The 57,671-nt window shown below is 71.9% G+C and carries 48 protein-coding genes and 3 pseudogenes (1 of these 51 running past the window's edge); 29 read left to right on the top strand and 22 right to left on the bottom strand.

All coding sequences use genetic code 11. The features are described from left to right. Positions 1-518, bottom strand: partial view of an AAA family ATPase gene (locus Sdagh_RS07615; RefSeq protein ID WP_189419466.1) — the 5' portion only. It extends 1,531 nt beyond the left edge of the window; the window shows 518 of its 2,049 coding nt (coding positions 1-518); it begins with the start codon at positions 516-518; its stop codon lies beyond the left edge, outside the window. Positions 519-554: 36 nt separating this feature from the next. Beyond that, entirely contained in the window at positions 555-1,151 is a 597-nt protein-coding gene (locus Sdagh_RS07610) for a TetR/AcrR family transcriptional regulator (protein WP_189419468.1), read from the bottom strand. 73 nt (positions 1,152-1,224) lie between these two features. Between Sdagh_RS07610 and Sdagh_RS07605 the strand changes: the two genes are divergently transcribed. The 6 genes from Sdagh_RS07605 to Sdagh_RS07580 all read left to right on the top strand — a co-directional run bounded on the left by Sdagh_RS07605 (position 1,225) and on the right by Sdagh_RS07580 (position 7,637). Further along, positions 1,225-2,436 carry an FAD-dependent monooxygenase gene (locus Sdagh_RS07605; RefSeq protein ID WP_189419470.1) on the top strand — a complete coding sequence of 404 codons (1,212 nt, stop codon included), beginning with the start codon at positions 1,225-1,227 and terminating at the stop codon, positions 2,434-2,436. Between the two features lie 69 nt (positions 2,437-2,505). After that, positions 2,506-3,285: a DUF1707 SHOCT-like domain-containing protein gene (locus tag Sdagh_RS07600; RefSeq protein WP_190076839.1), complete on the top strand. Its 780-nt coding sequence runs from the start codon at positions 2,506-2,508 to the stop codon at positions 3,283-3,285. A 91-nt stretch (positions 3,286-3,376) separates the two neighbouring features. Continuing rightward, positions 3,377-4,132, top strand: a complete 756-nt coding sequence (locus tag Sdagh_RS07595) for a (5-formylfuran-3-yl)methyl phosphate synthase (RefSeq protein WP_189419475.1) — start codon at positions 3,377-3,379, stop codon at positions 4,130-4,132. Between the two features lie 8 nt (positions 4,133-4,140). Next, positions 4,141-5,544, top strand: a complete 1,404-nt coding sequence (locus tag Sdagh_RS07590; protein ID WP_189419477.1) for an aldehyde dehydrogenase family protein — start codon at positions 4,141-4,143, stop codon at positions 5,542-5,544. A 3-nt stretch (positions 5,545-5,547) separates the two neighbouring features. Further along, on the top strand, positions 5,548-6,654 hold the full coding sequence (locus Sdagh_RS07585; RefSeq protein ID WP_189419479.1) for an NAD(P)-dependent alcohol dehydrogenase: 1,107 nt from the start codon (positions 5,548-5,550) through the stop codon (positions 6,652-6,654). Positions 6,655-6,731: 77 nt separating this feature from the next. Next, complete coding sequence (locus tag Sdagh_RS07580; protein ID WP_189419481.1) at positions 6,732-7,637, top strand: class I SAM-dependent methyltransferase; 906 nt, start codon at positions 6,732-6,734, stop codon at positions 7,635-7,637. Positions 7,638-7,708: 71 nt separating this feature from the next. Here the strand turns inward: Sdagh_RS07580 and Sdagh_RS07575 are convergent, their stop codons facing one another. Next, complete coding sequence (locus Sdagh_RS07575) at positions 7,709-8,242, bottom strand: EF-hand domain-containing protein (protein ID WP_189419482.1); 534 nt, start codon at positions 8,240-8,242, stop codon at positions 7,709-7,711. A 276-nt stretch (positions 8,243-8,518) separates the two neighbouring features. Then, a complete protein-coding gene (locus tag Sdagh_RS07570; protein ID WP_189419484.1) occupies positions 8,519-8,968 on the bottom strand; it encodes a spore-associated protein in 450 nt (149 codons plus the stop codon). A gap of 224 nt (positions 8,969-9,192) precedes the next feature. Between Sdagh_RS07570 and Sdagh_RS07565 the strand changes: the two genes are divergently transcribed. Then, positions 9,193-9,927 (top strand): D-Ala-D-Ala carboxypeptidase family metallohydrolase, encoded by a 735-nt coding sequence (locus Sdagh_RS07565; protein WP_189419487.1) that lies wholly within the window; start codon positions 9,193-9,195, stop codon positions 9,925-9,927. A 66-nt stretch (positions 9,928-9,993) separates the two neighbouring features. Here Sdagh_RS07565 and Sdagh_RS07560 read toward each other — a convergent pair whose 3' ends face one another. The 3 genes from Sdagh_RS07560 to Sdagh_RS07550 form a co-directional block, all read right to left on the bottom strand. Then, positions 9,994-12,369 (bottom strand): M4 family metallopeptidase, encoded by a 2,376-nt coding sequence (locus tag Sdagh_RS07560; RefSeq protein WP_189419490.1) that lies wholly within the window; start codon positions 12,367-12,369, stop codon positions 9,994-9,996. A gap of 280 nt (positions 12,370-12,649) precedes the next feature. Further along, positions 12,650-13,318 (bottom strand): Type 1 glutamine amidotransferase-like domain-containing protein, encoded by a 669-nt coding sequence (locus Sdagh_RS07555; protein WP_190076840.1) that lies wholly within the window; start codon positions 13,316-13,318, stop codon positions 12,650-12,652. Between the two features lie 270 nt (positions 13,319-13,588). Further along, a complete protein-coding gene (locus Sdagh_RS07550) occupies positions 13,589-14,464 on the bottom strand; it encodes a glycoside hydrolase family 16 protein (RefSeq protein WP_189419494.1) in 876 nt (291 codons plus the stop codon). 810 nt (positions 14,465-15,274) lie between these two features. Here Sdagh_RS07550 and Sdagh_RS36880 point away from each other — a divergent pair. The 4 genes from Sdagh_RS36880 to Sdagh_RS07530 all read left to right on the top strand — a co-directional run bounded on the left by Sdagh_RS36880 (position 15,275) and on the right by Sdagh_RS07530 (position 19,128). Beyond that, entirely contained in the window at positions 15,275-15,355 is an 81-nt protein-coding gene (locus Sdagh_RS36880) for a tryptorubin family RiPP precursor (RefSeq protein WP_226534927.1), read from the top strand. 140 nt (positions 15,356-15,495) lie between these two features. Next, positions 15,496-16,542: a cytochrome P450 gene (locus Sdagh_RS07540; protein ID WP_189419496.1), complete on the top strand. Its 1,047-nt coding sequence runs from the start codon at positions 15,496-15,498 to the stop codon at positions 16,540-16,542. Between the two features lie 180 nt (positions 16,543-16,722). Continuing rightward, the gene (locus tag Sdagh_RS07535) at positions 16,723-17,508 is read left to right on the top strand and encodes an LppU/SCO3897 family protein (protein ID WP_189419498.1); all 786 of its coding nucleotides are present in this window, start codon (positions 16,723-16,725) and stop codon (positions 17,506-17,508) included. 1,023 nt (positions 17,509-18,531) lie between these two features. Then, positions 18,532-19,128 (top strand): restriction endonuclease, encoded by a 597-nt coding sequence (locus tag Sdagh_RS07530; RefSeq protein ID WP_226534925.1) that lies wholly within the window; start codon positions 18,532-18,534, stop codon positions 19,126-19,128. A 654-nt stretch (positions 19,129-19,782) separates the two neighbouring features. On the opposite strand, the gene Sdagh_RS07525 is transcribed toward Sdagh_RS07530, so the two are convergent. The 3 genes from Sdagh_RS07525 to Sdagh_RS07515 are packed head-to-tail and all read right to left on the bottom strand — an operon-like array spanning position 19,783 to position 24,791. Continuing rightward, positions 19,783-21,555: a glycoside hydrolase family 35 protein gene (locus Sdagh_RS07525; protein ID WP_189419503.1), complete on the bottom strand. Its 1,773-nt coding sequence runs from the start codon at positions 21,553-21,555 to the stop codon at positions 19,783-19,785. Positions 21,556-21,588: 33 nt separating this feature from the next. After that, positions 21,589-22,311 carry a heparin lyase I family protein gene (locus tag Sdagh_RS07520; protein WP_190076841.1) on the bottom strand — a complete coding sequence of 241 codons (723 nt, stop codon included), beginning with the start codon at positions 22,309-22,311 and terminating at the stop codon, positions 21,589-21,591. Then, positions 22,308-24,791 (bottom strand): polysaccharide lyase 8 family protein, encoded by a 2,484-nt coding sequence (locus Sdagh_RS07515; protein ID WP_190076842.1) that lies wholly within the window; start codon positions 24,789-24,791, stop codon positions 22,308-22,310. Before Sdagh_RS07515 ends, Sdagh_RS07520 begins: the two co-directional genes overlap by 4 nt. Before the next feature lie 189 nt (positions 24,792-24,980). Between Sdagh_RS07515 and Sdagh_RS07510 the strand changes: the two genes are divergently transcribed. From Sdagh_RS07510 to Sdagh_RS07490, 5 genes are all read left to right on the top strand, one after another. Continuing rightward, positions 24,981-26,123, top strand: a complete 1,143-nt coding sequence (locus Sdagh_RS07510; protein ID WP_189419510.1) for a substrate-binding domain-containing protein — start codon at positions 24,981-24,983, stop codon at positions 26,121-26,123. A gap of 153 nt (positions 26,124-26,276) precedes the next feature. After that, the gene (locus Sdagh_RS07505; protein WP_190076843.1) at positions 26,277-27,620 is read left to right on the top strand and encodes an ABC transporter substrate-binding protein; all 1,344 of its coding nucleotides are present in this window, start codon (positions 26,277-26,279) and stop codon (positions 27,618-27,620) included. A gap of 164 nt (positions 27,621-27,784) precedes the next feature. Continuing rightward, positions 27,785-28,705 carry a carbohydrate ABC transporter permease gene (locus Sdagh_RS07500; protein WP_190076844.1) on the top strand — a complete coding sequence of 307 codons (921 nt, stop codon included), beginning with the start codon at positions 27,785-27,787 and terminating at the stop codon, positions 28,703-28,705. Continuing rightward, on the top strand, positions 28,702-29,649 hold the full coding sequence (locus Sdagh_RS07495; protein WP_190076845.1) for a carbohydrate ABC transporter permease: 948 nt from the start codon (positions 28,702-28,704) through the stop codon (positions 29,647-29,649). The genes Sdagh_RS07500 and Sdagh_RS07495 overlap by 4 nt, the downstream gene beginning before the upstream one ends. A gap of 101 nt (positions 29,650-29,750) precedes the next feature. Further along, positions 29,751-30,731 carry a hydroxyacid dehydrogenase gene (locus tag Sdagh_RS07490; protein ID WP_189419553.1) on the top strand — a complete coding sequence of 327 codons (981 nt, stop codon included), beginning with the start codon at positions 29,751-29,753 and terminating at the stop codon, positions 30,729-30,731. Between the two features lie 1,157 nt (positions 30,732-31,888). Here Sdagh_RS07490 and Sdagh_RS07480 read toward each other — a convergent pair. Then, positions 31,889-32,038, bottom strand: a complete 150-nt coding sequence (locus Sdagh_RS07480) for a TetR family transcriptional regulator C-terminal domain-containing protein (RefSeq protein WP_189419518.1) — start codon at positions 32,036-32,038, stop codon at positions 31,889-31,891. Positions 32,039-32,083: 45 nt separating this feature from the next. Here Sdagh_RS07480 and Sdagh_RS07475 point away from each other — a divergent pair. Then, positions 32,084-32,607 (top strand): annotated as a pseudogene (locus Sdagh_RS07475) (transposase); the annotation flags it as partial. A gap of 123 nt (positions 32,608-32,730) precedes the next feature. Here the strand turns inward: Sdagh_RS07475 and Sdagh_RS07470 are convergent. Then, positions 32,731-33,582: an SDR family oxidoreductase gene (locus tag Sdagh_RS07470; RefSeq protein ID WP_190076847.1), complete on the bottom strand. Its 852-nt coding sequence runs from the start codon at positions 33,580-33,582 to the stop codon at positions 32,731-32,733. A 102-nt stretch (positions 33,583-33,684) separates the two neighbouring features. Between Sdagh_RS07470 and Sdagh_RS07465 the strand changes: the two genes are divergently transcribed. The 6 genes from Sdagh_RS07465 (at position 33,685) to Sdagh_RS07440 (ending at position 40,673) form a co-directional block, all read left to right on the top strand. Then, positions 33,685-34,260, top strand: coding sequence for a TetR/AcrR family transcriptional regulator (locus tag Sdagh_RS07465; protein WP_189419522.1), 576 nt, complete (start codon positions 33,685-33,687; stop codon positions 34,258-34,260). Positions 34,261-34,669: 409 nt separating this feature from the next. After that, positions 34,670-35,536, top strand: a complete 867-nt coding sequence (locus Sdagh_RS07460) for an SDR family NAD(P)-dependent oxidoreductase (protein ID WP_226534821.1) — start codon at positions 34,670-34,672, stop codon at positions 35,534-35,536. A gap of 172 nt (positions 35,537-35,708) precedes the next feature. Beyond that, complete coding sequence (locus Sdagh_RS07455) at positions 35,709-37,943, top strand: MMPL family transporter (protein WP_190076848.1); 2,235 nt, start codon at positions 35,709-35,711, stop codon at positions 37,941-37,943. A 285-nt stretch (positions 37,944-38,228) separates the two neighbouring features. Further along, entirely contained in the window at positions 38,229-39,449 is a 1,221-nt protein-coding gene (locus Sdagh_RS07450) for a sensor histidine kinase (protein WP_226534819.1), read from the top strand. Beyond that, entirely contained in the window at positions 39,446-40,123 is a 678-nt protein-coding gene (locus Sdagh_RS07445) for a response regulator (protein ID WP_190076850.1), read from the top strand. The genes Sdagh_RS07450 and Sdagh_RS07445 overlap by 4 nt, the downstream gene beginning before the upstream one ends. A 244-nt stretch (positions 40,124-40,367) precedes the next feature. After that, on the top strand, positions 40,368-40,673 hold the full coding sequence (locus Sdagh_RS07440; protein ID WP_189425079.1) for a hypothetical protein: 306 nt from the start codon (positions 40,368-40,370) through the stop codon (positions 40,671-40,673). A 1,055-nt stretch (positions 40,674-41,728) separates the two neighbouring features. On the opposite strand, the gene Sdagh_RS07435 is transcribed toward Sdagh_RS07440, so the two are convergent. Further along, complete coding sequence (locus tag Sdagh_RS07435) at positions 41,729-42,676, bottom strand: alpha/beta hydrolase (RefSeq protein ID WP_226534817.1); 948 nt, start codon at positions 42,674-42,676, stop codon at positions 41,729-41,731. Between the two features lie 98 nt (positions 42,677-42,774). Between Sdagh_RS07435 and Sdagh_RS07430 the strand changes: the two genes are divergently transcribed. Further along, a complete protein-coding gene (locus Sdagh_RS07430; protein WP_189425081.1) occupies positions 42,775-43,410 on the top strand; it encodes a TetR/AcrR family transcriptional regulator in 636 nt (211 codons plus the stop codon). Between the two features lie 285 nt (positions 43,411-43,695). Then, positions 43,696-44,031: pseudogene (locus Sdagh_RS07425) on the top strand (transposase); the annotation flags it as partial. Here Sdagh_RS07425 and Sdagh_RS07420 read toward each other — a convergent pair. Continuing rightward, positions 43,999-44,295, bottom strand: a complete 297-nt coding sequence (locus Sdagh_RS07420) for an ArsR/SmtB family transcription factor (protein ID WP_190076871.1) — start codon at positions 44,293-44,295, stop codon at positions 43,999-44,001. The pseudogene Sdagh_RS07425 and the gene Sdagh_RS07420 sit on opposite strands and share 33 nt — an antisense overlap. A gap of 324 nt (positions 44,296-44,619) precedes the next feature. Between Sdagh_RS07420 and Sdagh_RS07415 the strand changes: the two genes are divergently transcribed. Continuing rightward, on the top strand, positions 44,620-45,384 hold the full coding sequence (locus Sdagh_RS07415) for a GNAT family N-acetyltransferase (protein WP_190076851.1): 765 nt from the start codon (positions 44,620-44,622) through the stop codon (positions 45,382-45,384). A 52-nt stretch (positions 45,385-45,436) separates the two neighbouring features. On the opposite strand, the pseudogene Sdagh_RS37160 reads toward Sdagh_RS07415, so the two are convergent. The 3 genes and pseudogenes from Sdagh_RS37160 to Sdagh_RS36665 form a co-directional block, all read right to left on the bottom strand. Continuing rightward, a pseudogene (locus tag Sdagh_RS37160) lies at positions 45,437-45,608 on the bottom strand (IS5 family transposase); the annotation flags it as partial. Positions 45,609-45,675: 67 nt separating this feature from the next. Continuing rightward, on the bottom strand, positions 45,676-45,843 hold the full coding sequence (locus Sdagh_RS36670) for an SDR family oxidoreductase (protein WP_229867929.1): 168 nt from the start codon (positions 45,841-45,843) through the stop codon (positions 45,676-45,678). Between the two features lie 484 nt (positions 45,844-46,327). Beyond that, positions 46,328-46,489: a hypothetical protein gene (locus tag Sdagh_RS36665; RefSeq protein ID WP_308288738.1), complete on the bottom strand. Its 162-nt coding sequence runs from the start codon at positions 46,487-46,489 to the stop codon at positions 46,328-46,330. Between the two features lie 173 nt (positions 46,490-46,662). Here Sdagh_RS36665 and Sdagh_RS07400 point away from each other — a divergent pair, with 173 nt between their 5' ends. Next, positions 46,663-47,922: a MerR family transcriptional regulator gene (locus Sdagh_RS07400; protein WP_226534815.1), complete on the top strand. Its 1,260-nt coding sequence runs from the start codon at positions 46,663-46,665 to the stop codon at positions 47,920-47,922. 197 nt (positions 47,923-48,119) lie between these two features. On the opposite strand, the gene Sdagh_RS07395 is transcribed toward Sdagh_RS07400, so the two are convergent. The 5 genes from Sdagh_RS07395 to Sdagh_RS07375 all read right to left on the bottom strand — a co-directional run bounded on the left by Sdagh_RS07395 (position 48,120) and on the right by Sdagh_RS07375 (position 56,097). Beyond that, complete coding sequence (locus Sdagh_RS07395; protein ID WP_372478420.1) at positions 48,120-50,339, bottom strand: DEAD/DEAH box helicase; 2,220 nt, start codon at positions 50,337-50,339, stop codon at positions 48,120-48,122. A 293-nt stretch (positions 50,340-50,632) separates the two neighbouring features. Continuing rightward, positions 50,633-51,601 (bottom strand): TniB family NTP-binding protein, encoded by a 969-nt coding sequence (locus tag Sdagh_RS07390; RefSeq protein ID WP_190076872.1) that lies wholly within the window; start codon positions 51,599-51,601, stop codon positions 50,633-50,635. 80 nt (positions 51,602-51,681) lie between these two features. Then, positions 51,682-53,784, bottom strand: coding sequence for a TnsB C-terminal domain-containing protein (locus Sdagh_RS07385; protein ID WP_190076853.1), 2,103 nt, complete (start codon positions 53,782-53,784; stop codon positions 51,682-51,684). Then, on the bottom strand, positions 53,781-54,539 hold the full coding sequence (locus Sdagh_RS07380) for a TnsA-like heteromeric transposase endonuclease subunit (RefSeq protein WP_190076854.1): 759 nt from the start codon (positions 54,537-54,539) through the stop codon (positions 53,781-53,783). Before Sdagh_RS07380 ends, Sdagh_RS07385 begins: the two co-directional genes overlap by 4 nt. 160 nt (positions 54,540-54,699) lie before the next feature. Beyond that, positions 54,700-56,097 carry a DNA-binding protein gene (locus Sdagh_RS07375; protein WP_190076855.1) on the bottom strand — a complete coding sequence of 466 codons (1,398 nt, stop codon included), beginning with the start codon at positions 56,095-56,097 and terminating at the stop codon, positions 54,700-54,702. Positions 56,098-56,284: 187 nt separating this feature from the next. On the opposite strand from Sdagh_RS07375, the gene Sdagh_RS07370 reads away from it, so the two are divergent. Together Sdagh_RS07370 and Sdagh_RS07365 are read left to right on the top strand one after the other, a co-directional pair. Then, positions 56,285-56,893 (top strand): hypothetical protein, encoded by a 609-nt coding sequence (locus tag Sdagh_RS07370; RefSeq protein WP_190076856.1) that lies wholly within the window; start codon positions 56,285-56,287, stop codon positions 56,891-56,893. Then, positions 56,887-57,671: hypothetical protein (locus tag Sdagh_RS07365; RefSeq protein ID WP_226534812.1), on the top strand; the 785-nt coding region annotated here is incomplete at its 3' end. The genes Sdagh_RS07370 and Sdagh_RS07365, both read left to right, overlap by 7 nt.

Here is a 57,671-nt window from a genome sequence, read left to right as displayed (position 1 = left end):
CGCCGTTCCAGCAGGGTCCGGGCGTCGTCCCGGCCGAGCGCGGCGAGCGGCAGGACCTCCAGGATGCCCTGCCAGGCGACGTCGTGCGCCCAGTGCGGGGCCGGCGCGAGCCGGCTGGCCAGCACCACGGTGGAGCCCGCGGGCAGTTCGGGCAGGAAGGTCTCCCGCAGCCAGTCCTCCAGGCCCTGGCAGTGCTCGAAGGCGTCGACGAGCAGGACCGCCGGTTCGGCCCCGGTGGCCGCGTCGGCCTCCAGCGCGAACCCGGTGGGGGAGGGGTCGATACGACGGCCGTCGACCCGTACCACCCGCCGGCCGGCCGCCGACGCCTCGTCCGCGCACCGTCTGAGCAGGGCGGACTTGCCCACTCCGCCCGGACCGTGGACGTACAGCACGGACGGCGCGTCGGGGCCCGCCGCCAGGGCCGCGCGGAACCGGGCCAGTTCATGTGAGCGACCGATGAAAGCCTGCTCACGGGCGGCGGACAGACGGGTGGACAGCCGCGGACTTCCGGGACGCATGATCGGCAATCTAACAGCAGCCCGTGCGGGTGATGATCACACGGTCCCGGGCGGCACCGAGGACGGTTTGGGGCCGGTCCGCAGGGCGCCGGCGACGAGGTCTTCGAGGACCTCGCGGGGAACCCGGCCCCCGTGCACCAGCCGGTCGAGGACGAGCCCGTCGACGCAGATGAGCAAGGTACGGGTGCGGCTCTCGACGTCGGGGACACCGTGCCGGGCGAGGAACCGGCGGACCGTGTCGCGGGCGGCGTTCTCCCGGGGCACGAGGATCTCGCGCAGCTCCGGGGCGCGGACGCTCTCGATGGTGCAGGCGTAACGGGCCAGTGAGCGGCGCCGCCCTTCGCCGGTGAGCCGCCGGCGGCTGAGCCGCGCCAGGGCGTCGACCAGGTCGTCGGCGGTCCGCAACGGCGGGAGCCGCTCGGCCGCCGCCCGCAGCTCGCTCTGGTCGAGGTGGACGAGGCGGGTGACGAGCGCGGTGAGCAGCGCGGCCCGGGTGCGGAAGTACGCCGACGTGGTGCCGGGCGGCAGGGCCGCGGCGCGGTCGACCGCGCGGTGGGTCAGGCCGCGCATCCCTTCGTCGGCGAGTACGCCGAGAGCCGCGTCCGCGAGGAGGGTGCGTCGGTCGGGAGCCATGACCCCTTTCTACACCTGTAGACCGCCGCGTAGGATCACTCTTCTACATCTGTAGAAGAGTGAGGGGTTCGCCATGGGTGACAGGGCAGTGATCGTCGGAGGAGGCATCGGCGGACTGGCCGCCGCGATCGGACTCCACCGCACCGGCTGGGAGGTGACGGTCGTCGAGCGCACGACCGTGCTCGACGACGCCGGGGCGGCCATCTCGCTGGCCGCCAACGGCCTCAGGGCCCTGGACGAACTCGGCGTCGGCGAAGCGGTGCGGGCGGCCGCGCGCGGCCAGTACGCCGGCGGCACCCGGACACCCGGCGGCACCTGGCTGACGCGCATGGACGGGCGGGCGCTGGAGGCGGCGGTCGGGGCGCCGATCATGGGTGTCCCGCGCGCGGAGCTGCACCATCTGCTCCGCGCGGCCCTGCCCGCAGATGCCCTGCTGACCGCGACCGAGGCCGGCCCGGTCCGTGCCACCGGCACCGGAAGGGTCCAGGTCGAGCTGGCCGAGGGGACGCTGGAGGCCGACCTGGTGGTGGCGGCCGACGGCGTCGGCAGCAGGACGCGCGGCCGGCTCTTCCCCGCTCACCCCGGCCCGGTGTACAGCGGCTCGACGGTGCTGCGGGCCATCACCGACCGCCCGGTCGACGGATGCGGTGACTTCGAACTGACCTGGGGGCGGGGCGCGGAGTTCGGGCACATCGGCCTGCGGGACGGCCGGGCCGAGTGGCACGCCGTCCTCACCGTCCCCGAGGGGACGCGCTTCCCGGACCCGCTGGCCGAACTGCGCCGACGGTTCCACGGCTGGCACGCCCCGGTCCCCGCGCTGCTGGACGCGACCCGCCCCGCGGCCGTCCTCCACCACGATGTCCGGGAACTGCGCACACCGCTGCCCTCGTACGCCGTCGGCCGCGTCGCCCTGCTCGGCGACGCGGCCCACGCGATGACCCCCAACCTCGGCCAGGGCGCCTGCCAGGCCCTGGAGGACGCGGTCGTGCTGGCCGCCGCGCTCGCCGGCGGGCCCACCGTCGAGGCCGCCCTCACCCGGTACGACGCCGAGCGCCGGCCCCGCAGCCAGGCCGTGGCCCGCGCCGCCCGCCGGGCGGGACGCATGGGCCACCAGCTCTGCCACCCCCTGGCCGTCGCCGCCCGCGACACGGCCATGCGGCTGGCACCCTCCGGCGCCACCCTGCGCATGATCCTGCGCCACCACGACTGGCGGCCCCCGAAACCGGGGCGGACGCCGGGCGCTCGCCAGCCGTCCGGCGACCGCTGGAAAGGTGCCGCGACATAGCGTCACTCCTCTGTCCGGCCGCGCGGAGACGTACCGCGCGCAGACGGCCGACCGGACCAGGACGGAAGCATGCCGGCAGGGATCCCACCCACCGGGAAGCCTTCGAACCCCGGTTCCCCGCCCGGACCCCGGGCCCCTCACACGGACCGCGACCGGGCGGTGGACGTGCTGCGCGTCGCGGCCGGTGACGGCCTGCTCACCGCCGACGAGCTGGACGAGCGTCTGGAAGTCGCGCTCTCCGCACGGTCCCTCAGCGAACCGGCCGAACTCACCGCCGATCCGCCGGCCACCGCGCACGGCGCCACCGCGAAGGCCACGGACACCGTCCGGATCGAGCAGGCGTTCAGCGGCGCGGTCGAGCGATCGGGCCGCTGGACCCTGCCGCGGCGACTGGAACTCGCGGTGACGTGGTGCGACGCGACACCCGGCCACGCCGAGGCCGTGATCACCCACGACACCCTGCGGATCGACGTGGCCATGGCGGGAGAGACCCTGACGCTGATCACGCGACCGGGCATCGAGACCGACATCGACGGCCTGATCCCGGTCCACTGCGGGCTCCGGCACCGCCACGCGCGGACGGCCCCGGACGCCCCCGCCGAGCTGCGGGTGGACGTGGTCGGCCAGAAGACCCACGGCGAGGTGGTGGTGCGGCCCACGCGTCGGACATTCGGACGGTGGCCGCTGCGCAGGCCCGCCTCCGCGGACTGGGCGACGCCCGGGACACCACGCGCGGAGAGCGTTCCGTGTCGCGATGCGACCGTTCTGCCCCGCTCTGTACGGCGCGTCAGGCGTGTGCGCGAGCCCTCGAATAGGCACTCTGCGCGCCCTACCGGTTCCGCTGAGTGACAGAAATGATGAGCACACCGCACCCGAACCAGGTGATCCGCGGTTCCCCCTGCGTCCCGGCTGGGCGGACCGGCGGCGGAAGGAGTCCACGGTGTTGCTTCTCATTTCCCCGGACGGTGTCGAGGAGGCCCTCGACTGCGCCAAGGCGGCGGACCATCTCGACATCGTCGACGTCAAGAAGCCCGACGAGGGCTCCCTCGGCGCGAACTTCCCCTGGGTCATCCGGGAGATCCGCGACGCGGTACCGGCGGACAAGCCGGTCTCCGCCACCGTGGGGGACGTCCCGTACAAGCCCGGCACGGTGGCGCAGGCCGCGCTCGGCGCGGTCGTCTCGGGCGCCACGTACATCAAGGTCGGCCTCTACGGCTGTACGACGCCCGGCCAGGGCGTCGAGGTCATGCGCGCGGTCGTCCGGGCCGTGAAGGACCACCGCCCCGAAGCGCTCGTCGTCGCCTCCGGCTACGCCGACGCCCACCGGATCGGCTGCGTCAACCCGCTCGCCCTGCCCGACATAGCCGCCCGTTCCGGCGCCGACGCCGCCATGCTCGACACCGCGATCAAGGACGGGTCGCGGCTGTTCGACCACGTACCGCCGGACGCCTGTGCCGAGTTCGTCCGGCGCGCCCACGCCGCCGGTCTGCTCGCGGCCCTCGCCGGCAGCGTCAAACAGGACGACCTCGGCCCGCTGACCCGTATCGGCACCGACATCGTCGGAGTGCGCGGAGCGGTCTGCGAGGGCGGCGACCGCAACGCCGGACGCATCCGCCCGCACCTGGTGGCCGCCTTCCGGGCGGAGATGCGCCGGCGGGCCCACGAGCACGCGGCCGGCGCCACCACGGTGAGCTGACCGCCGGCATGCTCACCTCCGCACCCGACCACCTCCCCGGGCGCCGGGCCGCGCGCCTCACCGTCGTCGACCCGGCCACCGGGGAGGTCTTCGGCGAAGTCCCCGACCAGCGGCCGGACATACTGGACGCCGTCATCGGACGGTCCCACCGGGCCTGGCTCGGCTGGCGCGCGGATCCCGCGGCCCGCGCCGCCGCGCTGCACGCCGCGGCCGGTGCCGTGGAGGCGGCCGGCGACGACCTCGCCCGGCTGCTCACCCGGGAGCAGGGCAAGCCCCTGGCCGAGTCGCACGCCGAGATCGCCCGCACGGCGGCCCGGCTGCGCTACTTCGCCGGCCTGGCTCCCAGGACCCGGCGGATCAGCGACGGCCGGCCCGGGCACAGCGAGGTCCGCTGGCGTCCCCTCGGACCCGTCGCCGCGATCGTGCCGTGGAACTTCCCGATCCAGCTCGCGGCGGCGAAGTTCGCGCCCGCGCTCGCGGCGGGCAACACCGTGGTCCTCAAGCCGTCCCCCTTCACCCCGCTCGCCACCCGGCTGCTCGGGTCCGTCCTCGCCGGCGCCCTGCCCGAGGACGTCCTGACCGTCGTCACCGGCCGTGAACCGCTCGGCGCGCGGCTGGCCGCCCACCCCGGCATCCGCCACGTCACCTTCACCGGCTCGGTGCCCACCGGACGGGCGGTCGCCGAAGCGGCGGCGGCCCCGCTCGCCCGGGTCACCCTGGAACTCGGCGGCAACGACGCCGCCGTCCTGCTGGACGACGTGGACGTGGACGGGATCGCGGACCGGCTGTTCTGGGCCGCCTTCCGCAACTGCGGGCAGGTCTGCATGGCGGTCAAACGTGTCTACGCCCCGGCCCGGCTCCACGCCCGGGTCGTCGAAGCCCTCGCCGAGCGCGCCCGGACCGTCACCGTCGGACCCGGCCTCGACCCGGAAACCCGGCTGGGACCCGTCAACAACGCCCCCCAGCTGGCCCGGGTCGAGCGGCTCGTCCGGCGGGCCCTCGCGGACGGCGCCAGGGCGGCGGCCGGCGGCCACCGGCCGGCCGGACCGGGCCACTTCTTCGCCCCCACCGTCCTCACCGACGTCCCGCCCGACAGCCCGGTGGTGACCGAGGAGCAGTTCGGACCGGTCCTGCCGGTACTGCCGTACCGGAGCCTCGACGAGGCCGTCGAGGCCGCCAACGGCACCGCGTTCGGACTGGGCGGCTCCGTGTGGAGCGGCGACCCCGACCGGGCCGAGGCGGTGGCCGACCGGCTCGAATGCGGCACGGCCTGGATCAACCACCACGCCGAACTGTCCCTCGCCCAGCCCTTCGCGGGTACCAAGGACAGCGGCGTCGGCGTGGCCGGCGGACCTTGGGGGCTGTACGGCAATCTGCGCCCGTTCGTCGTCCACCGCCCGCGGGAGGTGTGACGGTTGAGATTCCGGGCGGCCGTACTGCGCTCGTACGAGAAGCCGTTCACGGTCGAGGAGGTGGCCCTGCGGACGGACCCCGCCCCCGGCGAGATCCTGGTCGAGATCGCCGGCTGCGGGATGTGCCGGACCGATCTCGCGGTCCGGCGATCGGCCGGCCGCAGCCCGCTGCCCGCGGTGCTGGGCCACGAGGGGGCCGGGGTCGTGGTGCGCGCGGGCGGCGGCCCGGACACCGCCGTCGGCGTCGGGGACCACGTCGTACTGAGCTTCGACTCCTGCGGGCACTGCGACAACTGCCGCGGCGCGGCCCCCGCCTACTGCGACTCCTTCGCCTCCCTCAACCTGTTCGGCGGACGAGCGGAGGACCCGCCGCGGCTCACCGACGCCGCCGGGGGAGCGCTGGCCCCCCGCTGGTTCGGCCAGTCCTCCTTCGCCGAGTACGCCCTCGTCCCGGCGCGCAACGCCGTCCGGGTCGACCCGGCGCTGCCCCTCCACCTGCTCGGGCCGCTCGGCTGCGGCTTCCTCACCGGCGCCGGAGCCGTGCTGAACACCTTCGCCGCCGGCCCGGGCGACACCCTCGTCGTCCTCGGCGCGGGAGCCGTGGGCCTGGCCGCGGTGATGGCGGCCACCGCCGCCGGGGCGCTGACCGTGGCCGTCGACCGGCATCCCGGGCGGCTGGCCCTGGCCGAACGGTTCGGGGCGACCCCGCTGCCCGCCACCACGGCGGGACTGGCCGAGCGGGTCCGGCGGCTCACCGGCGGCGGAGCGCGGTACGCGCTCGACACCACCGCATCCGCCCCGCTCGTCAACGACGCGCTGCGGGCCCTGCGCCCCACCGGCAGCCTCGGCCTGGTGGCACGGCTGCACACCGCGCTGCCGCTCGAACCGGGCACGCTCGACCGGGGCCGGAGCATCCGCCACCTCTGCGAGGGGGATGCCGTCCCCAGCCTGCTGATCCCGCTGCTCATCCGGCTCTGGCAGGCCGGCCGCTTCCCCTTCGACCAGCTCGTCCGTACCTACCCGCTGGCCGACATCAACGAGGCCGAGCGCGACTGCGACGCCGGCCGCGTCGTCAAGCCCGTGCTGCTGCCCGCCGGCCGAAGCCGGTGAGCCGGGCACACGGCACCGCGCACCCCCGTCCGACGAGCAGCCGGCTCGCGGTTCCCACTTTCGCCCACGGAGGAGACATGACCGGTACGGCGCCGCAGCACACGGACGTGGAAGGCGTGGACGGAGGCGTCGGCCTGACCGCCCTCCTGGTCGCCGCGGCACGGGCGATCGAGACCCACCGCGACGACACCCTGGTCCAGGACCCCTACGCCGAACACTTCGTCCGCGCCGCCCCGGCCTGCGAGGACTGGCCGGTGCGCCTGGAGCAGGTCCCGGACGGGGACGCCGACCCGCTGTGGGGGCGGTTCGCCCGCTACTTCGGCCTGCGCACCAGGGTCCTCGACGACTTCCTGCTCCGGGCGGTCCGGACGGGCGCCCGGCAGGTGGTGCTGCTGGGCGCGGGTCTGGACACGCGTGCCTTCCGGCTGGACTGGCCGTCGGGCCGCGCGGTGTTCGAGATCGACCGGGCGGGCGTGCTGGCGTTCAAGCACCGGGTGCTCACGGACCTGACGGCCACTCCGAGGGCGGAGCGCGTCCCCGTGCCGGTCGACCTGCGCGCGGACTGGGCCGGCGCGCTGGCCACCGCCGGCTTCGACCCGTCCGTACCGAGCGTCTGGCTGGCGGAGGGACTCCTCTTCTACCTGCCGGGCCCGGCCGAGACGTACCTCATCGACACGGTCGACGGGCTGACCACCCAGGGCAGCGCGCTGGCCTTCGAGGCCAAGCTGGAGAAGGACCTGCTGGTGTACCGCGACAGCGCGATCTACACGGCGACGCGGGAGCGGATCGGCATCGACCTGCTCCACCTCTTCGACAAGGGGCCACGCCCCGACTCCGCGGGCGCCCTCGCCGCCAAGGGCTGGTCCACGTCGATGCACACCCCCTTCGACTTCACCGAACGGCACCGGCGCGGCCCCCTCCCCGAGCCGAACGACGCCCTGGAGGGGAACCGGTGGGTGTTCGCGCACAAGCCCCGGCCCTGACGTCCGGACCGGGGCCGGGGGGTGGGTCCCGCCGCGGACCCCGCCCCCCGGGACATCGCTGACGGACCGTGTCAGAGTGCCCGGGCTGCCACCAGCTGGTCGCCCGGGATTCCGGCCAGGTCCGGCGCGTAGTAGTCCTTGATGCCGGCGGACCACGTGGCCACGGTGACGCGGTCCTCGGAGTCCGGGCCGAAGGCGTCGAACAGGGCGTGGACGTTCGCCTCCTCGAAACCGATCGCCGTCATCAGCGACACGAAGAGGGGGCGTTCGATCAGGCCGTCCCCGTCGGGATCGCCGAGGGCGGAGAGCGCCTCGGCGAACTCGGCGATCGTGTCACCGAAACGCGCGGGATCGAGTACGAAGGGACGGAACTCGTCCACGGTGATCACGCCGTCGCCGTCGGCGTCCAGTTCGGCGGCCAGCGTCGTCCAGTAGCGGCGGAACGCGGCCCGGAGGGCGTCCTTGGCGCCGTCGTCCGACGCGGCCGCCGCCTCCAGCACGCGGCCCGTCATCAGGTCGAAGTCGTCGGAGTCGATGACTCCGTTGCCATTGGCGTCGAAGAGGGAGAAGACCAGCTCGACCCGCTTGGCGGCCTCAGTGCGCATGCCCATCACCTGTTCTTCCGCGATCCGTGGAAAGCTCGGCCCGGCGCGTGCCGCGGCCATGCTCCATACAACCGCCGTGAAGAGGCACAAGCTCCCGAACTCCGTTTCTGGTGACAAAAACAATGATAGATGATCACATGTGACAATACGGACGCCGCGTGCGTGCGGGAATCGGGCTGCCGCGACCGCCCGCGCGCCGGCGGCCTGCCGCGTCCGGTGACGCGGCAGGCCGCTCGGGGCGGATCCGGCCGGCCGGCGGCCGTCAGGAGCGGCGGGTCACCCGGTCGTGGTGGTCCGGCTCTCCTTGAGCTTGGCGCAGTTGGAGCCGGTGACGTTGACGGTGACGTTGCCGATGCTGCCGCCCCAGTCCACGCAGTGGGCCTTGCCGTAGACGTAGGTGGGGCCCGCGTACGAGGTGTACCGCCCGTAGTCCTCGTCGTACGCCTCGGTGTCCGGTACGTAGATCCACGCGGACATGTCCGTCGCGGTGCCCGGAGTGCTGCGGATGGTCGCCACGCAGTTCTTGCCGTTGGCGGCGTTGTAGGTGAGGTAGACGGTGCCGCGCGAACCGACGGCGGCCGAGTTGACGGTCTTGTAGCCGCTGCCGCAGACCTTCTCGGCGGTGGTGTTGGGCGCCGCGGACGCGGGTGCGGCGAGCGCGGTGGCACTGCCCAGGGCCAGGGCCGCCACGGCGGTGACGGACAGGACGGGTCGGGTGATGCGCATATTTCCCCCTTGCGGTCGTAGGAGCTGTTTGCTCCTGTCTGGTGGGACGACGGACAGAGGGGAATGGTTGTGCTCCGGATGCTCCGTTCCTGTGGATCCGTGCCGTGCGAGGCGGGCGTTCGAAAGGAACCGGCCAGGACACCGTCCGCCTGGCCCTGTTGACGGTCCGAGCCCGTTCCGGCACCGTCGGAGGCTCCGCCCCCTTCCTGCTCGTGGGAGACACCATGCTCAGACGTGCGTTCCGTACCCTTCTCTCGATTGTCATGATCGCTTCACTCACGGGCCTCGGTGTCACGCTCACCACCGGCACCGCACACGCCGACGACTGTTACACCTTCCCCCGCACGCTGAGCCAGGGCAGCAGCGGCGAGGACGTCCGCCAGTTGCAGATCAGGGTGGCCGGCTATCCCGGATACGGGTCCGTCCTGGCGATCGACGGGCAGTTCGGGGCCGGCACCAAGGCCGCCGTGACCCGTTTCCAGCAGGCGTACGGGCTCGGGGCGGACGGCGTCGCGGGACCGGCGACCTTCAGCAAGATCTACGCCCTCCAGGACAGCGACTGCACGCCGGCCCACTTCACCTACGCGGAGATGAACCGCTGCAACTCCGACTGGTCCGGCGGGGCCGTCTCCGCCGCGGCGGCCCGTGCCAACGCGCTGCAGCAGATGTGGAAGCTGGAGGCGCTGCGGCACGCGCTCGGCGACCGTCCGCTGACCACCAGCAGCGGCTTCCGCTCCTACTCCTGCAACAACGCCGTCGGCGGGGCCGCCGGCAGCAACCACCTGTACGGACGCGGAATCGACCTGGTCGGCTCACCGTCCTTCTGCGAGATCGTCAGACAGGCCCGCAACCACGGCTTCAACGAGATCCTCGGTCCGGGCTACCCGGGCCACAGCGACCACGCCCACCTGGGCAGCCAGAGCTCCCGCTTCTGGTCCGCCTCCTCCTGCGGAATCTGAGCCGCACCACGGCAGGACGGCCCCGGCCCCGGCCCCGGCCCCGGCCGCGGACGGGGCCTTCGGGGGTCAGAAGGTCAGCGACCAGCGGTCGAGATAGCCGGGTTCGGTAAGGAAGATGCCGGGAGTGTTGTCGGTGACCCGCAGTGTCCACGTCCCGTTCGCGGGCAGCGCCGAGGCGTCGACGGTGAAGGTGGCGTGCAGCTCACTGCCGGTGTCCCAGACGAAGTCCTTCACCATCAGCGCGGTTCCGTCCTCGGCGACCAGCTCGATGATCTGCCCGCCGATGAAGTCGTGGACGAGGTCCACGGTCACCTTCAGGTCGTCCGGTGCCGCTCCGTCCCGTCCGGTGACCGTCAGAGGTGACGTGACGGACCGCCAGTTCGGGATGTCGAACCGGTCCGGGTTGACGAAGTGATCGCCGCCCGACGCCAGCACCGTCCACCGGTAGGCGAGCCGCCGTGTCTCGGCTGCGGAGTTGGTGACGGTCACCTCGACGGAGTACTCACCCGCCCGGATGGGTGTGCCGGTGATACGGCCGTCGGCGGCACCGATGCCGAGGCCGTCCGGGAGACCCGTGGCCGCGTACGTCAGCGCGCCCGGCCGGGTCGAGGTCGCCGTGATCGTCCGGTCGACCGGCTGGCCCACGGCGGCGTCGCGGGACGGCGGAGCGTCGACGGCGATGTGGCTGACGTAGCGGGGGCCTACGTCGACGGCGGCCCACGCGTTGCCGACCGCCTCGTAGGCGTCGCTGGTGGTGCCGAAGAGGTCGGCGGCGGCGCGCAGGGTGGCCACTCGCGCTCCGGCGTAGTCGGTGGTGCTGGTCATGTAGCGGGTGAGTGCCCGGTACCAGACGTTCGTGGCGTTGTGCAGACCGATGCCCGCCACCGGGAGCCCGTCGTGGGTGGGACTGCTGTAGGTGACGCCGTTGACCGTCCTGCTGCCGCTGCCCTCGGCCAGCAGGTAGAAGAAGTGGTTGCCGACGCCCGAGCTGAAGTGCGGGTCCAGCTTCCGGGTCCCGGCCGTCCAGTAATCCTGTGAGGTGCCCTTGGCGGAGGCGTCCTTGGAGGGCTCGTCCATGTACCGCAGAGGCTTCCCGGTGCCCCGGACGTCGGCCAGCTCGCCGATCATGTAGTCCGGCACGTCCCGCGCACCGGCGGCGAAGAACTCGACGGCGGTTCCCATGATGTCGCTCGTGGCCTCGTTCAGCCCGCCGGACTCCCCGGTGTAGATCAGGCCGGCGGTGTGCGCGGTGACGCCGTGGGTCATCTCGTGCGCGGCGATGTCCAGTTCGGTCAGCGGCCGCTGGTCGTTCATGCCGTCGCCGTAGGTCATGCAGAAGCAGAGGTCGTCCCAGAAGGCGTTGGCGTAGGCGTCGCCGAAGTGCACCCGGGAGGTCGCGCCCACCCCGTCGTCGGCTATGCCGTTGCGTCCGAAGCGGTCGTGGTAGAAGTCCCAGGTGCGCTGGGCGCCCCAGGCCGCGTCGACGGCCGCCGTCTGGGGGCTCGCGGCGGTGCCGTCGCCCCACCGGTCGTCGGGGTCCGTCAGCAGTACGGGGCTGCCGTCGCCCACGTCGTAGGTGCGGTGGCCGCCCCGCTGGGGGTCGGACAGTTCGTACGCGTCCCCCTTGCGGGTCGTGGCCAGGGGCACCGGCCCGCTGTACTGGCTGATGCCCTCGCCCGCCTGGATCTCGTCCCAGGAGGCGAGCCGTCCGCCGGTCGACGCGTCGGTCAGGACGTGCAACCGACTCGGTGTGCCGTCTTCCCGGGTGCCTTCGACAACGTTGTCCCACGCCAGGCGAGGCGTCCCCGCCGCCGCCCAGACGACGCGGCGCGACCGCGTCCGGTCCGTCTCGCCGCCACCGAGGCGGGAGGCGGCCCAGGACCGTGCCCGCTGTCCCGCGTCGGCCGAGGAGATCTCGGCCCGGGTCGAGGGGGAGCCCAGGTCACGACGGGCGTTCCAGGTCACCGAGTGCTCCGACGGGCCGTCGTGGACGACGAGGTCACCGCCGATGACGGGCAGTCCCCGGTAGGTGCGCTCGTAGCGGGTGTGCACCGTTCCGTCGGCGTCCTCGACGACGTCCTTGGGCTGGAGCACCTCGTCGGCGCCCAGGCCGGCCGCGCGGGCGGTCTCCTCGCGACGGTCACCGGCCTGTTCGAGCAGGCGGTGCCGTTGCTGCCCGGTCAGCGGCACGGACTCGGCGGCGGGGTCGGGGACGGCTCTGAGAAGCCGTGGGACCGGCGGGCGCGGGGGGCCGTCGCCGGCTGCGCGAGCCGGTACCGCGGCGGCCGACAGGACCAGGGACGCGGAGGCCGCGACCCAGAGGAACACGGACGCCGGCCGCCGGCGCGCGGCGCGCGTCCCGGATCTTCCGGGTCTTTCGGATTCCTCGTGAGGTGCGGGAGGCGACAGCTTCGCCACGGAACAGCTCCTCTCATCGGACATGCCGGACCACGCCGAACGGCACGGGCGACGGCGTCCGAAGGGAAGTCGGGGGAGTGCGCCGACGGTTCGGCACACGTCGATGATCGCAGCGCGGTCGTCGGGCTGTCATCACTGCGGAGATCACTGTCCGGAAAGCGGTCGCCCTGCTCCGGGCGGGCGACTCTTCCCCGTACGGCCACCACTTGCGCCTTTACACAGCGGCAACAGCCCGCTAACCAGCGTCTTTGGCTGTATCTCGTCCTCGCGTACGTCCGGCCCCGGCGTCCTCCCACGGCACAGGTCAGGGGTGGAAGCGCCACCGGCCCTCGGAAAGGACGTCCACCTCGCCGTCCCGGACGCGAACGGCCGTCTCGTCGTCGATGAAGTAGATCGGGAAGTCCGCCCGTGCGGCGATGCGGTCGGCCCAGGTGTCGCCCCGCTCGGGGAAGTCCGGCGAGTACAGATGGGGCTTGAGGTACCAGTCGAAGAGGCCGAACGGCGGCTCCAGGGTCGCCTCGCCGAGCACACGCAGGTCCTCGGTGTCTCCGATGACGTCGGCGGAGTTCCCGGTGAGATGACGGCTGAAGATCATGGAGCCGGCGCTGAAACCCACGTAGACCCGGTCCTCCAGCGCCTTCAGGAAGCCGTCGGCCAGGCCGTTGCCGGTGATGCTGCGAGCGAGATGGTAGTGGTTGCCGCCGCCGACGTAGACGACGTCGGCGTGCAGCAGCCGGTCGAGCACCATCCTCCGGGGCAGGCCGTTCAGTTCCAGGACGTCGAACTCCCGCCAGCCGAGGCCGTGCAGCCGGTTCATGTCGGTGAGGAACCACCCGTGGTCCCCGGGCTCGGCGACCGAAGCCGTGGGCACGTACACGACGTTCGCCGACCCGAACGGCTTGCCCAGCATGTCCCGCAGCGCGTCCCGCAGTGTGTCGTTGCGCAGGCCACCGGCGGTCAACAGAAAGTTCATCGGGCGAGCCAAGCATGGTTGCCGTATGCGCGCAACGAACGCGCGACCAGCGAAGACGAACGCGGCCGGCAGGCCGCGCAAGCGGCACTCGCGTCTTCACCTGCCGGGGTCAGAAGGGCGTCAGGAGGAGGAACTCGTGCGGCGTGTTCAACCGTGTTGCGGTAATCGCTGTCCTCGTACCCGTCCACCCGTCCCATGGAACGCGCCACCGCATGGGTGACGCCCCCGCCGTGCTGGTCGCGCCGAAGACACCGCACCGCCCCGCCGCGGTCAGGCGCGCTCGTACACACGCACCCAGTCCGTCAGCATGCGGACCGGAAACGTGGTGGACGAGGGGACGGGGCCGGGCCAGGTGCCGCCGACGGCCAGGTTGAGCAGCAGGTAGAAGTCCTGGTCGAAAACCCACTCCCGTCCGGCGCCGTGGGACGCGCGCAGATCGGTGTGGTACTCGTGACCGTCGACGGACCAGGCGATCCGGTCCTCGTCCCACTCCACGCCGTACGTGTGGAAGGCGTCGGAGAAGCGCTTACCGTCCGGGAGGGTACGGCTGCCGCCGATTCCCTCGTCCCCGTAGCCAGGTCCGTGGACGGTTCCGTAGACGGTGTCCGGTTCGCCGCCCACTACCTCCATGACGTCGATCTCCCCGTTCCCGGGCCAGGACGTGGTGTCGTCGTCGCCCATCATCCAGAACGCGGGGAGGAAGGGGCCGGCGCCGGGAACCCTGACGCGAGCCTCGATCTTCCCGTAGGTCTGGGAGAACGTGCCCTTCGTCGTCAGCCGGGCCGAGGTGATGTCGCAGGTGCCGTGCGGGCAGTCGGCCATGCCCGGCAGTTCCTCCCGGCGCGCGGTGATGACGAGGTGACCGTCACCGTCGGTGGCCGCGTTGCCGGTTCTGTCGGTGTAGTACTGCCACTCCTCGTTGCCCCACTGGGGTTCCCCGCCCGTGTCGTGGACCCATTTGGCGGGGTCGGGAGCCTCGCCCGCCGCTCCGGAGAATTCGTCGGCCCATGTCAGCCGCCAGCCGTCCGGCGCTGCCCGCGTACCGCCGGACGGCGAGGCGGAGCAGGAGGAGAGCAGCAGCCCGGTGAGCAGGACACCGACAGCCAGACGAGCCGGGGTGCGCTGACGACCGGGGACAACACGCATACGGAGAACTCCTTGCGGGGCATGGGAGGACGGACCCACGGGGCGAACGGCCACGGGGCCGCGGCCATCGGGCGGTACGGCGCCGCGGGCCGGCCCGGCACGTCCGGGAGCCTCCCTCGCGCACCGCTGGGCCCGGCGCCGTCGGTGACAGCCTGACACGGCGTCGATGGCAACCGCCCAGCGCCCCCGGCTCCGTGGCGGGACACCGCGTGCACCGGTACCCCACCGTCCACGAGGTCGTCATCGTCGACCGGCAGCCGACTCGTCGCTGTCGGCCGACCGGTCACCGGCAACCGCGACGACTGCACGGCATGCGAGCACTCCGGGGCGAGGACGCCGCCGGCCGCGCCACCGTGACGGCGGCTACCGCGGCACCGGCCTTGTCATCCCGCACCGCCGCCGCGAACCCGGCCGGGCCGGCCCCGGACCGGAAAGAAGAACACAACGCCTGTCACCGCGGAATCCGCGCTCACGTCGAGCACGCCTCCGCCCGCACGAAGTCTCGGGAGACCTTTCGCGGTTGTCGTCTCAAAGACGAAGGCGTCCCCCACACGCTGCGCGGCACTTCCCGCTTCACGATCTCGTCCTCGCCGGATGACCGGGAAACAAAGCTTCACCGGGGAGCGCGAGCCGCTTGAGGGTGCTGTCGCCGAGCATGCCGCGACCCTCGTGACACCCCGGAGGTCGCGGGGACCGATTGCAGGCGAACTCCCCATCAGCATCATTTTGAGCAAGCAAGAGATTAACTGCGGTCCGTACTCGGTAGCTTCCCCTGGTCACGTGATCTTCACCTGGTAAGGAGGTGCACCGATGAAGCTTCTCTTCTCCCTGCGCAACCGCGTCGCAGCCCGCAAGAGCCTCAAGGCGAACGCCTGGTACCTCTGGTACTGAGCCGACCCGTACGGGCGCAGGCCGCCGGGCCAGCCGCGAGGACGGCCCGGCGGCACCAGCCTCACCTCAGGACGCCCCAGGAGGCCGGTGAAGGGGGGCGCCCATCCGCAGCCCAGCCCGATCGCCCCGCCGGAGGACACATGCCGTCATCAGGGACGGTGCGCCCGCGCACCACCGAGCTTGCCCCGCGCCTCGCCGCCCTCCTGGACGACCACCTCGGACAGGACGTCTTCCGGCTGGAACCCGACACCGTCGGAGTCGCCGGACCCGACATCATGGACCGTGTCCTCGCCGCGCGCCGCGCCACGGAGACCGAACGCCCCACCTTCAAACCACTGCACGGCCGTTCCATCACGAAGGCCGAGGCGTCCTCGGTCACCCGCACCGTCGGCAACGATGTCCGTGAGGCCCTGCGCCGGCCCCGGCAGGGCACCGTGGACCTGTCGGGCTCCTGGCCACTGACCGGACACCTCTTTCTGCGCGACCTCATCCTCGGCCGGGATCCCCGACGGCTGCGCGTCCTGATGAGCCGCACCCTGGAACTGACCCCCAAACTCACCTGGTCGGTCATCGCCGCGGGCGCGGCGCTCCCCGGCTGGCCCCGCCCCGCCGAGCACCTGACCGGCCTCGGCAACCGTGCCGCTGCGGCCAAGGGTTACCAGGACCGTCGCTACGCCATGGGCATCTACCGGAGAGCAGCGGCACCGGTGTGCTTCACCGTCTCCACCCTGGTGGCCGATGCCCTGTGGCTGGGCGCTCCCTTCGCCGACGGCGTCCCCAACCGCCACATCATCCACGAATCACTGCGCCTGCTGCCGCCGTCCTGGAACATCCTGCGCAATGCCTCGCCGGAGTATCCCGTCATCGATGCCCGCATCGGCGCGAAGGACGACGTTCTGCTTCTGCCGCTGCTGTCCCACCGCGACCCCGCCCTGTGGGACGATCCCGACAGCTTCCGCCCCGAACGGTGGGACCACCTCGACCCCGAGGCAACTCCTGGCTATCTGCCCTTCGGGCACTCCTCCGAGCGCTGTTGGGGACGGCACATGGTCATGCCGCTCGCCGAACTGCTCCTGGACCTGATCCGCGAGTGCGGACTCGTCGTCGATCCGCACCAGCGCGTCGCCAAGGTGCCACTGCTCGGTCTGCTGGGTGTGGACGGCATACGACTCACCCGGCCGTCGTGACCCCATCACGACACGGCTGCCGATCATGACGCGCGACGAGATATCCGTGGGCGCCCTCGGAGCCGCCGACGGGTCCTCGGGCAGGTGCGCGGAGGGCCAACAGGGGGAAATGCGGGAAGTTCGCATCCCGGCAGCGCCGGAATAGTTAATATCGCCTGAACCTCGACGGGGGAGGGAACTGTGGCAGGCGCATCCGATGATCATTCCACTGCGAAGCTGTGGACACTGGTCGGCGGAATCGCATCCGTGCTGTCGATCCTGGCCTGGCTCGGCGTGAGCAACGCGGCGGAGTTGAAGAACCTGTTGGCCGACTCGCCCCCACCCAGTTCCAGCTCGGCCCCGTACGTGTCTTCACCGGCCGTCCACATCTCAGATGACCCGGAGACCACCGAGGAGAGCGCTGACGATCCCGATCCCGATCCCGATTCCGAACCGTCGACCCCCACCCCGGATCCCACCGAGGAGTCGTTCGAAGCCGTTTCGGCCGGCGACTGCCTGGCGGTCTACGACACCGGCCGCGGGGGCACCACCAGTATCGCCTGGAGCGCAGCCGTTCCGCCGGACCCCGTGTCCTGCGCCGACGAACAGGCGCAGGTCCAGGTGACCGCCACCGACACGGCCTGCCCCACCGGCCAAGGGAAGTCGTACTGGAGCTACCGGTCCGCCACCACGGGCGACACCACGAAGCTCTGCCTCACCCGCATTTACCACGCCGCCTACTGCCTGCTCGGCCAGCAGTCCGGCAACTTGATCTCACTCGGTCTGATGACGGCCGTGGACTGCCGACGCGAGCCGGTGCCCGCCCCGTACAACCAGATCATGCGGATCACAGGCGTCTACCGCGCCCCGGCGGGCGCCAACGCGAACAACTGCCTTCAGACGGCAGGGGACCGGACACGCTACTGGGCAGCGGTGGTGGACGACGGCGCCACACTGCTGTGCACCACGATCTACGAGGGCAACTGACCGGCGACTCGGATCCGCGACGACAACCAACGCGCCACGGTCGAGAGCCCGGGGTCTGTCTTGTGAGGACGGAAGCGCTTCGACCACTTCCCGCCCCGCAGGTGTTCAAGGGCTTCCCGACACTGTCGGCCCTCGGCCGGGCCGTGGCCGCTCCGGCAAGCGGAGCGATCACCGTGGCCTCGCTGCCCCGTTGGCTCCGGCGTGGTGCCGCCGCCGTCGCCCGGCAGGCAACCAGCACCTCAAGGTGCCGCCCGCTCGACTGCGCCCCCTGAGTCCGGACGCCCCGGTGGAATCGGAGGAACTGGTCGACCGGCTCGTGGGCGAGAACCCCGCCCAGCGGCCGGACACCGCCGATGAGGCTCTATGACCTCATCGCAGACATCAGCGACCGCTGCCTCGGTGACACGGCGCCCATCCGTGACGCTGCGCCCAGCCGCGGGGCCGACAGCGTGTCCGGCATCCGGCTCCGCTCGGACGAAGCCACCGGCGGCGCGGTCATCCCCCTGCGTACGACCGCCCACGGGAACTGTGCTGTCTGCGCCACCACAGGAGACGAGACGAGGGCGGTGGACTGCGCCGTCCGAGCGGAGGGGAGGGCATGGAGCACCCGGAAACCCGTACGGCACCGCGCACGCCGCCGACCAGCGATCCACCACACGGTATTCGGCCAGGTCCGATGGCTTTGTGCCATTCCCCGGAAACCCGCCTCCGGCATCACCGAGACGCCACTACACAAGAGGTCGACGGCAGCATCCAGTCGTCCGTGGGGAGGCCGGGGCGGGCGGTCGGTGACCATCACCGTGGCGGTCCTGCTCGTAGTCGTCGTCGGCCGGCGGCTGCGGCGGCGTACGGGGGCCCGCGGCCGGTTCGACGAGAAGCTGACAGGAACCCGGCGGCGCACCGCGGACCACGGACCCGGGGAGCGGGGGAGTGATGGCGGCACGGCGTCGGCGTCGGCGCTTGAGAACGCAGACCCGCAAGCGGTTGTGGGTCTGGGCCGTGGTGGCGGCGGTGGCCACCGTGGTGTGGGTCGCCGCGAACTGGTCGACGGTGTGGCCCGTCCTGGTGACGGTGCTCGCCGTGGCCATGCTGGGCGGGGCCGGCTGGGCGCTGCTGCGTGCGCACCGCCAGGCGGTCGGCCGGGACCGGGCGTGGCGGGCGCAGGAGGAGGCACGGGCCCGCGAGTTGTCCATGGCCCAGGTCGACGCCTTGACGTGGCAGGAGTTCGAGACGTATGTCGCTCAGTTGTGCCGCCGGGACGGCTGCAGAGAGGTCGTCGTCAGCGGCAGGAGCGGGGACCTGGGCGCGGACGTCGTCGGCTACCTGGCCGACGGACGCAAGCTGGTCATCCAGTGCAAGAAGTACGCGGCGCATCGGAGTGTGTCCTCGCAGGACATGCAGAAGTTCGTCGGCACCGCCCGTCTTGAGCACGGCGCGGACGTCGCCCTGTTCGTCACCACCTGCCGCGCGTTCACGAGAGACGCGCTGGGCCTGGCGCTGCGCCAGGACATCGTGGCCCTGCACCGCGATCTGCTGGGCTCCTGGGTCAAGGGCGCTCACCTGGAGAGTCTGATCCCGCTGAACGGCAGCGGCGACGGCACCAGGCGGCGCCCCGGCTGACGGGCGGCAGGGCCCGGCGGGAGGTCAGCCGGGCCCTGCCTCCCGCCGTACGCCCTCGAACCGCTGGAACGGTCATCCTCGGGGGCGGGAGAAGACCAGCGGCTGACCTGTTGGCCGTGCCGCCTTGCGGAGCCGTGTCCGCAGGCCGCGCCAAGGGCTTCATCGGCGCCCACGACATGAGCACCGGGATCTCCCAGTGGCCGCCCGGCTTCGGGCTGCGGAGGCCGCGGTTCCCTGCATCGGGGACGGCTCATGAGCGCGGTCGGCCACCCCCTGCACCGGGGGGCGGCCTGCCCGTCCCGTACATCACGCCTCGGACGGCAGAGATCGTGACGAGCGCGCCGCTCACGATCCGGCGCGGGCGCCTCGGCCAGGAGACGGAGGCCGCTTCGACCGGCACGACGACGTGCTGTGGGCCCGCGTCCGTCACGCCCGCGGCGACGGGCGGCCGGACTTCCCGGCCCGCACGCGTTCCGGCGGCGGCGGGCCGTCCTCGACGACCTCTGCCGGATCTACGCCCGCCCCGCCCGTGCCGGCGGCCGACGGCTGTTCCTCCTCGGTGCCCGCGAGGTGGGTACGCCGACAGCTTCGGCCCTCCGCCGGCCGCGCCGGGAGGCCCCCGGTCACGCCGGCCGCGACGGTCCCGAGACGATCTCACGCCGGCCGGGGTGGTCCCAGCACCGCCTCCCGGAACCGGGACGGTGCCGCCCCGCCATCGGGGGACTCCGTCTCCAGCACCCACAGCTCGTTGCGGCCGGCCCGCAGCACCGGACCGGGCACGTGCAGCGAGGTCTGCGGCCCCGCCGACCAGTAGCGGCCGAGGCAGAACCCGTTGAGCCAGGCGAAGCCCCGCCCCGCGCCCGGCAGCTCCAGCACGGCGTCCCCGGTGGCCGGCACGTCGAGGACGCCCCGGTAGAGGCCGGTGCCGGCCGCCGGTGCCGGCCGGTAGGGCAGTCCGGCGACGGCCTCGGCGTTGTCGAAGGCGTCCAGGCGCAGGCCGCGCGCGGTCACACCGTGCAGGTACTGCCGCTCGTGGAGGATGCCGCCGGTCAGGCCCTTGGGCTCGCCCAGCCGGGGGCCGTAGTTGACGCGGCCGAGGGACTCCACCCAGATCTCGATCTCGGCCGGCCCCGGCACGTCGGTGCCCGGCTCGACCGGTACCCCGTCCGCGAACAGCCGGATCACGTCCCGTGCGCCGGGAAGGGTGAGCGGCAGCGGCGGGCGCGGACCGGGGACCCGGGCCCGGTAGCGGACCACGCCCCGGTCGACGTCCAGCTCCTCGAAGGTCGGGGGGGAGCCGAAGACGCGCTCCGGGCCGCCGAGGAGATCGGTCACCTCGTCCAGCGGCACCCAGGAGTCCAGCGCGGCCGTGACGGGCGCGGGAAGTACCGGCGGCGGGGCGGGCAGGGCGGGCGGCGGGGTCTCGGCGAACTCGGCCAGCACCTCACGGAAACGCCAGAATTTCTCGGTGGGCCGGCCCGCCTCGTCGATCGGGGCGTCGTAGTCGTAGGAGGTCACCGTCGGCTGGAAGGCCCCGTCGTGGAGGTCGCCGGTCCGGTTGGCGCCGGCCCAGCCGCCGAAGCTGGTGCCGCCGTGTGCCATGTAGAGGTTCACCGAGGCGCCCTGCTCCAGCAGGGCCCGCAGTTCGGCCGCCGCGTCCCCGGCGTCCCGTACGACGGGCCGGTCGCCCCAGTGCGCGAACCAGCCGCACCAGAATTCCATGCACATCAGCGGACCCGTCGGCCGGTGCCGGCGCAGGGCGGCGAAGGCACCGGCGGCGTCCGAGCCGAAGTTGACGGTGGCCAGCACCCCGGGCAGGGAACCGCCGGTGAGCATGTGGTCCTCCGGCCCGTCGGAGGTGAACAACGGCACCGTCACGCCCGACTCCCGCAGCAGCGCGGCGAGCCGGCGCAGGTACGCGGCGTCGGAGCCGTAACTGCCGTATTCGTTCTCCACCTGCACCATCAGGACGGGGCCGCCCCGGTCCGCCTGCCGCTGCACGACCTGGGGGAGCAGCCGGGCGAACCAGCGCCGTACCGGCTCCAGGTACTCCGGGTCCCTGGTGCGGAGCCGGCCGCCCACGGCGCCGGTCAGCCAGTGCGGCAGGCCGCCGTTCTCCCACTCGGCGCAGATGTACGGGCCCGGCCGGACGATCGCCCACAGACCCGCCGCCCGCGCCGCGTCCAGGAAACGGCCCAGCGCCTCCGGGTCCCGGTAACGGCCGGGTGACGGCTCGTGCAGGTTCCACGGGACGTACGTCTCCACGCAGTTCAGGCCCATCGCGCGGAGCATGCCGAGCCGGTGCGGCCACTGCTCCTCGTGGACCCGGAAGTAGTGCAGGGCGCCGGAGAGCAGCCGCACCGGCCGCCCGGCCAGCTCGAAGCCGGCGTCGGTCACGGCGAAGGCGGGCGTGGGTGATGCGTTCATCGGGACGGGTCCTTAGCTGTGCGTACAGGTGGTTCAGTCGACGTCCGAGTAGGCGGTGCCCACCCGCAGCCTGTCGATCCGGTTGACCACGGCGCTCTCCGGGGTGTCCCGGTCGTAGACGCCCCACTTGGGTTCGTTGGCGCTGTCCCAGGTACGGGCCGCGTACCGGGTGGTGCCGTCGGCGAAGGTCTGCCGGACGCCGTCGGCGTACAGCTCGACCCAGCCGGACGCCGCCGACTCCGAGGTGCGGATGCCGAGCGCGTACCGCTTCCACTGGCCTGCCGCGACCGACGCCGACCAGATGAGGTGCCAGGTGGCGTCGGTGTCGACGTGGAAAAGCCGCGCCGAGCCGTTCTTCACCGTCATGATCAGCGGGTAGTTCTGTTCGGCGTTCGGATACGACTTCCACTGCCAGGTCACGAAGTCGCCGGTCACCGTGGACAACTGGGTCTCCCAGCCGAGCCAGTAGGTGGTGCCCGGTGCGAACGCGTACCGGGAGCCGTTCACCGAGATGCCCCGGTTCTCGCAGCGGATGAGACCACTGGGCTTGGTGTAGCGGAAGATCGTGCCGTGGCCGTCCTGGTTGGCGGCGGTGACGAGGCTGCCGGGGGCGTCGCACTCCACGCTTCCGAACACGCCCGTGCCGCCTCCCGCGTCGCCGTCCCAGAGGGTCGCGGCGTGCGCCGGGGAGGCGGGCACCGCGAGACAGAGCAGGCCGGTCAGCAGGGCGGCGCCGCGCCGCGTCCGGGCGCTCACGCCGTCCTCACCGTGGTCTTCTGGGTGGCGCCCGCCTCGGCGGTCAGGGAACCGAACGTCAGTTTCAGTTCCCGGCCGGTCGACGCCGCCCGGACCGTGCCGGGCCGGGACACCACCGAGGTGACCCGGTGATCCCAGGTGACGGTGAGGGCGGTCAGCTCGCGGGTCGGATCGGCGACGCACACCGTGGCGGTGCCGCCCCGCCCGTGCCGCACCAGCACCGAGCAGGGCGCGCTCACGGTCAGCCCGGCGGCGCTGCCCTCGGCCCAGAAGTTGACGGCGGTGACACCGAGCGAGGGAACGTGGACGCCCTGCGCCTCGGGCGTGTTGACCAGGGTGCGCAGCAACCCCCGCGCGCCGGCCGCCCGGGACGCGGTACGGGCGGCACCGGCGCCGGGCAGCAGCACGTACGCATACCCGGCGTCCACCGGGTCGGTGCCGTGGTCGACGTACAGGGTGAGGTACCGGTCGGTGACCGGTTCCGTCGAGGAGCCGGTGCGGATGTCGCTCCAGCGGCCGGTGCGCTCCTCGCGCAGCGCGGTCACCCGGCCGCCCTCGGGGAAGACGTACCCGCCGTGCCCGGCGAGGTGCGCCCACCCCGGGTCGGTGAACGTCCGCGTCCACCCGGAGCCGCCGGGCATCCGCCGGCCGTCCACGGTCAGCGCCGCCGCGCCGTCCCCGCCCAGCCGACGGTTGTCGACCACCGTGTCGACGGCCTGCCCGTCCGCCGCCGTGATCCCCGCGCCCAGACAGACGATCCCCTCGTCCAGGAAGAACCACGACTTGCGGGCTTCCAGGGTCGAGGACAACCCCTTGAGGTGCTGGCCGACCGCCGCGTACGTGCCGTCCGTCGTCCCGCCGACCCACCGGGCGTCCGGACGCTCGGCGCCCCACTGGCCGCCCTCACCGTCCGCGAGGCGCTTGCGGGAGACGGTGGTGCCGGGCAGCCGGTACGGGTCGACGGTGGCCCAGAAGCCCTGCGAGTACTGCTCGTTGCCGAAGTCGTCGCCCCACCAGGACAGCCATCCGGCGCCGGTGTGCCAGCCCCGCAGGTTCTCCCCGTTGCCCCACTCGTAGTGCGCGATCCGCTCCGAGGCCATGGACAGACACGCCGCCCAGCCGGTACGGCGGTGCACCGCGCGGTCCTGGGACGGGAAGAGCCGGTGCTCCAGGGGCTCCGGCAGCGGCTTGACCGTGCTGTCGTTCGCGACCTCCTGGAGCTGGGCCAGCTTGTACACGCCCAGCATGGGATCGGTGTGCGGGGCGCTGAAGTACGCCCGCTGGACCCAGCCCTTGGCCAGCGCCCGCCAGCGGGCGTTCTGCTCCGCGCTCGCCGCCCGGCCCAGCGCCACGATCGAGGCGATGATCGCGTGGCCGCGCAGATGGTCGTCGTTGGCGCCGGCGGAGGTGCCCGGCGGCACGCCACGGGAGATCGCCCGGCCGGATACGGCGTCCATGCACAGCCCGTTGAAGAGGAACGGCGCCCAGGCCCGCTCCACCGCGTCGAAGTAATTCTCCCGTGCCGGGTCGGTGATCTCCCACCGGGAGCCGGCCAGCAGGGCGAACAGCAGGCTCAGCCCGCTGAACAGGTCCGCGCCGTACGAACCGGCGTAGGGCACCCAGGTGTGCTGCACGAACGACCCGTCCCGGTAGAGGCCGTCGCCCGAGGTGACGTAGGGGAAGACGGGAGAGAGGGCCGCGGCGGCCACGGAGAGCCGGCCCGCGTTCGCGCCGACCAGGCCGCTCAGCGCGATGGTGCGGCACAGGTCGACCCGGTTGGCGCCGGTCGACGTCCCCGAGTACGACGCCACCGCGCTGTCCGGCACGAAGGCGCCGACCGCCGCGGTGATCGCGGCCCGCAACTCGTCGTCGACGTGGTCGTGCAGGATGATCGCCGCGTCCAGCAGCGCCTGCGGGCCGCCGATCTGCCAGTTGTACCAGTTGCCGTAGGGGGCCTGGCCCGCGTGGTAGACATCGGTGACCACGTGCCGCAGGCCGGCCACGACGTCCCGGGCGTAGCCGGTGTCGCCGGTCAGACCGGTGCCGGGCTGTGCGTACGCCTCGGCCATCGAACGCAGCCGCTGGAGGGTGAGCTGGATCTGCGCCGAGTAGGTGTACGAGGCGGTGTCGGTGTCGGGTTCCGGGTCGAGCCAGACCATCTGCGGCCACAGCGAGCCGGCCGTCGGGCTCATGGCGGTGCGCCAGGCCGCGGCGCTGGTGCCCAGCTGGGCGAGTTTCGAGGCGAACGGCTCGGCGGTGGGGCTGAAACCGGCCCCGAGGATCAAGCCGCGCCAGGTGCTGCGCAGGTGGTCGAACTCGTCGGCCGGGGCGGTCGCGGTGCCGGTTTCTCCGTCGGTGGCGTCGGCGGCGTACGCCGTACCGCTCGCCGTCGTCACCGGGATGGCTCCGGCCAGCCCGAGCGCGGCGGCGGCACCACCTGTCGCCTTGACGAAGCCACGGCGGGACCAGGGTGTGGGCATGATGTCTCCAAGGGCGGAGGGGGAGAGGCGAGGAGAGGGGAGATGCCAGAGAGGCAGTGACGGGTGGGTCGGTTTCTAGCACGAGACGAGCAAGACGCTCAATACGTAAGCTACGAAAAAGTCGATAGAATCAATCACAAGAGCTCGGTGGAACGTGCGCGAACCGGGGGATCACCAGGAGGACGGCGGATGCGGTCGCATGTCAATCAGCGCCACGAGCGGGTGCTGGAGATCGTCCGCAGGCGAGGCAGTCTGCGGGTCACGGAACTGGCGGAGGAACTCGCGGTCTCCGCGGTCACGGTGCGGCGCGACGTCGAGACACTGGCCGAGCAGGGGCGGCTGACCAGGCTGCACGGCTCCGTCTCCTGGCCGCGGCCGGCCACCGGCCCCACGCCCGCCGGCGCCGGCGCGGAACCTGCGGCAGCCGCCCGGACCGGACGCGTCCCGGCGGGCGCGGCGCCGGCCGGGACGGTGCTCGGCATGGTCGTGCCCAGCATGGAGCACTACTTCGCCGAACTGGTCCGGGGCGCCCAGGACGCCATCACCGCCCGCGGCGGCCGGCTGGTGCTCGGCATCGCGCACTGGCGGTCCGAGGAGGACACCGCGCAGATCGGCCGGATGCTCGACGCGGGCGTCGACGGCCTGCTGCTGCAACCGAGCTGGGAGCGCGGCGTGCCCAGCGCCCAGCAGGAGGAGCAGTTGCTCGCGCTCGGCGTCCCGGCCGTCCTGGTGGACCGCCGGGCCCCCGTCGGCGGCCGGCTGGCCGGACTGGACAGCGCCCGCTCCGACCACGTCCTGGGCGGTGCGGCCGCCGTGCACCACCTGGCCGGCCTCGGGCACCGCAGGATGTCGCTGCTGGCCCAGGACAACCCGACGTCCCCGCAGGTCCGCGAGGGCTACCAGGCGGCCGTCGCGGCCCGCGGGCTGGCCGCGCTGACCCCGGTGGACGTCGACCCCGAGGATCCGCGCAGCCTGGACGCCGCCGCGCGCCTGCTGTACCGGGCGGTGCTCGACGACGGGGTGACCGCCGCGATCGTGCACAACGACCAGACCGCGATCGGCGTGGCGCAACGACTGCGCGAACACGGTCTGGCCATCCCGGACGACGTGTCCCTGGTGGCCTACGAGGACGAGATGGCCGCCCTGGCCGACGTACCGCTCACCGCGGTGGCGCCGCCGCGGCAGGCGGTGGGGGAGACCGCCGTGGAGCTGATGCTCGCGCGACTGGGCGGGCACGGGGGCGGGGACGGCGGTGAGGCGGCCCCCAGCCGCCACGTCTCGCTGGTGCCCCGGCTGACGGTACGGGCCTCCAGCGCGCCGCCCGCGCGCTGATCGAAGCAAGGCGAGACACCACGGGACCTGACCGATCGTCAGATGATTGTTTTGATCACTTTGTTCATTTGCTCTTGACGGGCGATCGTCTTGGCCGAAAGATGACCGCAATCTTCCCGCTCATCTCGCTTCGCTCGTCAAGGAGCCAGTGCCATGAAGCCCCTGCCCCGCAGATCACGCACGCCCCGCGCCCCCCGCCGCCGGGTTCTCGCGGCCTCCGCCGGATGCCTCGCCCTGCTCGCCACCAGCGCCTGCGGCGGCGGGGACGGCGGCACCTCCGGCGCCTCGGACGGCAAGCCGGTCACCCTCACCATGTGGTCCTGGATGGTCGGCACCCAGGACGTGGTCGACGCGTTCAACGCCACCCACGAGGACATCCAGGTCAAGTACACCGAGATCACCGCCGGCACCGACGGTTATTCCAAGATCGACAGCGCGATCGACGCAGGCAACGCCCCCGACGTGGTCGGCATGGAGTACGCGATGCTCCCCGAGTTCGCCAGCCAGGGAAACCTGGAGGACCTCACCGAGGAGACCGGTGACCTGGTCGGGTCCTTCCCCGAGAGCCTGCGCTCGCTGGTCACCCCCGGCGGCCGTACCTGGGGCGTGCCGTTCGACGTCACCCCGCAGCTCCTCTACTACCGGACCGACCTGTTCGACAAGGCCGGCGTCGAAGTGCCGCACACCTGGGCGGAGTTCGAGAGGGCCGCCGAGAAGATCAGGAAGGCCGACGGCGACGTACGGATCGCCAACGCCCCCAAGGGCGGTGACGTCCCCTTCATCAACGGGCTCGCCTGGCAAGCCGGTTCACAGGGATTCGGCGTGGACGGCGATGCCTGGACCGTGCGCGTCGACGACGGACCGGCCCGCAAGGTCGCCGCCTACTGGGACGGTCTGGTCGGCGACGGCCTCGTGCGCAACGACCCCGCGTGGAGCGAGGAGGAGACCACGGCCCGGAAGAAGGGACAGGTCGCCACGTTCATCGGGGCGCCCTGGAGCGGGGCCGGCCTCATCTCCCAGCTGCCGGAGCAGAAGGGCAGGTGGGCGGTGGCGCCACTGCCCACCTGGGACGGGACCCCGGCCACCGGCACCTGGGGCGGCACCTCGTTCGCCGTGCCCAAGGGCAGCGAACACATCGACGCGGCGACCGAGTTCATCGAGTGGCTCACCACCGACCCCGCCGCCATGAAGGCCCGGCTCTCCGACGCCGAGGCGCCGAGCAGCGTGCTGCCCGCCGGCGCCGGGATGCAGAAGGTCGCGGCCGCCGAGTTCGACGGCGCGTCCGGCGGCTACTTCGCGAACGACCTGTACGAGGTCGCGGCGGCCCAGGTCGACACCGTGGTCAAGGGCTGGACCTGGGGCCCGGTGCAGGGCTCGGTGAACGAGGCGTTCGAGAGCGCCGTGGCCAAGGGCGGCTGGACCGCCGGCTTCGCGGCGGCACAGCGCGCGGCGGTGAAGGCGCTCGACGACCGGGGCCTGAAGACCAGCGACGGCTGAGCGGCCACCCGCGCCGCCTCGCCGCCCTCAGGCCCCCGGCCAGCTGCCTGCCCGACGTACCGTCCCCAGTCCCCACGCACCACCACGACCAGGCGCCCGCCCCGCCCTCACCCTGCCCCACTCCACCCCGCCCCGGTGTGGCGCGCCCCCGGTCAGGAGATCCCATGACTATCCCGGCCCCGCCCCTCGTCCGCCGCCCGGCCCCGCTCGCCCGACGGCGTGCCGCCGCGGCCTACATCGTCCCGTTCTTCGTCCTGTTCACCTTGGTCATGGTCGTCCCGATCGGTTACGCGGTGTGGACCAGCCTCTTCCGCGAGGAGTCCTCCGGACTCGGCTTCGGCGGCACCGAGACCGTCTTCGCCGGACTCGGCAACTACGCCGACGCGCTCGCCGATCCCGCCCTGCGCGCCGCCTTCCTGCACATCGTCGGCTACGTCGTCCTGTACGTCCCCTTGATGACCTGCGCCGCGCTGCTCCTCGCCCTGCTGCTGGACTCGGCCGCCGCACGGGCGAAACGGCTGTTCCAACTGGCCCTGTTCCTGCCCTACACGGTGCCCACCGTGATCGCGGCGATCATCTGGGCCTACCTGTACTCGCCGAGCCTCAGTCCGGTCATGGACTGGTTCGACGCCCTCGGCGTCACCGTCGACTTCTTCTCCGCCCCGATGGCCGTTCCGTCCGTCGTCAACATCGTCACCTGGCACTACGTCGGATACAACATGGTGATCCTGTACGCGGCGCTGCAGGCGATCCCCCGGGAGACCCTGGAGGCGGCCACGATGGACGGCGCCGGAGCGATCCGCACCGCGCTGAGCATCAAGGTGCCGCACATCCGCTCCGCTCTCGTCCTCAGCCTGCTGTTCACCTGCGTCGGAGCCATCCAGCTGTTCAACGAGCCGTACATGCTGACCGTGCAGTCGGAAGGCGTCAACCGCGACTGGTCGCCGGTGATGTTCGTGCACAAGGCCGCCTTCGTCGACCACCGGCCCGGCCTGGCCGCCGCCGCGGCACTGCTCATCACACTGCTGGCCGGCGCCCTGTCCTTCGCAGTCACCAAGCTCGGCAACCGCTGGAAGGCAGCATGAGCACGCACACCGCCCCCGGGCCCGCCACCCGCCCCCCGGTCCCGCCGGTCGGCCCGCCCCGCTCCGCGCCCCGCGCCGGCCGCCCCGGAACCCGGCCGCACCGCCGGCGCGGCGCCTGGACCTCCAAGGCCGTCGTCAACGGCGTCCTCGCCCTCTTCGCCCTGTACACCCTGATGCCGCTGACCTGGCTGCTGGTCGCCAGCACCAAGGACCACGGCGACCTGGCCGGCACCGGCGGCTTCACCTTCGCCGACTTCAACCTCCTCGCCAACCTGGGCGCGCTGTTCCGGCAGGGCGACGGCGTCTTCGCGCGGTGGCTGCTCAACAGCGTCCTGTACTTCGGGGTGGGCTGCCTGGCGTCCACCCTGGTCAGCACCGCCGTCGGCTTCGCCTTCGACAAGTACGACTTCCGGTACAAGGAGAAGCTGTTCGGCCTGGTACTGCTCGGCGTGCTGGTCCCCAGCGCGGTCCTGGTGCTCCCGCAGTACCTGCTGGCCAGCGAGGCCGGCCTGGACAACACCTACTGGTCGGTGCTCGTCCCGCTGCTCGTCAACCCGTTCGGCGTCTATCTGGCCCGGGTGTTCTCCGAGGGGTATGTGCCCGACGAGGTCGTCGAGGCCGCCCGGATGGACGGCGCCGGGGAGTGGCGGGTCTTCCGCTCCGTCGGCCTGCCCATGCTCGCCCCGGGATTCGTCACCCTGTTCCTGTTCACCTTCACCGCCAGCTGGAACAACTTCGTCCTGCCGCTGTACATGCTCAGCGACGACCGGCTCTACCCGGTCACCCTGGGCCTGGCGATCTGGAGCAAGTCGTCCCAGCAGAACCCGGAGTTCGCGATGCTGACCATCGTCGGGTCCCTGATCTCGGTCGTGCCGCTGGTCATCGCCTTCGTCTGCCTGCAGCGCTTCTGGCGCTCCGGCCTCACCGCGGGCGCGGTGAAGTGACCATGACCGCCACCGACGACACGGCGCCGGACACCTCCCGCGCGCCCCGCACCACCGCCCCCGCCCTCGTCAGCACCCGCCGCCCCCGTACGGTGCTCGCCATGTCCCGCGAGACCGGGGACGCCCTGCGCCACGAGGGTGCCGTCGACCGCCTCCTGGAGGTCGCCGACCTCGCCCCGGACCTCCTGGTCACCGACTTCGCCGACCCGGCCGCCGCGCCCGCCCTCGCGGACGCCGAAGTGTTGCTCACCCACTGGGGCTGCCCACCGCTCACCGGCCGGGCGCTCACCGCGATGCCCCGGCTGCGGGCCGTGGTGCACGCCGCCGGCTCGGTCAAACACCACATCACCGACGCCGTGTGGGAACGCGGGATCGCCGTCTCCAGCGCCTCCGCGGCCAACGCGCTGCCGGTGGCCGAGTACACCCTCGCCGTGATCCTGCTGGCCGGCAAACGCGTCCTGGACAGCGCCCGGCTCTACCGGGAGCGGCGCGTCCGCTACCCGCTGCTGCCCTACTACGCCGGGCACGGCAACTACCGCCGGGTGGTCGGCGTCGTCGGTGCCTCCCGCACCGGCCGCCGGGTGATCGAACTGCTCCGCCCGTTCGACTTCACCGTGCTGGTCCACGACCCGTACCTGGACGACGCGGAGGCCGCCCGCCTCGGCGTGCGCCGGGCCGGACTCGACGAACTGGCCCGGCGCAGTCACGTCGTCACCATCCACGCGCCCGAACTGCCCGAGACCCGGCACCTGTTCGACGCCCGGCGGCTCGCGCTGCTGCCCGACGGGGCCACCCTGGTCAACACCGCGCGCGGCTCGCTGGTCGACACCGAGGCACTGGTGACCCAGCTGACGTCCGGGCGCATCCACGCGGTCCTCGACGTCACGGAACCGGACGTCCCGCCCGCCGACTCGCCGCTGTACGGGCTGCCCAACGTGCTGCTGACCCCGCACATCGCCGGCTCGCTCGGCGGTGAACTCGGCCGTCTGGCCGACCACGCCGCCGCCGAGATCAGCCGGTACGCCCGGGGCCGGCCGTTCGCCCACCCGGTGACCGCCCAGGAACTGTCTCGCACCGCCTGACCGGCCCCCGCCCCGTGCCGCACTTCGGCCACCAGCACCAGCGGCGCGCCCGCGCGCCGCACCAGGCGCACCCTGGTCCCGGCACCGCCGGCCGGCCGCCGGGGCCCGCGGTATCCGCGGTCCGGTCGAGCGAACCCGCCAGGCGCCGAGGGCCGGCGGAGGCCGGCACCCGGCCCCAAGCGTTCAACCAGCCGGGCCGGCTCCGGCGGCCGGCGCCGGAACGGGATCACCGCGGCTTCGAAGTGTGGCAGGTACGCGTCGGCCGCCGCCCTGGTGAAGCGGACGGCCACCGGCACCGGCGCGGACAGCGTCAGGCTTGTACGTGTCCGAGCTCGACGCCGCCGGCCTTCCCGTCGCCGTGAGCGGGCTGCCGGCCGTCAGCAAGGCGGTCGTCACCGTCGGTGGCGGCATCGGCGAGGTCTTCGAGGCGAACGCTCGCGCCAAGCGGCTCAAGCAGACCAGGCCGCGGAGTGCTACCGGCCGCTATGAAGGCCCTCCGCCGTTCTCGGCAACGGCCTCTCCACGGCCGCCGCTTGCCCGGACGCCGACGTCGTACGGGCGGAACGGGATGCCGTCCACGTCAGTGTGCAGTCGTGGTCCAGGCTGGCGCGAGAGCTGTACGCCGCACGCCGCGGGAACGGCCGGCCCGTCGGTGCGGCGGCCTTTTCGTGTCGTCGTCGATGTCGTCGCTCCACCACTGTCACGCCGTGGCGGCAGTATCGGCCGCCGAAGGGACGCGGCGGTCACCGCGCCCGATGGCGAACTGCTGGCTGTGGCCGGGCGCCGGGCGGGCAGCGGGGCGGCCGGCCCGGCGGAACGGGGCCGCGCGCTGCCCGTCGGACAGCGGGTCCGGGGCGATCGGCGGCCGGACCGGCGTCCCCGGAGCGGGCCTCCGGCCCGTACGACCGCTGCTCTCGCGCGCCGCTCCGGAGTACCTCGGCGTATACAGCGTGGAGGTCTTCCTCTCTTCGACACAGAAACTCTCCACTGCGCTTCCGCGGAGGCGGTCGGTGCCGGCCATCCCTGCGCGCTCACACCGGCTGGGAGGACCACCACCTCGCCGGCGGGATCGCCTGGCCCAGGCCGTATCGCCGCGGCGGCGGAAGCGGCTACGGCGGTCCCGCCCCCGACCATGTCACGGGGATGCGTTCCGTGCGTCAGACGGCCGTGCCGTGGCGGCTGAGCATGAGGGTGACCGCTCCGTCCACGACGGTGGTCTCCGCGGGGCCGGGCGGGATGAAGTCGTCCTGTATCAGCTGTGGCCACATGAGCTGTCCGGCGATCAGGCTCAGGGACTGCTGGGCCACCTCCGCCGCCGGACCTCGCCCGTCCGTCGAGGGGAAGCGCAGCCCGAGCTTCGGAGCCCGAACGCCCTGGACTTTTCCCGGGCGGCCGTCGACGGCTCCCACATCCGGGCGTTGAAGGGGTTAGCCGAGACCGGACAAAGCCCTGTCGGCCGGGGCAGGGCGGGCAGCAGACACCACCTGATCACCCACGCCAGTGGCAGCCCGCTCACCGCCACCCTGACCGGCGGCGACCGAAACGACGTCACCCGGTTGATCGCGCTCGTCCAGGCCGTGCCGCCGGTGCGCGGTAAGTGTGGCCGGCCTCGGCGCCGCCCGGGTGCGGTGCTGGGCGACCGTGGCTACGACCACGACAAGGACCGCCGCCTGGTCTGGTATCTCGGTGTGGAACCGCTGATCGCTCGCCGCGGCACCGGGCACGGCTCCGGCCCGGACGCCCAACGCTGGGCCGTGGAGCGGGCGTTCGCCCATCTGCACGGGTCCCGTCGCCTGCGGATCCGCTGGGCGATACGCGACGGCATCCACGCAGCCTTCCTTGCCTCGGACGCGCACTCATCTGCCGGCGGAGCCTGGTGGGGTGGCGTAGGAGTGCTGGGTGGGACCACGTGCTGGACTTTCCGGATGCCGCGGTTGTGGAGATGCGCGACACGGTGGTTGCGGCGACGTTTGCTGACATGTCGTGTCGGCGGGTCGGGTCAGTGGGTGAAAGCGACAGATGCCGCAAGATCCTTCTGGGTCTCGAGTGCGGTGAGACGTCTGGTGAGTGCGGTGTGGATGGCGTCGTAGGTGTCGGAACCGAGAGGTAGGCGCAGGGGTGGGTTCGGGTGGCTGGTGGTGTCGTAGATGGCGGCGGCGAGCTTGGCCGGGTCACCGGTGAAGACGCTGTCGTCAGCGGCTTCCAGATAACGCCGCGTCCGGCCGACGGCGTTGTCACGGTAGGCGGCCGTTTCGGTGGTGTAGCGCAGGGCCGAGGCGAAGCCGGTGCGGGTGGCGCCGGGCTCGACCAGGGTGAGGTGGATGTTGAAGTCGGCCACTTCGCGGCTGACGCTCTCGGTGAAGCCTTCCAGGCCCCACTTGCCCGCGTGATAGGAGCTGTGCGTGGGTGTGGCGATCTGGCCGCCCATGCTGGAGATCTGGATGATGCGGCCTCCGCCCTGCTCGCGCATCGGCTTCAGGAAGGCCCGGGTGATCAGCATGGGAGCGAGCAGGAGGACCTCGATCTGGTCGCGGATCTGCTCGGTGGTCATCTCCTCGGCGGCGCCCACGACTGCGTATCCGGCGTTGTTGACCACGATGTCCACCGGTCCGGACCGGAGGGTTCTGCCGACCACTTGGTCGACGTCGGCCGGCCGGGTGAGATCGAGGATCTCGACGGTCAGCCGGTCGCCGTACGTCTTATGCAGGTCTTCCAGGGCTGCGGGGTGGCGGACCGTGGCCGTGACGCGGTCGCCACGCTGGAGGGCGTGTCCGGTGAGATGGCGGCCCAGGCCGCCGGAGGCTCCGGTGATGAACCATTGGCGTACCGCCTTGTCGGACGGAGTCGGCATGGGAGTCTCCTGGAGTAGAGTGTTACCGGAATGTATTCCGGTTAGGAGTTAAGCGGAATGCGTTCCGGAAAGCAACCGAAGACAGGCGCCGGAGGAACCCGCATGCCCCCCACCCCTCGCCGGACCAGGAGCGATGCGCTGCAGAATCGGGGACGCCTGCTGGAGGTCGCCGCGCGGGTCTTCGCCGAGCAGGGGCTGGACACCGCACCGGCCGCCATCGCCAAGCAGGCCGGCGTCGGTGTCGGCACGCTCTACCGGCACTTCCCGACACGGGAAGCCCTCATCGACGCCGCCTACCGACACCAACTCGCCCGCGTGTGTGAGAAGGTGCCAGACCTCCTCACCCGGCATCCGGCCGCCGAGGCCACTCGCATCTGGACGGAACACTTCCTCGAGTACGCCACGGCCAAGAGCGGCATGTCCGCAGCGCTCAACGCGGTCATCGCCTCCGGAGTCGACCCGTACAGCGACAGCCGCGCACTCCTGACCGACGCCGTCGCCACCCTCCTCGATGCCGGCGCCCACGACGGCAGCCTGCGAACCGACGTCACCCCCCACGATGTCCTCCTCCTCATGGGCGGCATCGCCTATTCCGTGCGGCACGGCGGCAAAGAGCAGGCCCGTCGGCTCATCGACCTCCTCATGGACGCGTTGACCAAGGGTTCGACCACGAGCTGAACACAAGCTCCCGGATCCGACGCGTCCAACGTGCGCGCGCCGGCACGGCCGATCCACCGAACGGCGCTGCCGGCGCTCAATGGGGCTCCAGGCTCATGGCGCGCACCGAACTCCGGGCGCATCCCTCAGGAGTTCCTGGTGCCGTGCGGCCGATGCCGGTGAGGGGGACGGTCCTACGGCGGCGGTCCTCGGGGTCGCCGCTCCGGGCGGCCATGCCGAGGCGCGCGAGGCCTTCGACGATCTGGGCATGCGCTGGTCGACCTGTTCGCGCGAGCTGTGCGCGAGGGCGAGGAAGGACAGGCCCACTTGCTCGGGGGGCACCGGCTGCCGTTGTTGATTCGTGCCGCTCCATGGGTCGGGTATCCTCACACAACATAATCATGAGGTACCTCACGAAATGGGTTGTGAGATGGATCGTCCCGTCGCCGTGATCACCGGAGCCACCTCCGGACTGGGTCGCATCGCCGCCTTCGAGTTGGCCCGCCGGGGCTACCGCATCGGCACCGTGGCCCGCTCCCGCGGCAAGGCACAAGCCCTCGTCGCCGACCTGAAGGCGGTGACCGACGAGCCCGTCGATGTCTTCCACGCCGACCTCGGTCTGCTCTCCGACGCCCGCCGCGCAGGCGAGGAGATCGCCGCGCGCTACCCGCGACTGGACGTCCTGGTCAACAACGCCGGCCTGCACGCCTTCGCGCAGCGCATCACCGCCGAGGGTCTCACGGACATGACGGCGGTGAACTACCTCGGCCCGTTCGTCCTGACCAAGGCGCTGACGGCGAAGCTCGGCGCCTCGGCGCCGGCCCGGATCGTCAACGTCGCCTCCGAGGCGGCCCGGCAGGCGAAAACGATCGCTCCGGCCGAGGACCTGCGGCGGACCGAGCCCTACACCCGCAGGGAGTCCATGCCGCTGTACGGGCGCACGAAGCTGATGACCATCATGTGGACGCAGGAGCTGGCCCGCCGCCTGGATGCGGACAAGGTGACCGTGAACTGCTGCGATCCCGGTTTCAACGCCACCGGCCTGGGCCGGGACCTGCCCGGCTCCGCCGTTCTGCAGCGGGTGCTGAACACGCTGAGGATCGGTGATCCCCGCAAGGGCGCCGGCATCATCGTGCGGCTGGCCACCGACCCGGCGTTCGCGGGCACCACCGGCGGCTACTTCGCCGCCCGAGACGCCCGTCCTCTGCAGTGCCCCGAGCCCGGCCGGGACCCGCGCGTGCAGCGGGAGCTGTGGGACGCGACCGAAGCGCTCATCGCCGCCCACCCGGCCGGCTGAGGCCCGGCACGTCCGCCCTGAGGAGGACACCGCCCGGTACCGGGGTACCGCCCCGGGCGCGGATTCGTCCTCCAGTACCTCTTTCCGGCCGCAGGCGACTTCTACGTTCATGGGCGGAGCCTGTCGGGCCCGCCCTCACACATCCGTTTCCCTCCTGGTGGGAGTAATTTTCGTGGCCACCTTTCTCTACCGGCTCGGCCGGCTCGCCTTCCGGCGGCGCCGGCTGGTGCTGCCGGCGTGGATCGCGGTGCTCGTCGCCGCGGTCATCGGCGTCAGCGGCTTCTCGGGCAGCACGACGGACGACTTCACCCTTCCCGGAACCCAGTCGCAGCAGGCCATCGACCTGCTGGAGAAGGAGTTCCCGCAGGCCTCGGCCGCCGGCGCCACGGCTCGTGTGGTCATCGAGGCTCCCGGCGGGCAGAAGCTGACGTCCCCCGCGCACAAGCAGGAGGTGGAGGCGCTGGTCGCCGACCTGCGCAAGGCACCGCAGGTGGCGAGCGTCACCGACCCCTTCACCGCCGGCCTGGTCAGCTCCTCGGGCAACATCGCTTATGCCCAGGTGACCTACGCCGTCCCGCAGGCCGACATCACTCCCGCCGCGTCGGACGCCCTGCATCAAGTGGCGGACAAGGGCGAGAAGGCGAGCCTGAAGATCAGCCTCGGCGGCAACGCGGTGCTGGAGGAGGAGCAGAGCAACGCGGCCGAACTGATCGGCCTGCTGGTCGCCGCCTTCGTCCTGGTCGTCACCTTCGGTTCACTGGTCGCGGCCGGACTGCCGCTGGTGTCCGCGGTCGTCGGCGTCGGCATCGCCCTGTGCGCGATCACCGTCGCCTCGTCGTTCGTCGACATGGCCTCCAACGCGCAGACCCTGGCGCTCATGCTGGGTCTGGCGGTGGCCATCGACTACGCCCTGTTCATCGTCTCCCGCTACCGCACGGAGCTGCGTGAGGGGCACGCGCCCGAGGAAGCCGCCGGGCGGGCCCTGGGCACCGCGGGCTCGGCGGTGGTCTTCGCCGGTCTGACCGTCGTCATCGCGCTCGCCGGTCTGAGCGTCATCGGCATCGCGATGCTCACCACCATGGGCCTGGCCGCGGCCTTCGCCATCATCGTCGCCGTACTGGTCGCTCTCACCCTCCTGCCGGCCACACTGGGCTTCACCGGCACCCGCGTGGCCCACGGCCGCCTCACCACCCGCCGCGTGCGTGCCGAGCAGCACGGCCGGCGCCCCACGATGGGCGTTCGCTGGGGCCGCTTCGTCACCCGCCACCCCTGGAGGATGCTGCTGGCGTCAGTCGTCGGCCTGGGCGTGCTGGCCATTCCGGCACTGTCGCTGCGGCTGACCCTGCCCGACGACAGCATGGCCGCCCCCGGCAGCACCCAGCGCGTGGCCTACGACACCCTCAGCAAGGGTTTCGGGCCGGGCTTCAGCGGCCCGCTGACCATCGTCGTCGACGCCCGGGACGGCGACGACGCCAAGACCGCGGCCACGGCCACCTCCGCCATGCTGAAGGGCCTCGACGACGTCGCCACCGTACGGCCCCCGGTCTTCAACGAGGCCGGTGACGTCGCCCTGATCACCGCAGTGCCGAGCAGCCCGCCCACCAGTCAGGAGACCGTCGACCTGGTCGGCGACATCCGCGAGGGCAGCGACGCGGTGGAGAAGGACAGCGGCACGCAGGTGATGGTGACCGGCACGACCGCGCTCAACATCGACGTCTCCGCCAAGCTCGGCGAGGCGATGGTGCCCTACCTGGCCGTCGTCGTCGGACTCGCACTGGTCCTGCTGCTCCTCGTGTTCCGCTCGGTCCTGATCCCGATCAAGGCCGCAGCCGGCTTCCTGCTCAGTGTCGCCGCCACCCTCGGTGTGCTGGTCGCCGTGTTCCAGTGGGGCTGGCTCAAGAACGTCTTCGGCGTCGACGAGACCGCACCCATCGTCAGCCTGCTGCCCATCCTCCTGATCGGCGTTGTCTTCGGCCTGGCCATGGACTACGAGGTGTTCCTCGTCTCCGGGATGCGCGAGGCGTATGTCCACGGCGCCGGCCCCACCGAGGCGATCGTCACCGGGTTCCGCCATGGCGCCCGCGTGGTCACCGCCGCCGCTGTCATCATGATCTCGGTGTTCGCCGGGTTCCTCCTCGACGACATCGCCTTGGTGAAATCCATCGGCATGGGCCTTGCCACCGCGGTCCTGTTCGACGCTTTCGTCATCCGCATGACCCTCGTGCCCGCGGTGATGACCCTGCTCGGCGCACGGGCCTGGGCCCTTCCCCGCTGGCTCGACCGCCTCCTGCCCAACGTCGACGTGGAGGGCGAGAAGCTCCGCCGGGTACTGGCCGAACGCGACCACCAGACCCGCATCCCCGCGCAGAACGACCAGGAGCCGACGGCGCCCGCGCCCCTCGGGTAGGCACAGCCCCGGCACACCCCGACCCCGCCTGCCGGCCCCCCGAGGGGCGGCAGGCGGTCCCCGAGGCCCGGACAGCGCACCGTGCACCGCGCATCAGCTGTCCGGTCCCTTGCCCCCGCCCGCCAGTTCACGCTCCCCATGGAGCGGCGGGCGGCCTGCCCGGACAGCGAAGAGGCCCCACCTGCCATGAGCGAGCCGACCCCCCGAGAAGCCGTACGCGGCACCTTGCCCCATGCTTCCCGGCTTCCGCGGTCACTGACCAGCGATCCCGACCACCGCCTCACGGTGTCGATCATCAGCGGGCTGGCCGCCTGGCGGATGCTCGACCGCGACCACCCCCGGCTGCGGCTGTGGGCCGTGCCCGTCTTCTGCGCCGTCCTCGCACTGCCCTCCCTGCTCAATCCGGCCAACCGCGCCCACCTGCCCAGCGAGATCGTCCTCACCCTCGCCTACACCACTCCGCTGCTGTGGCGGAAACGACGGCCCGGCCCGGTGTTCGCGATCACCACGACCGCCTCCGTCCTCGCGCTGCCGCTGAACGTCTTCAACGGCGCCGACGCGGCCCGGGTCGTCGCGCTCTGCAACGTTGGCCGCTACGGCACACACCGCCAGCTGGTCCTCGCCTGCACGGTCACCGCCGCCCAGCTCGTTCTGTGGATCGCGGCGTTCTGGGGAAGCGGCCGACTGCAACACGCCAAGCGCCCCGAGATCATCACTCTGCTGGCCATGCTCGCCGTCACCGCCTGCGCCGGACTGGCCCTCACCGGACATCTGGCGAAGGCCTACATCGTGGCTCTGGAGACCGAAAGAGAGCAGCAGACCCGCCTGGCCGCAACCTCGGAACGCACCCGTATCTCCCACGAGATGCACGACATCCTCGGCCACACCCTTGCCGTGATCATCGGCCTTGCCGACGGAGCCGCCGCCGTGGCCAGATCCCGTTCGGAGAAGTCCGCCGACGCCCTCGACCTCATCGGCGACAGCAGCCGCGAGGCCCTCGCGGAACTACGCCGCCTGCTCCTCGTGGTCGACAACCCCGCGACACCGCGGGACACCACCCCGCTCGCCCCGCAGCCGACCCTTGAGGACCTGCCCGCGCTCCTCCACCGCGTCCGCGCCGCCGGTCCCGCCGCCGCCCTGCACACCAGCGGGGACCTGACACCGCTCAGTCCCGGCCTTCAGCTCACCGTCTACCGCATCGTGCAGGAAGCCCTCACCAACACTCTCAAACACGCCGCGGCCGACACCACTGTCGCCGTCGACCTGCACAGGAACGGGGAATCGGTGCACATCATGGTGGAGGACACCGGCCCGGCCCGTGCGGCGGACAGAGAACGGCACACCAGGCACAGCGGGCAAGGACTGGTCGGCATGCGCCACCGCGCCGCCCTCTACCAGGGCCGCATCAGCGCCGGCCCGACCCGCACCGGCGGCTGGCGCGTCCACACCGTCCTGAACACCTCTCGCACCCTGCCCAGCGCCGCCCAGGAGGAGCACCGCATATGACCACCGTCCTTATCGTCGATGACCAGACCCTGCAGCGACTGGGTTTTCGCATGCTCCTCGAAGCACAGCCGGACATCTCAGTCGTCGGCGAAGCCTCCCAGGGGCAGGAGGCCGTTCGCCTGACCGCGCGACTGCGCCCCGACGTCGTCCTGATGGACGTCCGGATGCCCGGCGTCAACGGCATCAAGGCCACCCGCCGCATCGCCGAGTCCGGCGGTCGCTCGCGGGTCCTGGTCCTGACCACCTTCGACCTCGACGAGTACGCCTACGAGGCCCTGCGAGCCGGCGCGGCCGGCTTCTTCCTCAAAGACGCACGCCCCGAGGAACTCGTCGTCGGCATCCGGACCGTGGCGGCCGGCGACAGCGTCATTTCCCCGAGCCTGACCCGCAGACTCATCGACGCCTTCACCACCTCGCACCCCCAACGGACGCCCGGCGCTCCGGTCCTCAGCTGCGCGCAGCGGCGCCAACTGGCCGCCCTGACCGAACGGGAACGCGAAGTTCTCAGCGCCGTCGCCATGGGATGGTCCAACCCCGAGATAGCCGCCCACCTCCACCTGGCCGAGTCGACGGTCAAATCCCACGTCAGCCGCATCTTGGCAAAGATCGACGTCCGCGACCGCGTACAGGCCGTCATTTTCGCCTACGACGTGGGCCTGGCCCGCCCTCAGTGAACCCGCGCGAGCAGACAGACGGACCCCCACTGCCGCCGTCCGACGCGGCCGTCCCTCTGACCGGGCACCCCGCCCCCCCGGACCAGCCGACCCCGACTGTTCGACAACTTCCCCGGAGCACCCCGCCGCCATGCGCCGACACCCCGGCCCCGGCATCCACGACGGGCCATCCGCCTCCAGTCCGTTCCCACCGGCTGCAGCAGCGGCGTGAGCGCCCTCGCGCAGGAAGCCACCGTCCGCCGCCGTGAGCATCGTCGCCTGGGCCGCCGCACACCGCTACCTCCACCTGAGGCTCGGCAAGGGCGTCACAGCGCCCGCCCGGCTGCGCCGCGCGAGCGGGGCCCCGGCGGTCGTCCTGACGGTCCTGGTCCCCACCGGTGTCCTCGCCGCTCAGTACGCGAACTCCCCATTGCTCGTTGTCCGGGAGGAGGCCGAGGGTGGGTCTGCCTGCCAGGTGGAGCTGGCGGTCCGGGTGAGTGCCCTGGTCTTTTCCGACGATCCGGTCCTGTGCCGCGGCTCGGTCTTTCCCTGGGCTGGTGGGTGGATCTGATCCATGCCTGGGAGAAGGTGGTGGTGGTCTCCACCGACCGCGTTGCTGTCGGTGCGCAGTGCGTGGACCGCGCCGTTTGCGTCTTCGTCGGTATCCCGGCCCCGGCCCCGGCCCCGGCTGCGGCTGTGCTGGGCGCGGGCCCGCGTGGACCTGTGCTGGGCCAACCTCGCTGACCCTCTGGGGGGCGTCTGGGCTGGTGCCGGTGGGCTTTGGGGGTCTTGTTGTGCGCTTACTCCGTGCTCCGGCCTGTCACCGCCGCCTGTGTCCGGGCGGCCTGCCCTGGCCTGGGTGTCCTGGACGGCCTTGCCGCCGGGGTCGCTGTGTGCGCCATGCTTCTGCGAACCACCGTCCGTGGAGACAGCCCTCTCCCTGGCCGACCAGTTGCGGAAGCGGGCCGCCGTTGTCTGGGTTCCCACGCGGGATTGCCCGCGTCCGGGCGGGGCAGCGCGGCGGCGGCGGGGGTGGGGGTGGTGGTGGTGAGGTCGTTGGCGGCTTGGTCGCGAGGTTGTGGGGGTGCTGGGGGTGGGGCTGGTGGGGTTGGTGGTGCTGGATGCGGGCGGGCTCGTTTACGGCGCAGGTGACACCATGCCGTGCCTGTCTGCGCTCCCGTGTGTGAAGCGCCTCCCGGTCCGAGGGGGCTGTGCCGGACGTGCCGGAAAGGCTTCACGCAGGAGGGCTGTCGCACTGGAATCGCTGTCGCACTGGAATTCGCGTCTTCCGCGTCCTGCAGGTGTCACCGTTCACCGGCGCTCTGACTCCGGCGGCCGGGCGTGGCGGGTCGGAGGGCGGGTTCAGTGTCTGTTCCTGGATCTCGTTGCGGGCTGGTCAGGGTTCGTTGGGGTTTTCCGGGCGTGAGGGCCTGCTGTTCGGTGGACAGAGGCTGTGACCGGTTGTTGAGCGGTGTATCGGTCGGGATGGTCACGGGTTGTTCGCGGATGAGGTGGCCGGTCCGGGCGGTTGTGGACCGGCCGCCTCAGCGAGGGTCGGCGCAGTGGCGGTAGCTGCCCTGCTTGGGTGCGGCAGGGGTGTGTGCCGGCGGTGCGGCACGGGCCGGGTCAGTTGAAGGCCGTGGCCACGGCGTCCGAGAGCTGGTTCAGTACGTCCCGCGAGAGTTGTACCGAGCCGGTGAAGGAGAGGAAGCCGTGAACGGCTCCTTCGACCTGAAGGTGCTGGACCGGCACACCGGCGTCGGCCAGCTTGCGGGCGTAGTGGTCGCCCTGGTCGCGCAGGGGGTCGTTCTCGGCGGTGGCGATGACGGCGGGAGCGAGTCCGGCCGGTTCGTCGCAGCGCGCCGGCGAGACCCGTGGGTCGGCTCCCTGGTCCGGGGTGCTGAGGTAGGCGCCCCAGAACCACTCGAGGTAGGAACGGGAGAGGACCGGGCCCGTCATGTTCTCGTACATCGAGGGGCTGTCGTCGAACCGGTCGACCGCCGGGTAGGCGAGCACCTGGAGCGTGATGCGAGGTCCCCCGCGGCGCAGGGAGTCCTGTGCGAGAACCGCGGCAAGGTTGCCGCCGGCGCTCTCGCCGAACACGGCGATGCGTCCGCCGTCACCCCCGAAGCCGGGGGCGTTGCCCGCGACCCAGGTCAGCGCCGCGTAGGCGTCGTCGACCGCGGCCGGGAAGCGGTGCTCGGGTGCCAGCCGGTAGTCGACGGAGACCACGATCGTGCCGGAGCGGCTGGTCACGGTGCGGGCGATGTTGTCCTGGGTGTCCAGGTCACCGAAGACCCATCCGCCGCCGTGGAAGAAGAGCGTCACGGGCAGCGGCCCGGCATCCGGTTCGGTGAAGGGCCGGTAGATACGGACGGGTATGCCGCGGCCGTCGGCGACGGCCGTGGTGTCCTGGACGTCGGCGACCGGTACGGGAGTACCGGCCAGGGCGCCGAAGGCGCGCCCGAACGCGCGGTTCTCCGCCACCGTCAGTGTTTCGGGTGCCGGTCCGCCTTTCGCGGCGACTTGCTCGAGCAGGATCTCGATCTGCGGGTCGAGGGACACAGCGCTCACCTGTCTGAAGAGACGGTCCTCCCTTATGGAATGACCTTTCCAGGATCATCGGTCGGGCAAAGTTGGAATGTCAATTCCAGCTTGGGTAGCGTGGGTGCATGAGCGCTTCAGTGAAGGCCGAAGAACCGAAGGAGCAGCGGCTCACCAAGGGCGGCCGCAAGACCCGCGAACGCATCATCGAAGCCGCTGCGGAGCTGATGTTCCACCGTGGTGCGGGGGGCACGAGCATCCCGGACATTCAGGCGGCGGCCGGGGTCAGCGCGTCGCAGATCTACCACTACTTCGGTGACAAACAGGGCTTGGTCCTGGCGGTCATCGATCACCAGACGGACACCCGGCTCGACCAGCAGCGTCCGCTGCTGGACAACCTGGACAGCATCGAGGCCCTGCGCGAGTGGTGCGACAGAGCGGGGAGCCGGCAGGACGCGAGAGGATGCGAAGGCGGCTGCGAGATCGGCTCGCTCGCCAGCGAACTCGCCGACGGCGACCAGTCGGCACGGACCAGACTCGTCTCCGCCTTCGACCGGTGGGAAGGCCCCATCAGGTCGGGACTCGCACGCATGCAGGAACGCGGCGAGCTGAGCGAGCGTGCCGACACCGCCGCGCTCGCCACCGCTCTGCTGGCCGCCGTCCAGGGCGGCATGCTGCTGTCCCAGGTCCGCCGGTCGAGCACCGCCTACCGGCAGGCCGTGTCAGCGGTGATCGACCACATCGAGAGCCACCTCGTCCGGTAGCGGCTTGAGCGTGTCAGTTCACCACCGGCACTCTTTGACCTGCTGGCACAGAGTCCAGAAACAGGCGGTCGAAGAGCGTTTTGTCCCGGCGGGAGTGTTCGGTGGTGCTTCGAAGGGCGAGCGGGTCTGTCGCTGCCGAGGTGAGAGTGGCCGATGCGGCTGCGCGGCAGCAGTCTCCACGGACCTGACCGTTTGAGCCCAGACGCTCCCGTCTGATCCCAAAGCGCCCCGGTTGACGCCGTTTGCGCCCTGGGGCGGTGCCATGCCTGACGGTACTGCCGGAACATGACGCGACAGCGCCCGTATCCCAGCGGCCTGTCCGATGCACGCTGGGAACCGATCGGGCCCGCGCTCACCGCCCGGCGGCCCGCGCTCACCGCCTGGCGGGCCGGGCACAGGAGCAAGGGGCCGGACACCGGCCGCCCGCCCGAACACGACCTGCGCCGCAGCACGGACGCCATCCTCCACGTCGACCGCACGGGCATCCCGTGACGGTACCTGCCGCACGATTCCGCTCCGGGGGAGACGGTCTACGGCTGCTTCGCCGCCTGGCGGAAGGAAGACATCTTCGACCGGCTCAACGGCCTGCTACGGCGCCTCCAGGAGCGCGAGCGGTCCGGGGAATCTCTTCTCGATGTCCGCGCGTCGTAGCCGGATGCCCCTGCGGTTGCCGTAGTCGGTCTCGTCCATGAGACCTGCCTCGCGCAGGACGCGGAAGTGGTGGGCCTGGGTCTGCTTCGAGATCGGAAGATCGAACGAGTTGCAGCCCCGCTCGTTGTCGCTGTGGTCGGCGGCCAACTCCGTCATCACCGACCGGCGGTGCTCGTCGGCGGGGGCACGAAACGCCGCACCCGGATCGAACGCGTCGGCCTGCGGGCCGACCAGGTTCTCAGCTGGGGCCCATCACGCGCGCGGGTTCACCCGTACGAGGCTTCAGGAAACCCGTAACCCGCACACTGCCTACCATTCCGCCCAGAAAGTAAGAAAACAGGAGCAAGAGCACGAATGTGTCGAAGCCAAGCTCATGTCCCTCGGCGCCCCCGCGCCCCGGGCCGGCTGCGACCCGGCCCTAGCGGTCGGCGGCCAGGCCGCTGACCTTTTCGCCGAAGCAGTTCACCGCCTGAAATGTCATGCGGTCTTTGCGTGGTCGTGCTGGGATCAATCGCTATGAATGATTGTTTCCCTGACGAAGTCGATCTGATGGACAGGATGGAACGGAACCTGGCGGAACACGCTTGTCATCTGCACCGGAATACGTCCGGTGCGACCGTCGCAGAGGCCGGCGACCTCCTGGTCGCGGACAGCGGCTTGGACGACGACACGTTCAACATCGTCGCCGCAGCCCGCTTCACCGCCGCCAACGCTACTGCCCGCATCACCGAGACCGTCGGGACGCTGATCGACTCAGGCCGCAGTTTCTCCTGGTGGGTGGGCCCTGCCGCGACACCGGCAGACCTCACTGCCCGCCTGACGGCGGCCGGTCTGCCGGTCTCCGAACGCGAGACGGCGATGTGGGCGGAGCTGGACGACACCTTGCCGCCTCCCGCCGTCCCGGGACTGGACATCCGGGCAGTGACCACGCCCGAACAACTCGCCGACTACGCCACGGTCCTCGCCGCGAACTGGAATCCACCCGCCGAAACCGTCAGACGCTTCTTCGCCCAGTCCGCTTCGCCGGCGCTGGCCGCGACCTGCCCGGCCCGGTACCTGGTGGGCTACGTGGACAACCGTCCGGTCTGCTCCGCCGAGGTGTTCCACCACGCGGGAGTCGCCGGCATTTACAACATCACCACCCTGGCCGCCCACCGCCGGCGCGGCTACGGCGGCGCCATCACGCTCGCGGCCCTGCGCACGGCCCGCGAGCGAGACCACCGCATCGCGGTCCTGCAGGCGTCGGCCGACGGCGAACCCGTCTACCGCCGCCTGGGATTCCGTTCCTGCGGCCAGTTCGTCGAACATGCCCTTACCCGCTGAACCGCCACAACTCCACGGGCTGTCCGTCCGCCAGCCCTGAATGAGCCAGGCGCAGCCACTCATTGACGGCCGCTACGAAGACGGTGGCCTCGTAGCGGCCCCGCGAGCTTGTCGTATCTCGTGGCCACAGCCCGGTTCCTTTCGAGGCGGTTGATGCCGCGCTCGACGGCATGCCGAGCCTTGTAGTCCTCGGCGTTGAACGGTGATCGACCACATCGAGAGCCACCTCGTCCGGTAGCGGCTTGAGAGTGTCAGTTCACCACAGGCACCCATTGACCTGCTGGTAGAGAGTCAAGAGACAGGCAGCCAGAGGGGGGTGAGGACGGTGCCGTCGTCGATGGTGTGCTCGGCGCCCGTGATGGCGGCGGCACGGTCGAAGACGAGGAAAGCGACCAGCTCGGCCACCTCCTCGGGGCGTGCCGGGCGGCCGAGGGGGATGCCACCGAGTAGGGCCGGCACCTGGTCCCAGGCCGCGGCCCGGCCGATGCCCTGTGCGTCGGCGAAGCGGGCGACGGAGGGCCGAGGTGCCCTCCGTCGCGATCCCGCCCGGGCAGACGACGCTGACCCGAACTCCGCGCGGGGCCAGTTCCCGGGCGAGGCCCTTGCTCTACGTGGCCAGCGCGGCCTTGGCAGCGGCGTAGCCGAGTGCGGCGTCGGGCAGGGGCAGCCGGCGCTGGATGAAGGAGATGTGGACGACGGCCCCCGGCCCGTGTCCCGCATCGCCGGGAGCAGTGCGCGATCGAGGCGCACGGCGACCAGCGGACTGAGGGCGAACTCGTCCTGCCAGTGGGCGTCGGTGAGGGCGGCGAACCCGCCGGCCGACGCGTGCGAGCCGCCGAGCGTGTACACGACGACATCCGGGATGCCGAACCGGTCACGCACCGCCGGGACCACGGCGTCGATGCCGCCAGGCGCAGTCAGGTCGGCCGTGACGAAGAGCGGCTCACCCGCCGTGGCCGCGGGCGCCGTGCGGGACCGTCGGGAGCACAGCGGCGCCGGCCGCGCGCAGGCGGGCCGTGATCGCGGCGCCGGTGCCCCGCCCGGCGCCGGTGACGACGGCGAGACCCCCCGCGAGGCCGGGGGAGACGAAAGGGAGGCCGGTCATGCCCCGCAGCGTGCCGCTTCCTGCGGCACCCGGGCCAAGCGCTGCACTCTCCCCCTGCGGGAAGGCGCACAGCCGGGCGCGCTGACGACCGGCGAGTTCTCCCGGCTGACCCACCTGAGCATCCGTACGCTGCGCCGCTACCACAGAGGCCGGGCTGCTGGACATCCGCGCACATGGACCCGGCGAGCGGCTACCGCTACTACGACCCCGGCCAGATCCCCAGCGCACAGGTCACCTCCCGGCTGCGGGAACTCGACGTACCGCTCGCCGACGTCCGGCGGATCCTGCCCACCCCGGGCCCGACCGTGCGCGCCCACCTGGTGGGCGAGCACCTCCAGCGGCTCCAGGACCAGCTGTCGCGGACCCAGGCGGCCGTCGCGTCGCTGCGACGGCCACTGCGCCCCGAACCGGCCGGTGCCGCCGTCGAACTGCGCCACGTGCCCGCGCGGCACGTGGCCGCGGTGCGGGGCACGGCACCCACGAGGGGCGCTGTCCCGGTACACGGGCACGACGGCCGAGCTGGACGCCGTCATCGACGCACCCACGGACCCCGCGGGCGGCCTCTGCGACAACGCGCTGTTCAGCGAGGACCGCGGGGACGTGCTCGTGTACGTCCCGGCCGCCGCGCCCGTGCCGTACCTGGGGCGCGCGCCCACGGCACCGACCTGCCGCCCGCCGAGCTGGCGATCACCGTGCACCCGGGACCCCACGACACCACCGACGTCACCTACGGCGAGCTGGGCAGGCGGGCCGCCGGCCACGCCCTCGCCGTGACCGGGCCGGTGCGCGAGACCTACCTCGTGGGCCCGCGCGACACCCCGGCCGCCGAAGAGTGGCGCACCGAGATCGGCTGGCCGGTGTTCCGGGTCGCCGATGCCGGCCCCCGCCCGGACCGAGCCCGGCACGGCCCGGCTGGGACACGGGGCCGCGTCGGTCGACCGCCGCCCGCCGATCGGACGACGGCCAGCGATAGGGCAGGTCGTCGGGCGTTTCCGGTAAACAGCGGCGCGTACGTGTCAGGGCCCCTTGCACACGAGCGCGGACCGGTGGCTCAGGCGGAACGTCTACTCGCCGGGCCAGGGCGCCAGCTCACCGGCGTCGGCGAGGGCGGGCTGGCCGCGGACAGGGACATGCGGAGGGACCGCCGCGTTTCCGGCGACCAGCGAGACGGCGCAGCCGTCCTGGTGACCCGGCCCCCGCCACACCCGGCATGCCTCCAGACCGCAACGGACCAGGGCGGCGCGTGGCCTGGAGAACTGCCCTGCCTACGAAGAGGCGTACGGGCCACTGCCGAAATCTGGTTCACCAACGCCGACGCCGACCAGCACGCCGTCGCCCACTACGGGGAGACCGGCACCGTGGCCACCGAGTGGAACCGCGGCCCCGCCGGCAGCGACGTCGCGCCCGACCAGCCGGAGACCGCCCGCCGGTGACGCGGGCTGCACCGGATGGCCTCGACAGCCGACGGCGGCCCCGCCCACTTCCCTCAGCGCGGTGAGGCCGGCGAGCTGCGGCGGACCGCGCCATCCCCCTCGCGGACCCGCGCGAGCATCGGCTCCACGGCGGCTACAGGACGACACGGCAGTGGACCGGCGCAGAAGTCTGCCCGCCCCACTGCCATGCCTGTCCACTACGACCACCGCATCCCGATCGCGGACAGCAGTTCCACCCGCTCCGGGGCCAGCGTCGCGGCCCGGCTGCGCTGGTTCCCGATCCATACGCCGAGCCGCAGCTCCCGAACCCCCTGCCCCTCGCCACTGCCACCGCTCCCGCCGCCGACGACGATCGTCTCGACGTGCTTGCGCGGCACGCGCAGGTGTCCTTCGCGCTGGTAGTACTGGCGGGCGGCGGCGTAGTTCATGGCCCATTTGTCGGCCTGGGTGCGGCGCGGCTTCGGCTTCTCGTCCCCGGTGGCGGGCTCGATGCCGAGGATGTGTTCACACATCCACTGCCGCACGGTGGTGAGCTTGTCCCAGCCCAGCCGGACCGACCGGACCCACCGGCCAAGGTCCTCACCCTGGTGCACCACCTCGCCCGGCCCCAACGGCAGCTCGCCGCCGGCCTCCAGGTGCAGCCGGACCAGATGGAAGGCACGCTGCCACTCCACCGGCCAGGCCGGGCACCACGACGGGTCGATGTCCTCCAGCTGCTCGCGCCGCGCCTCGGACAGCGCTCCGGCCGCCGACCCCACCACAAGCCCTTCGGCGCGCCGCTGCTCGTTCTCGGCGGCCTTGCGGGCTGCGGCCCGTTGGTTCTTCAGCCAGATACCCACCCGATACCCCTTGTAGGTGGCGTCCAGCGGGGCCAGGAGGTGACCCGCCTCGGCTGCCCACCCACGGGCGGCTGCGAGACCTTCTTCCCATGCGACGTCGTAGTGCGACCAGATCATGCCGAGCTTCTCCAGCTCCCAGGCGCGGTCGTCATCCATGTCCCCGCGGGCGTAGAACCTTCTGGCGTCGGCGATCCATTGACCAAGGGGAAAACCGGCGAGCGTGGCCGGCCACTCCTCGGCTTCGGCCTCCTGGTCGTCGCGGCCGGGCACGCGAAACGTGAACGGGACCTTCAGGTCGCCGTGGAGCCGGTGGTAGACGACGGCGGCCTCGATGCCGCGCCGCCAGTGCTGGTACTCGGGGTTGAGGACCCGCAGGTTGATGAACGCAGCCAGCTGCGCGGGGTCACGCGGCGTGCTGAACTTCAGCAGTGCCCGGGCCGGCACCGACAGCCGGTCGCTTCGGTCGCCGGCCTCCCCTTCACCCTCGTCGCTGCCGGAGCGGCTCTGCACGCCCCGGACGCGGCTCTGTGCCTGCTGTTCGGCGAGTTGCTCCACGACTCGGGCATCGTGCGCCCGCAGCGCTCCCAGCAGCTCGGCCAGCCCGCCGTACGCCCTGCTGGTGAGCATGTTGTTCGGCGTCTCCCCGGGCCCGAGCAGGACCGGAACCACGAGAGAGGCGACCTTGCCCTCACCGGGCTGCATCCGCAGCGCCCGGCCGACGGCCTGGACGAGGTCGGGCATGGAGCCGCGTACGTCCGCGAAGTACACGGAGTCGCAACGGGATGTGTCGACGCCTTCGCCGAGGATGCGAACACTGCTCAGGAAGGTCTTCTCCACGACGGTGCCGTCGTCGGCGATGCCGTCGGCGAACTCGGCGAGCACCCGGCGCCGGTGGCCTGGCTTGTGCTCTCCGCACAGCCAGTCAGCCCAGACGGTGCCCGGGTACAGATCCGGGTCCGCACTGTGCAACTGCGCGGCGACGTCGGGGAGGCCGACCGCGAACGCCTCGGCTTCCCTGACCATGTGGTGGAAGACGAGCGTGCGCCGGAAGCCTTCCTCGGCCGAGGCTTTCACCAGGGCGGTCTGCAGTGCGGCGAGCCGTGCCCCGCGCACCTCCTCGGACCGTGCGTCGGCGCCGAGGAGCTGGGCAGCCTGAAGCTGGGTGTCGGTGATGTCCACACACACCACCTGATACGACGCGCAGATCCCCCGGTCGATCGCCTCCGACAGCGTCAACGTGTAGCACCGGGCGCCGAACGGCCCGTCGGGATCGTCCTCCATCGACGCGACCAGCTCACCCGGGACGCCCTGCCCGGCCTCCTCGTCCAGTTGCCACAGCCGGGGTGTGGCGGTCATGTACAGGCGCCGCAGGGCGGGGATACGGGTGTTGTCGTGAACGACTGCCCATGGCTTTCCGATCCGCCCCGATGTCCGGTGCGCCTCATCGACCACGATCAGGTCCCATCCCGGCAGGCCCGCGGCATAGGCGCGCTCGAGCGTGCCCAGCCCGAGGGAGGCGTAGGTGGCGAACACGGTCACCTTGTCGAAGGGGCGCGCCCAGGCGACGAGCTCGTCCACGTCCGTGGTGTTGGGGAAGGACGCCTCCTCGCCCCGCAGGGACGAGACCCCGATCACCGGCTAACGCTTGGAGGGGGGTTTGTTGGTGTGCTGAGGCGTTGCTGGTCTGGGGTGTTGTGGGTTTGCTGAGAAGTCGAGTGGGCGGTTGGGTCGGGGTGGGCGGGGTGTGTGAGCTGGGGTTATGTGTGGTGTGTGGAGGGTGGCGGGGTGGGTTGTAGGTAGTTCTAGCGTGTAATGGCTCGGTTTGTGTTTGTGCTGGTCAGAACTGTTTTTCCTAGTTGGTTGGGTTGGGGTTAGCGGCTGGGGGTGGGGCGGTTGTGTAGTTCGGCGAGGTGGTCGAGTTGTACCGCGTCGAGGGTGGTTTTGGTGATGCGTTCGGTGCCGTCGTGGATGGCGGTGATGGCGGCTTGGCGGATGAGTCTGGTGAGGGATCCGATGCGGCCGGCGGTGCGCTGGTGGAGGTAGGGGGCGTGGCGGGGGAGGGTGCCGGGTTTGTGGTGGTGGAGGTCGAGGGCGTTTTCGATGTCGGTGATGACGTCGCGGAAGGGGCGGTGGGTGCCGTGTCGGGCGGGGAGGGGGCCGCAGGTGATGAGGGTGGCCCGTCCGGCGAGCTGGGCGCCGCGGGTGCCGCTGAACAGGGGTGTGTCGGTGACGTTGATGCCGGCGTAGACGAAGGTGGCGGCCAGGCGTTCGGTGAGGTCTTTGAGGAGGTCGGCGGTCTGGGCGCCGGTGGTGGTGCGGGGGTTGAGGCGGTGGATCTCATCGATGAGGACGAGCTGGACGCCGGCGTGGGTGTAGGTGTGGCAGACGGCGTCGGTGATCTGGGTCTGGGTCATGCGGGTGGTGACGGGGATGCCGAGGTAGCGGGCGAACTCGGTGATGAGGGTTTTCGCGGTGGCGCCGGGCGGGACGAGGACGTAGGCGACGGGTGCTGTGGCGTGGGCTGATCCGGGCGGGGGCGGGTTCTTGCGGGTGTGGGCGAGGTGGCAGGCGCGGCCGACGTTGAGCAGGGCGGTGGTTTTCCCGGCGGCGGCGGGGCCGGTGACGATGAGGGAGGGCCGTGCGGTGGTCTGCTGGTGGCGGCCGAGGATCATCAGGGTGCGGACCTGGGTGGTGAGCTGGCTGATGGCGGGGGTGCGGATGGTGACGAACGCGGAGTGGTAGGCGAGGCGTTCGTCGGTGCTGCGGGGCGGGTCGCCGGGCTGGGGCGGGGAGACGGGGGCGGTGGTGGCGAAGTGGTGCCAGCCCTGCCAGGTGGTCAGGGGCCAGGACAACTCGGCCGTGGCGTTGCTGTCCGCATCGGCGGGTGCGCTGGGTGGTTGGTGCGCTGCGGGGCGGGTGTTCACCACTTTTCGGCTTCCTTGTGGGCGTCGTAGAGCCCGAATCCGGTGGCCGCGGCGGGGCGGGTGCCGTCGTCGGGGAGGTCGTCGAGGTCGTCGATGCTGTCGTCCTCGTCGTGTGGTGCGGGCTCGCCGGCGGCGGGTGCGGTGCCGTGGTGCGGGTGCCGGGCGGCGGGGACCGGCATTGTGGCGCGGGCGAGGAGGGCTTGCTCGGCGGTGGTGGCGTGGCCGCTGGTCACGCGGCGCATGAGCTGGTCGAGGGCGTCGGCCAGGGCCGCTTCGTGTTGCTGGGTGTCGTCGTGGTTGCTGTGCTGGGCGTGGGTTCGGATGTGCTGCCAGGTGTGGTCGTTGAACGGCTGGTGGACGTGGTCGCGGTGGATCCAGGGGATTTCGGTCAGCCCGCCGTCGGTGAGGCGTACCCAGATCTGGCGGACGTCGTGGGGGTTGTAGTGGATTTCCCATTTCCCGCCCCGGCCGGCGACGGGGGAGGTTTGGCCGCGGTAGGGGGCGAGGAGATCGGCGTCGTAGGTGCGGTGGTGGATGGTGATGCCGGCGGGGGTGATGGCCTGCCAGCGCACCGGGAGCAGTTCGAGGTAGTCGTGGCCGGTGAGCGGGACGGGGACGTGTCCGGCGACGGCGACGAGCGCGGCCCACATCTGGTTCGGGGTGAGGGCCTTCTTCGGCATCAGCGGGTGGCGCAGGCCTTCGTGGGGCCGGTGGTGGTAGTGCACCAGCCATTCGTCGAGGAGGTCCTGGAGCTGGGGGACGCTGTAGCAGGCGTCTTTCTCGGTGTCGGGGCCGCGGCGGGTGACGTCGGAGCCGGTGTAGCCGGGCAGGTGCTGGCAGAACAGGTGGTTGATGGTGCCGAAGGTCCGCTCGACGATGCCTTTGGCGGTGGGGGCGTGGGGCGGGGCGGGCTGGACGCTGATGCCGAGGTGTTCGCAGGCGGCGGTGAACGCGGTGGAGACGAAGACTCTGCCGCGGTCGACGACGATCGTCTCGGGCAGGACGACGGGCCGGGCCGCAGCCCCGGCCAGGCGCTCGTCCAGCGTGGCCAGCCGCTGGTGGGGGAGTTGGGGGGCGTGGTCCATGCGCAGGATGTCCGGCCAGGTCGGCCGGGCGGGGTGGGGTACGGCCATCTCGGCGAGCAGCAGGGCCGCGTCGACGGCTTTGGTCGCGCGCGGGCACAGCACGGCGGCGAGGATGGCGCGGGTGGCGACGTCGACGGCGATGGTGAGCTCCGGGCGGGCCAGGCGGCCGTCGTCGAAGAGGGCGAGGACGTCCAGGCGGGTGGTGTCGATCTGGACCTGCTCGCCGGGCCGCAGTGCCGTGGCGGGGGTGAACGCCGGCCCGTCGACGCTGGCTGGCACCTGCCGCACGGGCCCCGTGGGCAGTTCACCGGGCCGGGCCAGAGCGGTGACGAGCCGGTAGAGCGTGGCCTGCGACGGTGCGGGCACCGTGCCGGGGCCGTGCCGGTCGGTGAGGATCTGGTGGATGAGCGGGAACAGTCCGTTGATGGTGCCGCGGGAGCGGCCGCGGCGGCGGCGCAGCGCTTCGCGGACGGCGGCGACGACCCGCTCGTCGGCCCGGCCGGTGGGGCTGGAGGCGCGGGTGGTGCGGTGGTCGAGGAGCCCCCACAGGCCCTGTTTGCGGTAGGCCAGGCGCATGCGCTGCACCGTGGTGCGCGATACCCGGCCGAAACCCAGCGCGGTCAGCTCTGCCGATTTGGCCTGCTCGCGTTCGGCCAGCGTGTGCCGCTGCGGGTCGTACTGCGGCCGCACCGTTCCTTCGCTGCCGGGCCCGCCGGTGAGCCCGCATTCGACTTCCCGCACATGCCGCTGCCAGGCCAGCGCCTTCTCACGCGCCGCGGCGGGGGCGGTCTCGAACAGCCCCCACTGCGGGGCCGCCTGCGGCGTATCGGCGCCGATGACGGCGAAGCCGGGGTCGGCGAACAGGTGCCCGGCGAGCACGGCCTCACCACCGCCGTCCGGGCCGACGAGGTGGATCTCCTGCCCCGACAGGGCAACGACCTGCCACGTCACGCCGCCGTACCGGACGCGCGCGCCGGGCTTCACGGCCGGCCGGGCATCGCGCCGCGCGCTCACCCGGCACCTCCCGTCTCGTCCGGGCCGCTCCAGCCCCGCGGGCCGACGAGGGTTCGTTCGTGTAGTGGCGTCGTGAGGCCGGCCGTCAAATGCCCGTGCCACAGGGCGTGGAAGACGCAGGGGAGAACCTCGATCGGGTCGCCGACCGCTTCGGTTCCTTCGATCAGTGGACGCGGCCGCCTGAACGCCTCCGCAACCGCCGTCGCCAGACCGGGGCGGCCGGCGTTGCGGGGGTGACGGTAGCCGGCCAGCCATTTCAGGTTGGCGGCCGCGACGTCGTCGAGCGGTGGGAGGCGCCGGTAGGTCCAGCCGATGTGCACGCACGCCTCGGTTACCGCATGGGCGGCGTTGAGGGCGCGTTCGCCGCCGGCGTCCGGGTGGCCGGGGCAGTCGGCGAGCAGCGCGGTGCCGTCGGCACGGCGGGCGAAGAGCTGCGGCACCCAGGAACGCGCCTGCCCGCGGGGATTACGCCAGAGCAGCCGCACGGGCCGCCCCGCCAGGCCTGTCACGTCCGGGTCGCGGTCCAGGACCATCAGCTGGGTGCGCATCGCGTTCGATCCCGCGGCCACGTGCCGCCCGGTGGTCGCCGACCACCACAAGCCCGGCCCCCAGCGCCGCCCCGGCACGGCCGGGAACGCCGATACCGGCGGCAGATCTTCGAACGCCACGGTCATGGCGGCATCTGCCCACCGCTGCTGGACCGCCTGCCCCACCGGGTCGAGGAACACCGCCTCGAACCCGCCGCCCTGGTCCACGCCCGCTCGCCCTGCCCGGCTACGGGGCCGGGCCGCTCCTGTGCTGGTCACCCGCGCCAGCCAAGCCACTCCCGCCAGCAGACGCCGCCGTTTTCAGTATTCCTGCCACGAACGAGTGCCGTATCAGCTAACAGTCGATCCGTCCCTCGGCGCGTCGCTCTCAGCCGCTGTCTTCCTGCCCGCCCGCGGTCAGCATCTCCCGGAGCACCTCGACGGGTATGTCCACCCACCGGGCCACCTCTTCCAGGGGCACCCCGCCGTTCACCGCCGCCACCGCGGTCCGGTTCCAGGCGTTCTCGATCAGGCCAGCACTGTGACCGAGGCCGCGCAGCAGCCGCCGGGCGACCTCGGCGGTCGGCCCGGTCTGTACCCCGCGCAGCTGCAGCAGCTGTTCCTCGGTGCTGTCGATAGCGCTGGTGATCAGCCTGCGCTGCTCGGCGGGTACCGCAGCCCGCCACATCGTCCCCGAACCGGGCGCTTTCTTCTCCTTGCCCAGCACCCGCAGCTGGCCGGCCATGGTCGAGCTCTGGTGTTCCTGCCGCAGCCACCACGGGTCGTTGTCGTACCCGGGCGCCCCGCCTGCGCCGCGGCGAAGGCGGATGACGCTGCCCATCCACGCGATGAGCGGCCCGCCGTGGTCGGCTGCGGCCAGCGGCCCCAGCCACGCACGCCCCAGCAGCTCACCGAGCCTGCGGCAGAACATTCCGTCGGCAGGCAGCGCCTGCGGGCGTCCGGCACCGCTGTCCGCCCACACCAGCTCGGCCATGTCCGGGTCCAGCAGCGCGTCGGCGAGGGCCACCACCTCGGGGAAGACAACCGCGTCCCGACCCACGATCCGCCACCGCTCCAGGTCCCCTCCGGCGTTGCCGCCCGCCACCTGGTGCAGACGCCGCGGCCAAATGGTCTCTTGCTCCCAGTGGAGGGCCTGCCCCCACCACCGAGCCACCACCGCATGCGCCAGGGCGAACACCCTCGCTGGCTCGGCCCCGGCCCGTACCGCCCGTCGCTCTACACCGGCCCACCGCCGCTGCGCCGCGACACCCTCCGGCAGACCCCGCAGGTCGAGGTGCTCAAGCGGTTGGTCGGCGTCCGCGTCCAGGAGCCACCGCCCGTGCCGGACACACACCCGCTCCCATCGCGGCGCGTACCGCACCACCCGCACGGCCGTCCCCGTACGTCGGGCCGTGCACAGACGACAGCCGAACGCTACCGGCCCGGCGACCGCACCGCCGGTCCGCCACGCCGCCGCCGGCTCCCCGGCATCCGCGGCCGGCAGGCGGGCATCCTCCCGCCCCCAGGACGGCAACGCCCGCGCCAGCACACCCTCCTCCACGCCGCACAGGCCTGCCAGGAGCTGCCGCCCCGCCGTGTTCAACAGCACCTCGGCGTCCGCCCGCCCGCCTCCGCCGTCGTGCCGAGGCTTGTGGCTGCGCCACTTCCAGCAGGACCGCAACGCCGTCGCTTCCAGTCCGTAGCGGCTGGCGATGCGGCAGATCAGCGACGAGGTCGTCTCTCTGTTCAGGGGAGCGGTTCGCAGAAGGCCGGGGGGAAGGGTCACTTCACCACGGTCTCGTGTCCGTCGATCAGGGGGGCGTCTTCGCGGCAGTTCCTTGCGGCCTGCGGCCGTCCTTGGCTCACTTCCTCAGGGCCGCAGCGGCCCCTTTCTGAAGCCGACGGCCGCAACGTGACGGGAGATTAGCCCGATCGAGCACATCGTGATGATCCGATCGCACTAAGCTACGCCTGTGGTGGTTGGCGAAGACGCTCAAGTGAAGGGCTTCTCGGGAGCTCGAAGAGCCAAGCAGTGGCTCGAGGGCACGATGCGCATCTTCGGTGCGTACGCGAACACGGACTCGGAGTCCTGCGGCCGTCGGCTGACCCTCGCCTGGCCGTACGGAGGTCGGACCTTCTCCTTCGATCTGGGCGGCGCCATGCGCGGCGATCCTTACCAGAACGACATGTTCTGCGCAGAGGTCAAGAACTATGCGCAACCCAGCGACCAGGGGACGCAGTTCGACGAGTTTCTCGCCAAATGCTACGTCGCCGCCCAGGCCCAGCACCATCTCAGCGACCACTTCATGTGGATCACTTGGGCACCGTTCCGGGCGAACTCCTGGTCCACCCTCAACTCGCCTGACCAGGTGGAGAGTGCAGTCCTTCAACACAGCAGTCGCGTTCTCGGCACCAGCAACCCCGAGGAAGCCCGAAAACTTTTGGACAGCGAACTCGCCCAGTCGGTTGCCGCACGCCTGTGGCTGATCGTCCTCTCGGACAAGCAGGAAACCCTCCTGCCGCTCAAGGACTGGGCAGCCATCGTCGCTGCCGAACTCACCCGCAGAGAGGGCTCGTGGTGAACCTCGTCGAACAGTCGATTGCCCAGGCCATGGACGAGCCCGACGACCGGATGATGTTCACCCAGGTCAAGGACATCGTCGCCCGGCACCTGCGCCGCATGGACCCCGGCGCCACCGTCACCAAAACCGAATTCTTCAACCACACCCACGTCCCCGACATGGTTCTGGAATGGCCCAGCCGACCGCGCACACCCCGCCGGTTCATCTACCTGCGCACCACATCGGACCAGCGCGAACTAGAGGACGACCTGCAACGTCTTCCCCGCGCGGACCGGCCGGTGCTTCTCGCCCTCGGTCAACTGTCCTCCACGCGGCAACGAGGAGACCTCCCTCCGCTACCCGGCACCAGCACGTCGCTCCTCCTCGACACTTCCGCGCTCGGCGCACTCCAGCCGGCCGACGACTCTCCCGGCATCCCTCAGCTGGTGTCCCGCTCCGTCCTCGAGGGCGGCCGCGGCACCCTCGACAGACCGGCCACCGAGGAATTCCTGAATACGGTCGTCCAGGGAGCGGAAGCCGCCCGCGCGGGAGAACACGTTCCCACCCGCGATGCTGTCGACGCCCTCACCGCGCAGATGACCACCGACGTCGCCGACCGGATGTCAGCCTTCCTCGCCGCGCTCTGGCAAGGCGGCGGATCCACACTCGCCAGCTTCCCCGCACCCCAGCGAGGCGTCGGCCATCTCGACGAGACAGCCCTGATGTACCTACTGGAATCCGAGGACATCACCGACACCGCGTTCTGGGACCGGGTCGTCCGCATGATCAGCCTCCCTAC

Origin of the sequence: Streptomyces daghestanicus (genome assembly GCF_020521275.1) — a bacterium.
Taxonomy (GTDB): domain Bacteria; phylum Actinomycetota; class Actinomycetes; order Streptomycetales; family Streptomycetaceae; genus Streptomyces; species Streptomyces griseoviridis.
This window is presented reverse-complemented; position numbering and strand designations above follow the sequence as displayed.

What these genes read in the sequence shown, in the direction of transcription:
- Sdagh_RS07610 (WP_189419468.1), bottom strand. Translation starts at nt 1,151, where the DNA reads ATGGCTCCCGACCGACGCACCCTCCTCGCGGACGCGGCTCTCGGCGTA.
- Sdagh_RS07605 (WP_189419470.1), top strand. Translation starts at nt 1,225, where the DNA reads ATGGGTGACAGGGCAGTGATCGTCGGAGGAGGCATCGGCGGACTGGCC.
- Sdagh_RS07600 (WP_190076839.1), top strand. Translation starts at nt 2,506, where the DNA reads ATGCCGGCAGGGATCCCACCCACCGGGAAGCCTTCGAACCCCGGTTCC.
- Sdagh_RS07590 (WP_189419477.1), top strand. Translation starts at nt 4,141, where the DNA reads ATGCTCACCTCCGCACCCGACCACCTCCCCGGGCGCCGGGCCGCGCGC.
- Sdagh_RS07580 (WP_189419481.1), top strand. Translation starts at nt 6,732, where the DNA reads ATGACCGGTACGGCGCCGCAGCACACGGACGTGGAAGGCGTGGACGGA.
- Sdagh_RS07575 (WP_189419482.1), bottom strand. Translation starts at nt 8,242, where the DNA reads ATGCGCACTGAGGCCGCCAAGCGGGTCGAGCTGGTCTTCTCCCTCTTC.
- Sdagh_RS07570 (WP_189419484.1), bottom strand. Translation starts at nt 8,968, where the DNA reads ATGCGCATCACCCGACCCGTCCTGTCCGTCACCGCCGTGGCGGCCCTG.
- Sdagh_RS07565 (WP_189419487.1), top strand. Translation starts at nt 9,193, where the DNA reads ATGCTCAGACGTGCGTTCCGTACCCTTCTCTCGATTGTCATGATCGCT.
- Sdagh_RS07560 (WP_189419490.1), bottom strand. Translation starts at nt 12,369, where the DNA reads ATGTCCGATGAGAGGAGCTGTTCCGTGGCGAAGCTGTCGCCTCCCGCA.
- Sdagh_RS07555 (WP_190076840.1), bottom strand. Translation starts at nt 13,318, where the DNA reads ATGAACTTTCTGTTGACCGCCGGTGGCCTGCGCAACGACACACTGCGG.
- Sdagh_RS07550 (WP_189419494.1), bottom strand. Translation starts at nt 14,464, where the DNA reads ATGCGTGTTGTCCCCGGTCGTCAGCGCACCCCGGCTCGTCTGGCTGTC.
- Sdagh_RS36880 (WP_226534927.1), top strand. Translation starts at nt 15,275, where the DNA reads ATGAAGCTTCTCTTCTCCCTGCGCAACCGCGTCGCAGCCCGCAAGAGC.
- Sdagh_RS07540 (WP_189419496.1), top strand. Translation starts at nt 15,496, where the DNA reads ATGCCGTCATCAGGGACGGTGCGCCCGCGCACCACCGAGCTTGCCCCG.
- Sdagh_RS07525 (WP_189419503.1), bottom strand. Translation starts at nt 21,555, where the DNA reads ATGAACGCATCACCCACGCCCGCCTTCGCCGTGACCGACGCCGGCTTC.
- Sdagh_RS07515 (WP_190076842.1), bottom strand. Translation starts at nt 24,791, where the DNA reads ATGCCCACACCCTGGTCCCGCCGTGGCTTCGTCAAGGCGACAGGTGGT.
- Sdagh_RS07510 (WP_189419510.1), top strand. Translation starts at nt 24,981, where the DNA reads ATGCGGTCGCATGTCAATCAGCGCCACGAGCGGGTGCTGGAGATCGTC.
- Sdagh_RS07505 (WP_190076843.1), top strand. Translation starts at nt 26,277, where the DNA reads ATGAAGCCCCTGCCCCGCAGATCACGCACGCCCCGCGCCCCCCGCCGC.
- Sdagh_RS07500 (WP_190076844.1), top strand. Translation starts at nt 27,785, where the DNA reads ATGACTATCCCGGCCCCGCCCCTCGTCCGCCGCCCGGCCCCGCTCGCC.
- Sdagh_RS07495 (WP_190076845.1), top strand. Translation starts at nt 28,702, where the DNA reads ATGAGCACGCACACCGCCCCCGGGCCCGCCACCCGCCCCCCGGTCCCG.
- Sdagh_RS07490 (WP_189419553.1), top strand. Translation starts at nt 29,751, where the DNA reads ATGTCCCGCGAGACCGGGGACGCCCTGCGCCACGAGGGTGCCGTCGAC.
- Sdagh_RS07470 (WP_190076847.1), bottom strand. Translation starts at nt 33,582, where the DNA reads ATGCCGACTCCGTCCGACAAGGCGGTACGCCAATGGTTCATCACCGGA.
- Sdagh_RS07465 (WP_189419522.1), top strand. Translation starts at nt 33,685, where the DNA reads ATGCCCCCCACCCCTCGCCGGACCAGGAGCGATGCGCTGCAGAATCGG.
- Sdagh_RS07460 (WP_226534821.1), top strand. Translation starts at nt 34,670, where the DNA reads ATGGATCGTCCCGTCGCCGTGATCACCGGAGCCACCTCCGGACTGGGT.
- Sdagh_RS07445 (WP_190076850.1), top strand. Translation starts at nt 39,446, where the DNA reads ATGACCACCGTCCTTATCGTCGATGACCAGACCCTGCAGCGACTGGGT.
- Sdagh_RS07430 (WP_189425081.1), top strand. Translation starts at nt 42,775, where the DNA reads ATGAGCGCTTCAGTGAAGGCCGAAGAACCGAAGGAGCAGCGGCTCACC.
- Sdagh_RS07415 (WP_190076851.1), top strand. Translation starts at nt 44,620, where the DNA reads ATGGAACGGAACCTGGCGGAACACGCTTGTCATCTGCACCGGAATACG.
- Sdagh_RS36665 (WP_308288738.1), bottom strand. Translation starts at nt 46,489, where the DNA reads ATGACCGGCCTCCCTTTCGTCTCCCCCGGCCTCGCGGGGGGTCTCGCC.
- Sdagh_RS07400 (WP_226534815.1), top strand. Translation starts at nt 46,663, where the DNA reads ATGGACCCGGCGAGCGGCTACCGCTACTACGACCCCGGCCAGATCCCC.